Genomic DNA, 55,312 nt, shown 5'->3' on the forward strand with positions numbered 1-55,312 from the left:
TCGAACCCCCGATACGTTGCCGTATACACACTTTCCAGGCGTGCTCCTTCAGCCACTCGGACACCTCACCATATTGTCATCCCGTTGTTGACGGGACGGGCGCTAATGTAAGGAAAAGCCGAACTGCCGTCAACTCACTTTTTCAGTAATTTAGCGCGTTTAGACAAACTTCAGGCAACATGATTCTTAAATGTGCATAAAATGCCTCTTTTATCAGCAACGCGGTTTCCTTATAAATTTGTTATGCTGACAATCCACTTGAAAATGAAAGCAAAACAGCGCAATAAAAGGCAGGAATGACCATGGATATTCTCTTCTATCACCCTACATTTGATAACGCTTACTGGATTGACGCACTTTCGGCGGCGCTGCCCGGCGCACGCGTACGCGAGTGGAAGCGCGGCGATAATGAACATGCTGACTATGCGCTGGTCTGGCATCCTCCGGTAGAAATGCTCCAGGGCCGCAAGCTGAAGGCCGTTTTTGCCCTGGGAGCCGGCGTGGATTCCATTCTGAGCAAACTTAAGGCACACCCTGAAATGCTGCCGGAAGACGTTCCACTGTTCCGCCTGGAAGATACCGGAATGGGCCAGCAGATGCAGGAATATGCCGTGAGCCAGGTTCTGCACTGGTTCCGCCGCTTTGATGACTATCAGGCATTTAAACAGCAGGCCCGCTGGGAGCCGCTGCCGGATTATCGTCGTGAAGACTTTACCATCGGCATCCTCGGCGCGGGCGTGCTTGGCTCAAAAGTGGCTGAAGCCCTTGCTCCGTGGGGCTTTCCGCTGCGCTGCTGGAGTCGCAGCCGCAAAGATTATCCGGACGTAGAGAGCTTTGCCGGGACGGATGAACTCCCGGCCTTTCTGAACGGGACGCGCGTGCTCATCAACCTGCTGCCCAATACGGCGGAAACGGTCGGTATCATTAATGAAGCGTTGCTCAATCAGCTCGTCGATCGGAGCTACCTGATGAACCTGGCGCGCGGGGTGCATCTGGTCGAGCCCGATCTGCTGAAGGCGCTGGACAGTGGAAAGCTTAAAGGTGCCATGCTGGATGTCTATAGCCGTGAGCCGCTACCCGCGGAAAGCCCGCTTTGGGCGCACCCGCGCGTCGCGATGACCCCTCACGTGGCCGCCGTGACGCGTCCGGCAGAAGCGGTGGCGTATATATCACATACCATCAGCGAACTGGAAAAGGGTAACCCGGTCACCGGCCAGGTCGACAGACAGCGCGGCTACTGAGATAAACCCGGCGTTCGCCGGGTTTTTGCTAATATTCGCCGCTGATAACTGCTATCCTTTGGAAAAACCGCAGAGGAGAGAGAGATGTATCCCGTTGACCTGCATATGCACACCGTCGCCAGTACCCACGCTTATAGCAACCTCCATGATTATATCGCCCAGGCGAAGCTTAAAGGCATCAAGCTGTTCGCGATCACCGATCATGGCCCGGATATGGCTGATGCGCCGCACTACTGGCATTTTGTGAATATGCGGATCTGGCCACGTCTGGTGGACGGCATTGGGATACTGCGCGGCATTGAGGCAAACATCAAAAATACCGACGGTGAGATCGACTGCACCGGCCCGATGCTGACGTCTCTTGACCTTATCCTCGCTGGCTTCCATGAGCCGGTTTTTGCTCCTCAGGATAAAGAGACCAATACCGCGGCGATGATTGCCACCATTGCCAGCGGCAATGTGCACATTATCAGCCATCCCGGTAACCCAAAATATCCGATTGATATTCAGGCTGTCGCGCAGGCGGCAGCGAAGCACCGCGTGGCGCTGGAGATTAATAACTCCTCTTTTGTTCACTCGCGTAAGGGCAGTGAAGCCAACTGTCGCGCCGTGGCGGCCGCCGTGCGTGATGCGGGCGGCATGGTGGCGTTGGGCTCAGATTCCCATACCGCGTTCACGCTGGGTGATTTCAGCGAGTGCCTGAAAGTGCTGAATGATGTTAACTTCCCGGAAGCGCAAATCCTGAACGTGACCCCACGCCGCATGCTCGATTTCCTTGAGTCCCGCGGAATGGAGCCGATTGCCGAATTTGCCGATCTTTAATTGTGTAATGGAATAATAAAAATGAACGAGTTTTCCATCCTCTGCCGCGTGCTGGGTACGCTCTATTATCGCCAGCCGCAAGACCCGCTGTTGGTTCCGCTTTTTACGTTGATTCGTGAAGGCAAACTGGCGCAGAACTGGCCGCTGGAACAGGATGATTTACTGGAACGTCTGCAAAAAAGCTGCGACATGCAGCAGATTGCGACGGACTACAATGCGCTGTTTGTCGGCGATGAGTGCCGCGTTTCGCCATACCGCTCAGCCTGGCAGGACGGGGCGACGGAAGCCGAAGTCCGCGCTTTCCTCTCCACCCGCGGTATGCCGCTGAGCGATACGCCGGCGGATCATATCGGTACGCTGCTGCTTGCTGCCTCCTGGATCGAAGACAACGCCGGGGATGATGAGAACGAAGCTATTGAAACCCTGTTCGAAACGTACCTGCTGCCGTGGGTCGGAACATTCCTTGGTAAAGTCGAAGCGCATGCTACCTCGCCATTCTGGAGAACGCTGGCACCGCTGACCCGCGACGCGATCGCGGCGATGTGGGATGAGCTGGAAGAAGAGAATGAAGAGTGATTTAGATCACATAAATTCTGCAACTACGCATTTCAATTTGCACATAATGTGCTTCTGATCGCATTTCTATGGTGCGCTTCTGCTAAGATGCGCGCCATGAACATATTACTTTGTATCGCAATAACGACGGGCATTCTCTCCGGGCTTTGGGGATGGGTGGCCATGTCTCTCGGATTACTCAGCTGGGCCGGATTCCTTGGCTGTACGGCCTATTTCGCCTGCCCGCAGGGGGGCGTCAAAGGGCTCTTTATCTCTGGCTGCACCCTGATGAGCGGCGTTATCTGGGCGCTGGTGATCATGAAAGGCAGCGCGCTGGCGCCGCATCTGGAGATGCTGGGATACGTGATGACGGGCGTTGTTGCCTTTTTAATGTGCATCCAGGCTAAGCATCTGCTGCTTTCATTTGTTCCTGGAACCTTTATGGGGGCGTGTGCGACCTTTGCAGGGCAGGGTGACTGGAAGCTGGTGGTCCCCTCACTGGTGCTGGGGTTGCTGTTTGGCTATGCCATGAAAAACAGTGGTCTTTGGCTGGCGTCGCGGCGGGAAAAAGCGCAAAACGTCACGGCAGTGAGCGAATAAAAAAAGGCGAGATAATCATCTCGCCTTTTTTATGCGCTTCCTGTCAGGATTCCGGAGGGACTGACATATCGCGGTATTTCACCAGTATCGGGTTCTGCACGTCTGCTTTGTTTTGCAGATCCCACAGCCCGCGGTCAATACCGTCGTTGATTAAGAAGATCACGCCGGTTTCAATGGCTGACATCAGACACATCATGACCGGCTCGTTGGAGGTGTAGCCAATTTCACCCTCCAGCAAACGCTGGTAATCGATGAAGCGGAATACCCCTGCCTGAACTTCATAGGACAGTATGGTTTTGCTGGTGTTCACCGAAGAGAGCACTTCGCCTGTACTGACGTTGACCACACGCAGGTTAACGGCAATTTGGTCGAGCTGGTATTGGGTATCCGCGCCGATACCGAAATACCGCGCGCCCGCTCCACCCGATTTAACGTTACTTTCGTAGCCAATAATCGATCCTTCAATCATCACGTTCGCTGCCGCCAGAGATTCCAGAGGCGTACGGTTATTGGCCGCGACGGTACCATTTTCCTGTGCTGCACGAATGATTTTACGTTCATTCAACAGGTTCTGGAGACCCTGACGTTCCAGGGGAATAAACCAGTGCGAATCCTTGAGCGCGGTAACCAGCATCGCGGTGGCGCTTTGCGGCACGGCCGTGGAGAAGTTACTTGCCGGGTAAGGTTTGAATTGCCCGGTTTCATCCTGAATGTTGTATACGGAGACAAATATTTTCCCCGTTGGAGCAGGTAAATGCGTTAAATCACGATAACTCTGGGCCCGAGGCATTAATGTAGGTTTTGCAGCTTCTTTAGGTGGAGCAGTTAAACAACCGCTCAATAAGCACACTGCAACAAAAATCAGGAAGCGCTGCATGATCGTTGTCCTTATTTAGCTATTGTTTAAAAGTCAGTTGAATTACTTTGTAGACCGGAAACCTGAATGGTGGAGATTCTTCCGGTTTTACGATCGGTCACGTTCAACTGAAGCTGTCCGTCAGTGTTGGCGATATCAACGATAAAGTCGTTGGTCACCATCCGGCCGGGTTTACCGGTATTAATGTTGGTCAGTAACCCACCTAAAATCTGCGACTGAATAGCTTGAGTGAAGTTGTCCAGTGCGGACGGGGTATCAATGCTAAAATCCTTTAAGCTGGGATCCTTATAGGAGTTTTGCGCCTGAGCTTCATTCAGCAGGAACGCGCCGTTGTTAGGGTTACCGCCAAAGTTAGGGTTACGGAACTGAAACGTCATGTTTCCGGCCCAGCTTATGGGTGTTATTAGCATTATCGAAACAACTGCATATGCAATACGCATGACAGCCTCCGCATATCGGTTCGCTAGAACTCGTCTTTTGCTAAATCGCTGGTGCTTAATAGGGCTTTATCTATTTGCAGGCGATTAATAGCGTCTTCTGATTGTGCCAGTGCCAGGGCTACGTTTTTATCGAAGTCCATTTTTGTGGGGAATAAAAACGTTTGATAAATAACGTACTGATTAGCCGTTATTGTTATCCAACTTCCCCATCGTGCACTGGGCCGCTCGTTGATTGTTATATTACCGGTATAAGTACTGTCCCATTTATCACTAAAGGCACGGTAAAAACTGTGCCCGACCGATGAGACAGTGTGGTCTGTTAACAATCCGGGAACTTCGACCTCGACGGCCTTCAGATTCCCGGCAGCGAGCAGGAAACTCGCTGCGGCGATCCAACTCAACGTGCGCTTCATGTGATTAACGCCTGAGGTTATCGTTTGCCCACGAAACAGCCTGAGTTCTGTTTTTTACAGCTATCTTCTTGAAAAGATTATAAAGGTGCGTCTTTACCGTATTTTCGCTGATAAATAACGAACGGGCGATTTCAATATTTGAAGCACCAATGCGTAACTTATTCAGGATCTCTTTCTCACGGTGCGTGAGCAGTGCTGACTCTGAGCTGTTATAACGATAATTTCCCGAGTGCGTGATGAGATAACTGGCAAGCTTTTGCGAAAAATAACACTCTCCGCGCAATATACCTTGCAGACCCTCAACTACCCGGTCTTCTTCTTCTGTGACGTAGAACACGCCATTGATATGCGGCCAGCTTTCAATATCTCTGAAAGGATATTCGTCAGGCGTATTCAACAATAGCACTCGGATATTGTTGTTTTTCCTGCTTAAAATATCTTGCCAGTAATGGACAAGTTTTTTATCTGCTTCCATCATATCGAAAAGAATGATGCTGCCAGGTGCAATATCATCAAAAGAACGTTGAATATTATGCAATTTCCCGTTCAGTGATAAAGATTGCTTTAAATGTTGTAATAATGCTGTCGCTTGCAGAGAAGGTTTTGTGATCAACAGTAATGTATGACCATGTAAACTATGGACTTCATTATACATGATGAAACCCCACTTTTTTTTGGCACCTGGCAGCTGCCCTCCTGTTTAAAAGAGGACACCAGAAGTACTGACAGATGTTGCACTGCTGTGTGTAGAATCAGACCATAACCTCCACGGGGAGGTAAATATAAAACCAATTTCGTACATCTAATTTCAATCTAGCTTTTACGAAGTTTAAAGCAAGTGTTAAACATGTAACATAATGTAAAAATCAATATTAATTTGTGAAATTCGGTTGTTTTGAATGGCGAGAATTGATGAGAAAGTTGTACACATAAATAGAGATGCACAGATTTTAAAAATCATACAAATATTTCCAATTGTTTGATTTGTATTGGTATTTATTATTTTTATAAAGCGATAATTTAGTATGAGTTACAGGTTGTTTCTAAGTTCACGAATGAGCATGAGTCTGGCTTAAGAAAAGAAGTTTCGTGTCACGTGCTGAGAAAAAATGTTCTCATGCCGTTACGTTTAAACACCCCGGGGGGAGGCGTGGACAGCTTTTGTCTTGCTGTACAACCTTTTCGAAAAACGCATTTAATAAAAAATATAAGCTGGCCTGAATAAAGTGGTTTTTGATGTAAATTACGACTTTGTGGTGATCTGAAAAATAAAAATAAGCCGCGCGGGTGAGATATTTAAAATGTTTCAGCGGACATACTCTTCACCGTAACGACGCGTTAACACAATACGAATCGTTTTTACATGTGACACTGTTATAGGGTTATGGAGTTATTCAATAACCAGGTCCAGGGTGACAACATGAAATACACATCGTTATTTATGATGTTTACATTACTGGGTGCGCCTGGATTTGTAACCGCAGCGAATTCAGATTTAGCAAATGCTGAATATAACTTTGCGGTTAACGAATTAAGTCTTTCATCACTCAATCAGGCAGCCATTATTGGTCAACAGGGTGTTTTCAATGACGCTCAGGTTCGCCAGGAAGGTTCGAAACTATTGTCCATTGTTTCCCAGGATGGGGCAGGCAACAGAGCGAGAGTTGATCAATCAGGGAGTTACAATATAGCCTGGATCGATCAGAGCGGAAACGCGAATGATGCAGGTATTACGCAAGATGGATACGGTAATAGCGCGAAAATTATCCAGAAAGGGTCGGGTAATAGAGCAAATATTACGCAGTACGGTACGCAGAAAACCGCAGTTGTAGTGCAGAAACAGTCGCAAATGGCGATTAACGTTATTCAACATTAGCGCTTTCGCGACGACTTTAATCAATCCGATGGGGGTTTACCATGAAATTTCTCAAAGTGGCAGCGCTTGCAGCAATCGTAGTTTCTGGTAGTGCTATGGCGGGTTCTATTAATCAGGGCGGCTGGGGTCATGGGCATGGTCATGGCGGATACAGTGGTCCAAATTCAACCCTGAATATTTATCAGGACGGTGGCGGTAACTCCGCGGTTGCTCTGCAGACAGACGCCAGAAATTCCGTGCTGAATATTACCCAGAAAGGTGGCGGTAACGGCGCTGACGTTGGTCAGGGTTCTGATGACAGTAAAATCAACCTGACCCAGAAAGGATTCGGCAACAGTGCAACACTTGATCAGTGGAACAGTAAAAAATCTGTTATGAACGTTAGCCAGTCCGGCGGCTTTAACGGCGCACTCGTTGACCAGACTGCCTCTAACTCTACTGTCAACGTTACCCAGATCGGCTTTGGTAACCACGCGACAGCTCATCAGTACTGATACTGAAATCTGTGCTACAAAAAAACAGGGCATCAGCCCTGTTTTTTTTCGGGAGTTCATCATGAATACCTTAATTCTCCTGGCCGCGCTTTCCAGTCAGATCACCTTCAAAACGTCGCAGCAGGAAAATATGACCACCATTATTCCTCAGGTCACTCTGGCGCAGTCGTGTGATTGTCAGGTTCAGATTGTTTCTTTACGAGAAGGGCAGGGGGGGCAAAGTTCTTCCCGGCAGCAAAACACACTTTTTATACCCGCTAATCAGACGATTGATTTAATGCGCCTGAGTTTAAATATTAATGCAGGAGACACGGTAAAAATCGTTGTCACCGTTACAGATGGAAAATCGCTTCATTTATCACAACAGTGGTCGCCAGCGGAACGTTCGCTATAAAAATGTATTAAATCAATATGTTGTGAATGTTGCGGGTCTGTGACGTTGAGCTATGCTGATATCAGGGACCAGGTCGTTATGTTCCGTAACGTGAAACTTCGTTTGCCGTAATAAATGAAGCGCGTTTACCCCTCATGGACGATTTTCATTTAGGAGTACCTATAATGAACAACTATTTTGCTCGACTCGTAGCAGGTCTGGGTCTGGTCGTTTCTGCTTTGAGTATCCCGGCTTATTCGGCCACAGTTGTTGACGGCGGTGTCATTCATTTTCGCGGTGCTATCGTCGCCGACCCTTGTGAAATCACTCCGCAGAAGCAACAATTTGCAATGTCATGTCCAAATAATAACCGTATGCAAACGCGTATGGTCAGCTATGAAGAGGCGCTTAACGGGAAAGTGAGCGACTCAAACCTGGCAACGCTCAATATGAAATACCTTAATCCTGAAAAAACGCTTGCAGTTATTGAAATCCAGTATCGCTAATGCGCGTTCTCCCCGCCCTGCGGAGGAAGAGGATTTTTTCTGATAGTTTTTTCTCCCGGTCACCTCTGCGATACACTTAAGAAAAAGGCGGATTGCAGAGGGGCTTTATGAAACCGCAAATTGAAATTATTCAAGGCGATATTACGACAATGCACGTCGACGTCATCGTCAATGCGGCCAATCCTTCCCTCATGGGGGGAGGCGGTGTAGACGGGGCGATTCACCGTGCTGCCGGACCGCAGCTGCTCGAAGCCTGTAAAACCGTGCGGCAACAGCAGGGCGAATGTCCTCCCGGTCATGCGGTAATTACGCTGGCGGGCAATTTGCCCGCCAGAGCGGTTATTCATGCCGTTGGGCCCGTCTGGCACGGTGGCGATCGGCACGAAGCGAGTATTCTGGAAGAGGCTTACCGGAACTGTCTGCGACTGGCCGCCGACAACGGTTATAAAACGATGGCGTTCCCGGCTATCAGCACCGGCGTGTATGGTTATCCTAAAGCGGCAGCCGCAACGATCGCTGTAGAAACCGTTTACCGCTATCTGTCGTTAAAACCGCTGCCAGAGAAGGTGATTTTTGTCTGTTTTGACGACGACACCACGCATCTTTATCAGCGGCTTCTGACTCAGCGCAGACAAGAGCTGGAAAGCTGAAGCAAACGCGGCGCATCTGGTGCGCCGCGTGGTTTATGAGGCTTTTGCCTGCGGTTTTCCTGAAAAGAGGAAACGCAGGAGCGGGATCCGCAGATGGATTTCGTAAAGTACGATCGCCACCCCTACCACAAAAACCAGCCCGGTAAAGAAGCCCAGCGTGTTGGAGGCGATGTGCGGTGTGATGTAAGCCCCGAAGAAAAGCGTCAACGGATGATGCACCAGATAGATAAACAGTGATGCATTAACGAAGTAAGTCACGCGGCTGGACTTAAAGTTCAGCAAGCGATGGCCCAGCGCGAATACCACGTTCACCATCCACAGGCCCAGCAGCATCGTGATCACGCTTTCCGTTTCATACATCCAGGCGTCGCCGCTGCCGTAGCGCTGATTCAGCAGATATGCAGCGAACGCGAAGGTTGCCCCCAGCGCGCACCACGGTGACGGGGTGACAAACAGCGATTTAAGCTTTGGATGAATAAAAGCCAGCGCGCCGATTAAAAAGAACGGAATGTAGAACAATGACTGCATCACCACGAAATTGAATAACCCGTCGCTCAAAATAGGCGGGTAAACGATAAGCAGCGTCCGTCGCACGGCGGCATAAGCGATCCCCAACAGCAAGAAGAGCACTGACAATTTGCCCATCGTAACGTTGGCGAAGAAGGTGTCGGCTTTTGTACTCAGATGGTGGCGCAGGCGGCTAAAAATCAACAAACTTACCGTTGTCAGCACTACAAGGACCAGCAGGAACCACAGGTGAGACACCAGCTCCCAGACCAGCGTATTGTACTTTTCATAGAGCGTCAGATTCGGCCAGTTCTCCGCTTTGCCTTTGACGTATTGCAGCATAATGAACTGAGGCAGCGTCAGCAGCGGAATTGCGGTCAGCATCGGGATGCCCACGCGCTCCACGCGTACTTTCCACCATCGCTTAAGCGGGTATCGCAGAAACAGCATGTAAGAAAAATAGCCGGATATGACGAAGAAAACCTGCATTCGAAAGGCGTGAATAAAGTCATTAAACAGCGTCAGCCACCAGGAGGGCATCTGGCTATTCACGTGCCAGGTGTGGCTGGAGTAAATCAGTGAAATGTGAAAGGGGATCCCCAATAGCATCAGCCAGGCCCTGATCGAGTCGAGGAAATATTCACGTTCTGTTGGTGTTGTGCTCATATAACGTTGTGCATTCTCAGACTTTTCGTCTTATCCCTAAGACTCATAATGGTTACATTCGAAGCCAACCCTACACCAAGACCGACACCCTGTCTCCAGGATAAGCACGCAAAGTGAATAGCGGGTTCTTTCATTTGCTTAATCCATGAGCCAGCAGCTGAACAAAGCAGTGATAATGTTGTCGGATTGCCTGAGTTTCCATTAAAATGGATCGGATCGATATAAGCACACAAAGGGGGAAGTGCTTACTTATTATGAAACATAAACCACAGATGATGAAAATGCGTTGGTTGGGTGCTGCAGTAGTGTTATCACTGTATACCTCATCGGCACTGGCCTTTAACATCGACGATGTCGCAAAACAGGCAAAATCGATGGCAGGCAAGAGCTACGAAGCGCCGAAAAGTAACTTGCCCTCCGTTTTCCGCGACATGAAGTATGCGGACTATCAGCAGATCCAGTTCAATCACGACAAAGCGTACTGGAGCAATATTAAAACCCCGTTCAAGCTTGAGTTTTATCATCAGGGTATGTACTTCGATACGCCTGTTGCCATCAATGAAGTGACGGCAACAGCGGTACGTAAGATCAAGTACAGCCCGGATTACTTCAATTTTGGCAATGTGCAACACGACAAAGATACGGTGAAAGACCTGGGCTTCGCAGGCTTTAAGGTGCTTTACCCGATCAACAGCAAAGATAAAAACGACGAAATCGTCAGCATGCTTGGTGCCAGCTACTTCCGCGTGATTGGCGCGGGGCAGGTATACGGGCTTTCTGCGCGCGGACTGGCTATTGATACCGCGCTGCCATCAGGTGAAGAGTTCCCACGTTTCCGTGAGTTCTGGATTGAACGTCCAAAACCAACGGATAAACGTCTGACTATTTACGCGCTGCTGGATTCGCCGCGTGCGACCGGGGCCTATCGCTTTGTGATTATGCCGGGCCGCGACACGGTGGTTGACGTACAGTCTAAGGTTTACCTGCGTGATAAAGTGGGCAAACTGGGCGTTGCGCCGCTGACCAGCATGTTCCTGTTTGGGCCGAACCAGCCGTCACCGGCAACCAACTTCCGCCCGGAACTGCACGACTCCAACGGTCTGTCGATTCATGCCGGTAACGGTGAGTGGATCTGGCGTCCGCTGAATAACCCGAAACATCTGGCGGTGAGCAGCTTCGCGATGGAAAACCCACAAGGTTTTGGCCTGCTGCAGCGTGGTCGTCAGTTCTCCCGTTTTGAAGATTTGGACGATCGCTATGACCAGCGTCCAAGCGCCTGGGTCACGCCAAACGGTGACTGGGGTAAAGGTAAGGTCGAACTGGTAGAAATTCCAACCAACGACGAAACCAACGACAACATCGTTGCTTACTGGACGCCGGATCAGCTGCCGGAAGCCGGTAAAGAGATGAACTTCAAGTACACCATTACCTTCAGCCGCGACGAAGATAAGCTGCATGCGCCGGATAACGCGTATGTGATGCAGACTCGCCGCTCAACGGGTGATGTGAAGCAGTCTAATCTGATTCGTCAGCCTGACGGCACCGTGGCGTTTGTCGTGGACTTCACAGGCCAGGATATGAAGAAACTGGCACCGGACACCGCCGTTGCCGCTCAGGCCAGCATCGGTGATAACGGTGAAATCGTTGAGAATACCGTGCGTTACAACCCGGTAACCAAAGGCTGGCGTCTGACCCTGCGCGTGAAAGTGAAAGATCCGAAACAGACCACTGAAATGCGTGCTGCGCTGGTCAGTAACGATCAGCCGCTGAGTGAAACCTGGAGCTATCAGCTACCTGCCAATGAATAATACATCTGAATATATTGATGCCATGCCGCTGACGGATATCGAAAAAGCGGCACTGCCTAAGAGCGACATCCGCGCGGTTCACACCGCGCTGGATGGTGAACATCGTCAGTTTTCCCGTGATGATGATACGCCGCTTGGGTCAGTCAAGGCGCGTCTGGAGCAGGCCTGGCCGGACTCGCTGGCGGAAGGGCAGTTGATTAAAGACGATGAAGGACGCGATCAGCTTCAGGCGATGCCGAAGGCCACGCGTTCCTCTATGTTCCCCGATCCGTGGCGCACCAACCCGGTGGGTCGCTTCTGGGATCGCCTGCGTGGACGTGATGTGACGCCGCGCTATCTGTCACGCCTGACGAAAGAAGAGCAGGCGTCTGAACAGAAATGGCGTACCGTGGGGACAATCCGTCGCTATATCCTGCTGCTTCTGACGCTTGCGCAGACGGTCGTCGCGACCTGGTATATGAAAACCATCCTGCCGTATCAGGGCTGGGCATTCATAAACCCGACGGACATGATGGGCCAGGATCTCTGGGTCTCCTTCATGCAGCTGCTGCCGTACATCCTGCAGAGCGGCATCCTTCTGCTGTTCGCGGTTCTCTTCTGCTGGGTTTCAGCCGGCTTCTGGACCGCGCTGATGGGCTTCCTGCAGCTGCTGATGGGGCGTGACAAATACAGCATTTCGGCGTCAACGGTCGGGGATGAACCCCTCAATCCTGAGCACCGTACCGCGCTGATTATGCCTATCTGTAACGAAGACGTTGACCGCGTATTCGCGGGCCTGCGTGCAACCTGGGAGTCCGTAAAGGCCACCGGCAACGCGGAGCATTTCGACGTTTACATCCTGAGCGACAGCTACAACCCCGATATCTGCGTGGCAGAACAAAAAGCGTGGATGGAGCTGATTGCAGAAGTGCAGGGCGAAGGTCAGATCTTCTACCGCCGCCGTCGTCGTCGGGTGAAGCGTAAAAGCGGTAACATTGATGACTTCTGCCGTCGCTGGGGTAACCAGTACAGCTACATGGTGGTGCTGGATGCTGACTCCGTCATGAGCGGAGATTGCCTGAGTGGTCTGGTGCGTCTGATGGAAGCCAACCCGAACGCGGGTATTATCCAGTCCTCCCCAAAAGCGTCCGGAATGGACACCCTTTATGCACGCTGCCAGCAGTTCGCCACCCGTGTTTACGGGCCGCTGTTTACGGCAGGTCTGCACTTCTGGCAACTGGGTGAATCGCACTACTGGGGTCACAACGCCATTATCCGCGTGAAGCCGTTCATTGAGCACTGTGCGCTGGCGCCGCTGCCGGGCGAGGGTTCGTTTGCCGGCTCTATTCTGTCGCACGACTTCGTAGAAGCGGCGCTGATGCGTCGTGCTGGCTGGGGCGTCTGGATTGCCTACGACCTGCCGGGATCGTACGAAGAGCTGCCGCCGAACCTGCTGGACGAGCTCAAGCGTGACCGCCGCTGGTGTCATGGTAACCTGATGAACTTCCGCCTGTTCCTTGTTAAAGGAATGCACCCGGTTCACCGTGCGGTGTTCCTGACGGGCGTGATGTCGTATCTCTCCGCACCGCTGTGGTTTATGTTCCTTGCGCTCTCCACTGCGCTGCAGGTCGTCCATGCCCTGACGGAGCCGCAATACTTCCTGCAACCGCGGCAGCTGTTCCCGGTTTGGCCGCAGTGGCGTCCGGAGCTGGCGATCGCGCTGTTTGCCTCGACCATGGTGCTGCTGTTCTTGCCTAAGCTGCTCAGCATCATCCTGATCTGGTGCAAAGGCTCGAAAGAGTACGGCGGTTTCTTCCGCGTGACCCTTTCACTGCTGCTGGAAGTCCTGTTCTCCGTGCTGCTGGCGCCGGTGCGTATGCTGTTCCACACCGTGTTCGTGGTCAGCGCATTCCTGGGCTGGGAAGTGGTCTGGAACTCACCGCAGCGTGATGACGACTCCACGCCGTGGAGCGAAGCCTTTATGCGCCATGGTTCACAGCTGCTGCTGGGTCTGGTGTGGGCGGCCGGGATGGCGTGGCTGGATCTGCGCTTCCTGTTCTGGCTGGCGCCGATTGTCTTCTCGCTAATCCTGTCGCCGTTTGTCTCCGTGATCTCCAGCCGTTCGACGGTGGGGCTGCGGACCAAACGCTGGAAGCTATTCCTGATCCCGGAAGAGTATTCCCCGCCGCAGGTGCTGGTGGATACCGATCGTTACCTGGAGCAGAACCGCAATCGCACGCTGGATGACGGCTTCATGCACGCCGTGTTTAACCCGTCATTCAACGCCCTGGCAACGGCTATGGCGACGGCGCGTCACCGCGCAAGCCAGGTGCTGGAGATTGCCCGCGATCGTCACGTTGAGCAGGCGCTTAACGAGACTCCGGAAAAACTTAACCGCGACCGTCGTCTGGTCCTGCTGAGCGACCCGGTCACGATGGCGCGTCTTCACTACCGCGTGTGGTCCGCTCCGGAGAGATACTCTTCGTGGGTAAACTACTATAAGGAACTGAAACTTAACCCGCTGGCGTTGAAGGCGAAGTAAGTTGTTAAGTAGGGTGGGCAAGCGAAGCGCCTCCCGCCAAATAAAATACCGGCTTAATCGCCGGTATTTTTTTAGAGGTTACTCATGAAAATAATCATCGTCGTACTGATGGCATGCCTGCTCAGCGGCTGCGGCAGTATCATCAGTCGCACCATTCCAGGGCAAGGCCACGGGAATCAGTATTACCCTGGCGTGAAATGGGATCTCCGTGATTCCGCATGGCGCTACCTGACCGTGCTCGATCTGCCGTTCTCGCTGATTTTCGACACGCTGCTGCTGCCGATTGATGCCAGCCACGGCCCTTACGAATAACCTAAATTAACGTTCGTCCCACTCATCGGCTGCGGTTTGACCTTCTTCCGTATCAAGCGGCGGCTCAAGCTGAAACTCACCCTCATCCCACTCGTGCAGGGTGTTCTCTTCCAGCCATTCCTGCCGCAGTTCGATTTCGTCATAGTCGCCGTCAAAGACTGCCTGCGCACCTTCACCACTTAATATCGGCAAACATTCCCCTTCTTCACCTTCATCGGCAAAGAATTCGGCCTGCCACATAATATCCCCATCCTGCAGAACGTATTTCTGGATATTAAGCTGTTGCACGTCAGCATCTTCTTCTTCAACGCCGGGGTTGTCGGCGAGGAACTCTTCACGAGCGGCATCAATAGCTTCTTCCAGCGTGGCGTACATGGTCATTGGTGTCTCCCTGTTTTCCAGAAGGTTTCAGGGAAAGAATAGCTGAATATCCGATTCTGCAAGTATGAATACGAAAATAAGCTGTCAGGCGTTCGTCTTATTCCGTCACCGGCCGTAACGCGCGGGATAAACTGAACCATGAATAAATGGCATTGAACAACACGACGCCCGCCGTCACGATAAAGACGGCGCGAAAACCGAAGCTGGCGGAGACCCCAGCCCCGAGCAGCGGTCCGGTGACGTTACCGATGTCTCGGAACGACTGGTTATAGCTGAAAATACGCCCGGCAATCTGGTTTGTAGAGTTGTAGACCAGCAGGGTCTGAACGGCGGGCAGTAACGCGCCGTCGGCGGCTCCCAGTAAAAAGCGCAGGACGCCCAGCTGCCATGGCGTTTGCACCATCGACATCGGGATAAGCAGCAGGACGGAAATCACCAGCGCGCAGATCAGTATTTTTTCCGGACCCACCCGGTCCCCCAGTTTTCCGAGCCTCGGGGCGCTCAGCAGCGCTGCCACGCCGGGTACGGAGGCAATCAGCCCGCTGATGAACGCAATGTTGCTGACGTTACCCGCCAGATCGCGAACGTAAAGCGTCAGAATAGGGGCAATCGACCCGGTGGCTACCTGAATAATCAGTGTTGTTACGAACAAGCTCAGCACCAGCCTGGGGTTTTTGAGCGAGGTCAGCACTTCCCTGGCGTGGAGCATCTCTTTTTTGGCGACAGGCGTGAAGTTTTCACGAATACAGAGCAAGGTGACGATGAAGCACAGGAACAACACGCTGGCGGTGATAAAGAAAACCGGCCGCAGTCCATAGCTATCGGCCAGGAGTCCGCCGGCCAGTGGCCCCAGCAGGGCACCGCTCACGCCGCCGGTTGAGAGCGTGCCCAGCGCCCAGCCGCTTTTATGGCGGGGGATTTGTGTGGCAATCAGGGCATTCGCGTTGGGAATAAATCCTCCCAGCAGGCCCAGCAGCGCGCGCAGTATTAGAAACTGCCAGACGTTTTGCGCCACGCCCATCAGCGCCATGATGATGGCCATCCCCAGCGCCGAGCGCAGCAGCATGATTTTTCGCCCCTTGCGGTCTGCAAGGCCGCCCCAGAAGGGTGAGGCCATCGCGGAAAAGAGAAACGTGATGCTGAATACCAGGCCAGACCACATATTGAGCGCGCTGTGGCCCGTCACGCCAAGCTGTTCGACGTAGAGCGGCAGGAAGGGCATGACCAGGCTAAAGGCCGCGCCGGTAAGAAAACAGCCAAGCCACGCAACCGTGAGGTTACGCTTCCAGTTTATGGGGGCGTCTGAGGGTGACATAACAATCCGCATAATGAGGTGCTGAGCACCTGAAGCATGAAGTAATAAGCCTGCTAATTATGCGCCTGGGTTATGAATGCCGCAATGAGGGGGAGTTTTTAAAGCTAAAACAGCATGCGGCCCTGAGGGCCGCATGAGGATTAATAGCGAGACGGCGTGCCTTGTGGCCGCGTTTTAAAACGGCGGTGCAACCACATGTACTGCTCGGGCGCCAGCATGATGCACTTCTCCACAACGCTGTTCATCCAGCGCGCGGTGGTTTCCGCATCGTCGAGCGGCGGCGCGAGTTCCGGCTCCAGCATCATCAGCTCGTAGCCTGAACCATCGGGCTTGCGGCGGGGAACAAAAGGCACGATGGCGGCTTTGGACATCCGCGCCAGCATCCAGGTTCCGGTCGTTGTGGCGGCCTCTTCAACGGCGAAGAAGGGGACAAATACGCTGGCCTGCGGGCCATAGTCGTGGTCGGGGGCGTACCAGACCACTTCACCGGATTTCAGCGCGCGGATCATTCCCTTCAGATCTTTACGGTCGATCATGCTTTTGTTGGAGCGCATGCGGCCATTGGTCTGGATTAAATCGATGACCGGGTTATCGTTAGGGCGATAAACGCCAATGCCCGGCGCCTGCATGCCGAACATGCGCGCCCCGATTTCAAGCGTCAGGAAATGGACGCCAATCAGCAGAACGCCCGTCTGGTTGGCCTGAAGCGTATGCACCGGATCCATGCCGGTGCCCGTCACCTCGCTCCAGCGAGCCATGCGTTTGTCCGGCCAGAACCACGCCATGCCGGTTTCCATAAGGCCCATCCCGACGGATTCGAAATTCTTCGCGACCATATCGTGATGCTCTGACTCGCTCATCTGCGGAAAACAGAGCTCAAGATTGCGGTACGCGATTCTGGCTCGACGTTTCATAAACAGTTGCGCGAAACGGCCCAGAAATTTACCCAACCGAAAAATAACAGGGTAGGGAAGCTGTACCAGAAGCCATAAAAAGCCGATGCCAAGCCAGGTCAACCAATAGCGGGGATGCAAAAGGGCGGCAGTAAATTTTGGTAACTGGGTCATGTCTTTCCTGTGTTCAAACGTCCTGTTTTGCTAGTGTCTCATTTTTTGAGACGTAGCCAAAATATCTGCTTTCGAAGCGTGCACGAATACAGCAATTGTTAAGCCTGATTAATCAGGGTGTGTGAAATGTAGCGTAAATTGTGTGGATGTAAATTGGTTTTGTTTGCTATATGATGCCGACCGATTTTTCATTCTCTCTAACGATTCCAGGACTGTACACCATGCCAGTGTTACACAACCGCGTTTCGAATGAGATGTTAAAAGCGCGTATGTTGGCTGAAACCGAACCGCGCACAACCATCTCATTCTATAAATACTTCACGATCGACGATCCGCAGGCGACCCGCGATGCGCTTTATCAGGCGTTCACGGCGCTTAACGTTTTCGGCCGCGTCTACCTTGCCCGTGAAGGCATCAACGCGCAGATTAGCGTACCGGAAAGCAAAGTCAGCGCCTTCCGTGACGTACTTTATCAGTTTGACCCTGCCCTTAACGGCTTACGCCTGAACATTGCCCTGGATGATGACGGGAAATCCTTCTGGGTGCTGCGCATGAAGGTGCGTGAACGCATCGTGGCAGACGGTATCGACGATCCTGAGTTTAACCCGTCGGACGTCGGTGAATACCTCAAGGCGGCGGAAGTGAATGCGATGCTGGACGATCCGGATGCCGTATTCATTGATATGCGTAACCACTATGAGTACGAAGTGGGGCATTTCGAGAACGCGATGGAAATCCCGGCTGATACCTTCCGCGAGCAATTGCCCAAAGCGGTTGAGATGATGCAGGAGCATAAAGATAAAAAGATCGTTATGTACTGCACCGGCGGTATCCGCTGCGAGAAAGCCAGCGCGTGGATGAAGCACAACGGCTTCAATAAGGTCTGGCACATTGAAGGCGGCATTATTGAGTACGCTCGTCGCGCCCGTGAGCAGGGGTTGCCGGTACGCTTTATCGGGAAAAACTTTGTCTTTGACGAGCGGATGGGTGAGCGTATCTCTGAAGACGTTATTGCCCAGTGCCACCAGTGCGGCGCGCCGTGCGATACCCACACCAACTGCAAAAACGACGGCTGCCATCTGCTGTTCATTCAGTGCCCGGCCTGTGCCGAGAAGTTTAACGGCTGCTGTAGCGAGCTGTGCAGTGAAGAGAGCATCCTGCCGGAAGAAGAGCAACGTCGCCGTCGCGCAGGACGTGAAAACGGCAACAAGATTTTTAATAAATCACGTGGTCGTCTGAATACCAAACTGGGTATCCCTGACCCGGAATGATAATAACGCCCGGCACGGTGAAAACCTGCCGGGCGAAGTTATTATGATTTCTGCTGTACCCCTTCAACGGAAATAATCAGCTCCACGTCCTGAGACGCCGGGCCTAAATCCGTTGTGATATTAAAATCTTTCAGGTGAATTTTCCCTGCCGCTTCAAAGCCTGCGCGTTTACCGCCCCACGGATCGTCACCCTGGCCCAGTAATTTAGCATCAAGCGTGACCGGTTTGGTTACGCCGTTAAGCGTCAGGTTGCCGGTAATATTCAGCTTATCACCGTCTTTCTTCACCTCAGTAGAAGTGAAGGTCGCCTGCGGGAATTTCGCGACGTTGAGGAACTCCCCACTTCGCAGGTGTTTATCGCGCTCTGCGTGGTTCGTGTCGACGCTGTTCGTATTAATCGTCACATTGACTTTATCGGCCGCGGGATTTTTCTCGTCAAAGGTGAACGTGCCGTCAAAATCCTTAAAGGTGCCGTACAGCCAGCTGTAGCCCAGGTGCTGAATACGGAAATTGACGAAAGCGTGCTGGCCCTCTTTATCAATTTTATACTCCGCCGCCACGGCATTACCGGCGGTGAATAACAGAGAACCCAGGGCGATACCCAGCAGGTGTTTTTTCATTTTATGCTCCAGAGTCAACTGACGAGCGGCCAAGCATGCGCTTTAGCGTATCGTCTTTATCAATAAAATGGTGCTTGAGGGCGGCAAGCCCGTGAAGTACGGACAGGATCACCACGCTCCAGGCAAGCCAGAGGTGAACTACCCCCGCCGTATCGGCCTGCGCCCCGGCATCGCTAAGCGTTGCCGGAACCTCGAACAGGCCAAAAACGTTAATCGGCTTACCGTCAGCCGTCGAAATGAGATAGCCGCTAATCAGGATGGCAAACAGCAGCGCATAGAGGGCAATATGCGCGGCGACTGCACTAACGCGGGTAAATTTGCTGTGAGACGTTGGCGCGGCGGGCGGCGGGGAGATATGTCGCCAGATCACTCGGAAGACCAGCCCCAGCATCAGCAGGACACCAATACTTTTATGCAACTCTGGCGCCTGGTGATACCAGCCATCGTAATAGCTGAGCGTGACCATCCAGAGCCCAAGTCCAAACATACCGTAGACGGCAAGAGCAAATATCCAGTGCAAACTTATGGATATTATTCCGTAGCGCCGGGAGGAGTTACGCAATTGCATAAGAATGTCCATTTCAAATAAACCGAAGGGTAAAAATGAACGGGAAGAGTTGATATTGCAACTGAAATAATTGTCTATTGATTTTTATTTTATTTATTTCAGCATTTTTGAACAGGATCAATAAATGTAATTCAATGTCTTCGTGCAAGATGAAATTGAGAGTTTCAGCAAAGCTAAATAAACGTCAATTATTGTCAATCATGGTTTTCAATAAAATACGATGTAAACAAAATCAATAATGGCCAGCAGCGCCCACAGTAAGATATAGAGCATAAAATGCTCGCGAATATTATTCATAAGAAAGTTAACGATCCTGCGCATAACGCCCCAACATGCAGTGTAAATGAAACGGGCTCCGGGACGTCCGGAGCCCGTGGCGGATTATCCGTTAAATCGCGAGAGGGAGAAGGGCGTCAGATCAAACTGCGGCGTGATGCCCTGGGCAAACTGCGCGGCGATTTCACCCAGCACGGAAGCAAACTTAAAGCCGTGGCCGCTCAGCCCGGTAATAAGCAGGACGTTGTCATGCCCCGGCAGGGTGTCAATGATAAAGTCTTCATCCGGCGTGTTGTCGTAGGTACAGGCCGCGCCATACAGCAAGCCACCGACGCCGGGAAGAATATTGCGCAGGAACGAGAAGGCCTCTGAACCATCCTGTGGGAAGGCGCCGAAGGGCTTACGCTCGTCAGGAGAGGCGATAGCCTGGCCCCCGTTGTGTTTACCGATTTTCAGCGCGTCTTTCTCGGAAGGGAAACCGTAGAACTGATCGCCATTCGGCAATTCGCCGGTAAAGGCCGGGAATTTATTCTGCGCGCTGTAGCGCCCATCCGACTGGAACCAGGAGAAGACCTTACGCACCGGCTGGACAGGCAGTTCCGGCAGCAGGCGCGTGACCCAGGTTCCTGCGCTGACGAGCAGGCGGGACGCTGAATAGTCGCCGTCAATAGTCGTTACCGTGACGCCATTCTCGTCATCGGTGATAGCCTCTACCGGACAGTTAAACAGCTGCGCGCAGCCGGCTTTCGCGGCAAGATCGATCCAGGTTTTGATCGCTGTTTCACAGTGCAGCACGCCGGAGTGGGCTTCAAAGAGGCCAATGTAATCGTCGGGGACGGTAATTTCAGGCCAGCGCGCGGTAATGCCCGTCGCGTCCAGCTTCTCGACATCAAGATTAAAGGCTTTTGCGCTGCGCTCGACGCTGGCGAGAAAATCAGAATGGGAAGGGCCAAGGTTGATGACGCCGGTACGCTCGAAAATACGCTCTTCGGTCTGCTTCGCCAGTTCATCCCACAGCGTCTGGGCGCGAAGCACCAGCGGTACATAGCGCTCGCCTTCTCCATACGCGTGGCGCATGAGGCGGGTATCGCCATGATGGCTGCCCTCCGAATGAGGAGGAAGGTGGGCATCGATCATCAGGACCTTCAGGCCTGCCTGTGTTGCGTAATAACCGGCGGCGGAACCCACGGAGCCGCTACCAATAATGATTAAGTCGTATTTCATATGCATCTCATAAACTGACGTTTTGTTAGCAGAGTAATTAACAACGCGGGGTTAGACAAGGGAGAAATAAATAAGGCACCGCGAGGGTGCCTGTAGAGAGAAAAGTGGGCATAAGCTTAGTGCCGTTTATACTCATTTTCCTGATAGTCGCCAGATTCTATTTTTGCAATACCTGCTTCTAAAATAGAAATAAACTGACGGGCGACGTCTGTTGTTAGCCACAGCGTCTGTCCAACTTCCGCTTCTTCACGGTTGAGTTGATTCGGGGTCTGGTAGTGCAAACGCAGCATCAGCGCATCGTAGCTATCTACGGTACTGATATCCCAACCAACCAGTGGATGGGTCTGGATCACTTCACTATTCTTTTCCATTATAACCCCCTTAATGCGTGTTAGAAGACAACGGCTTTGAGGTTCAATGCATGTTTTTCTGAAAGCATCTTCAGTATACCAAGTAATAAGGGTTCCGACGGGAAAAATAAACAGCTGGCAACACATTTTTCTGCTTTTTAGGATTGTTCGAACAATAAAACACCATCTTGTTCACGATTCTTAAAGAAGATGCCGAATTAATTTGAACTTGCAGGATTTTTAGACAAAAAAAAGCCGGGGCGACCCGGCAAAAAACACAATGAGGGAGCAGTGTTAATCTGTGATAAACCAGTCGTCTGCGCTTTCCCACGTTTCCTGCAGGATTTCGCTGATGCGATCTTTATCTTCTTTCGCAGCACCAATGACGGATAGGTTGTTCGCCGCGGCGTAACGCACCGTTACGGCACCCGCGTTATCGGGAAAGGTGTTGTTAATACGGCGGGATAATTCGCCTGCCAGTGCATCAAGCGCGCCGGCAGGCAGAACGGTAGTTTTGGCTATGGTGACTTCAATACGCATAAATGCCCCCTGTGTAATATACTGTTTATTTATACAGGTATATTATCTGTTTGACAACAAGGGGGATTGATTTTTTAACGTTTTACCGTCCAGTTAACGGTTTCACCCGCCAGGAATGGGATCAGCGTATCATCCGTCAGGGCAATGGACTCCTCAACGTGGCTCGCTTTCCGCTCCAGCTCGATGAAGGTGTCGTTGACCGGCAGGCCGTAGAAGCGCGGGCCGTTAAGGGAGCAGAATGCTTCGAAATGTTCCAGCGCGTTCATCTCTTCAAATACTGTTGCGTAGCTGGCAAGCGCCGTTGGGGCGTTGAAACAGCCTGCACAGCCGCAGCTCGCCTCTTTACGATGGCGGGCGTGAGGTGCGGAGTCGGTACCGAGGAACGCGCGGGAGAACCCGCTGGCGACCAGCTCGCGCAGCGCCTGCTGGTGGATGTTGCGCTTGAGGATAGGCAGACAGTAGAGGTGAGGGCGCACCCCGCCCACCAGCATGTGGTTACGGTTAAACATCAGGTGCTGTGGCGTAATGGTGGCGGCGATAAGATCGTTGCCGTCACGCACGTACTCTGCCGCGTCTTTGGTGGTGATATGTTCAAAAACCACCTTTAGCGCTGGCAGGCGCTGGCGCAAAGGCTCCATCACGGTCTCGATAAAACGGGCTTCACGGTCGAAGATGTCAATCTCCGCGTGCGTGACTTCACCATGGACCAGCAGCGGCATACCCAGTTTCTGCATGCGTTCCAGAACCGGCATGATGGCATCAATGCTGGTGACGCCGTGGCTGGAGTTGGTGGTGGCATTTGCCGGGTAGAGTTTCGCTGCCGTAAAGACGCCTTCGTTAAACCCACGCTCCACTTCGTTCGGGTCCAGCGAGTCGGTCAGATAGCAGGTCATCAGCGGGGTAAAATCGTGTCCCGCAGGCACGGCATCCAGGATGCGCTGGCGATAGGCTATCGCGGCATCGACGGTGGTGACTGGTGGAACCAGGTTAGGCATGACAATCGCGCGGCCATAAATTTCGCTGGTATAAGGCACGACGGTTTTCAGCATATCGCCATCGCGCAGATGGATATGCCAGTCGTCAGGGCGGCGGATTTTAAGAACCTGGGGTTGTGCAGTCATGGAAGCTCCGGCTTGTCAGGAATCAGTCATAAGGATGGCTGTTTTTGCCGGACACAAATCATAAGCGGAAACGTTTTCGTTTGCACACTTTTCCGTGAAAAAAAAGGGCGCCGCAGCGCCCTTCAGGTTAATCGGTGAAAGGAATGATAATTTCGCCCGGTTTCACCTCTATGCCTTTTGCGTATTTTTTCGCCAGGGCTTCACCCTTGCTTTTGTCTTCACTTAAGACGTACGCGGGCTGCTGGTTAAAATAATTACGCAGCGACTGGTTCAGATAGGGCATCAGGGTTTGCAGAACCGGTGCCATCTTGTCCGGAGACACCTTCGCATCGACCACTTCCATCTCCTGCAGGAAAATCGCCCCTTTCTCTTTGTTGAAAACAGGGAGTGCCTTCAGCTTGAGCTTGATGTTGGCTTTCTGATTGCCAAACAGGGAGGACATATCGAGGTCCGCATCACCGGCCAGGGTGACTTTGTTTGGCTCTTCACGTCCGATCTGGCTACTCAGGTTTGTGAGCACGATATGCGCGTCCGCCAGTCCCGGCACGCCAATGTCTTTAGAGAAATTGTTATGTTTTTCCAGCGCCTGATTAATTTCCTGTTCACTGACGGTATATTGCGTGAGCTGGTTACAGCCAACCAGCAGGCCGCTGAAAACTAATGCAGCGGCAAAGACAATTTTCTTCATAGTGTTCCTCAACGAAAATCGGCGCTTCTGTCCTGTTACGCCAGTATGTCAGCGTGAATGGGCAGAAACCAGCAGAAAAAACTGAGAAGTGGGGCGGGAGGCGCTCCCGCCCGAGGGAAAGGCTACGCGCCAGGCTCGAGCATGCCGCTCGCGCTGCGTTTTTGGCTGAACTGCCACCACAGGGCCAGTAGCGTCATAAAGCCCACCACGCCGAGCATCATCCATGGTAGCTCGGGCTGGTTTAGCGCTTTGCCGGCATCAAACAACCAGCCGCCCCCGGCGTAACCTAATGCACCGCCGAGCGCCAGCCCCAGGCGGCTGAACCCCATATAGCTGCCGCGCGCACGCGCATCCGCAAGCGAGGCGCTCAGCGTTTCGCGGGCAGGCTCGGCGATGATTGACCCAATATAGAACGTGCAAATCAGCGTAAACAGCTGCTGGAGAGAGTTCACCAGGCCGATCGGCATCATGCTCAGCGTCATCAGGAAAAGTCCGGCCATCAGGCGATGCTCCAGACGAAAACGCCGCTCGCTCCAGCGGGCAATCGGATAGAGCAGCGTTAACGACAGGCAGGCTTCAATGGCGTACATCCATTTTACGGCTGCAGGAGTGCCCGCAATATCGTTAACCATGATCGGCAGCATCAGCATGACCTGTACGGCCAGCATGTAGTAGCCCGTCAGGGTCAGCACATAGGTGACAAAACGCCTGTCGCGCAGGACCCGGCCAAGCCCTTCCCGGACCGGCGCTTTGACCGTCGACAGCTTCCAGGCGGGCAGGAACAGGCCATTAAACAGCGCGCACAGAATAAAGAGCACCGCCCCAGCCGCACAGACCAGACGGAAGTCATACTGCAGCAGCCAGCTTCCCAGCAGGGCGCCGACAACCGCCCCGGCACTGTCCTGCATCATCAGAATCGAGAAGAAACGGCCGCGGTGCTGAGGGCGAATAAGCTTCACCACCAGCGCGGTACGTGGCGGATCGAACAGCGTGCCCCCGATGCCGGAGAGAAAGCAGGAGAACCAGAGCAGCCAGGGCTCCTGGGCGACCGCCATCGTGGCAAACCCTGCCGCGCGCAGCAGCATACCGGTAACGATCATCGGTTTAGCGCCAAAGCGGTCGGCGATAGCCCCGCCAAAGACGCCCAGACCCTGCTGGACAAACTGGCGTAGCCCCAGGGCAATGCCGACCATTAATGCCGCCCAGCCCATTTGATCGACAAAGCGGATCGATATAAGGGGAAATACGACAAAAAAGCCGAGCACGACCAGCATGTTATCGACGAGCAGGAAATATTTACCCAGGCTCCTGGCCTGTGATACGCGGGACATTTTCCCTCCAGGGAAAATAAGATGGTGAGCACGCTAACATTCTGCGGTGTCGCCGCGTTTTTTCCCACCCCCGGGCGTGACAATATTTTTTTATCAAAAGGCTGCTTTGATAGAGAGTTCTCATCGAAAATAGTGAAAAGCGACCAAAATGGTATGTCACTGTTTTCACAGACGGCGCAGGCGCAGGTATAGTAAAGCTAATGGGTAAGCAGAAGTGACGGGAAGGAGTGGGATCGATGTTTGGCTATCGCAGTAATGTGCCAAAAGTGCGTCTGACAACGGACAGGCTGGTCGTTCGTCTGGTGCATGAGCGTGATGCCTGGCGTCTGGCGGATTATTACGCCGAGAATCGCCAGTTTTTAAAACCATGGGAACCCGTTCGGGATGAGAGCCATTGTTACCCTTCCGGCTGGCAGGCGCGCCTCAGCATGATTACGGAATTTCACAAGCAGGGCAGCGCGTTTTATTTCGCTCTGCTGGATCCCGAAGAGAAAGAGATTATCGGGATCGCCAATTTTTCAAACGTGGTGCGCGGGTCGTTTCACGCCTGCTACCTTGGCTACTCCATCGGCCAGAAATGGCAGGGACAGGGGTTGATGTACGAGGCGTTAACGGTGGCGATCCGCTATATGCAACGCACGCAGCATATCCATCGCATCATGGCGAACTATATGCCGCATAATCAGCGCAGCGGCAATTTGCTGGCGCGTTTAGGGTTCGAGAAAGAGGGTTACGCCAAAGACTATCTGTTGATAGACGGAGAGTGGCGCGACCACGTTCTGACGGCGTTAACCACCCGGGACTGGACCGCAGGTCGTTAAGGAGAAAAGATGAAGTATCAGCTAAACGGTACAGAAGCGCGCGTGATTGGGTGCTTACTCGAAAAACAGGTCACCACGCCGGAGCAGTATCCGCTCTCCGTCAACGCCGTGACCATGGCCTGCAACCAGAAAACCAACCGCGAGCCGGTGATGAACCTCAGCGAGCATGACGTTCAGGACGTGCTGGATGCGCTGGTAAAACGCCACTATTTGCGCACCGTCAGCGGCTTCGGCAACCGCGTGACCAAGTACGAACAGCGCTTTTGTAACTCCGAATTTGGCGACCTGAAGTTGAGCAGCGCGGAAGTGGCAGTCATCACCACGCTGCTGCTGCGCGGGGCGCAGACGCCGGGGGAACTGCGCACGCGCGCTTCCCGTATGCATGAGTTCAGCGATATGCAGGAAGTTGAGCAGACCCTCGAAGGGCTGGCTTCTCGTGAAGACGGCCCGTACGTGGTGCGTCTGGGGCGCGAGCCGGGCAAACGTGAAAGCCGCTATATGCATCTGTTCAGCGGCGACGTCGATGTCGCTACCGTGGAGAGCGACGCGGTATCCTCAGCAGGCACAGACACTCTTGCCGCGCGCGTAGAAGCGCTGGAAGAAGAGGTCGCCGGGCTGAAACAGCGTCTGGATGCCTTGCTGGCACATCTGGGAGACTGACGGTGAAAAAATTACGCGTAGGCGTGGTGGGGCTGGGCGGCATTGCGCAAAAAGCCTGGCTGCCTGTTTTAGGTGCGGCGACGGACTGGACCCTGCAAGGGGCATGGTCACCCACGCGAGAAAAGGCAGAACGTATCTGCGAAACCTGGCGCATTCCGTACGCTGCCTCCCTGCAGGTTCTGGCCCGCGAGTGTGATGCGGTTTTTGTGCATACCTCAACGGCAACTCACTATCAGGTGGTGAGCGAGCTGCTCAATGCGGGGGTTCACGTCTGCGTGGATAAACCGCTGGCGGAAAATGTTCCGGACGCGGAACGTCTGATCGAACTGGCGGCGCGCAAAAAACTGACGCTGATGGTGGGCTTCAACCGCCGCTTCGCGCCGCTTTACCAGCAGCTTAAGGCGCAGTCGGGCACGCTTGCGTCGCTGCGAATGGATAAGCACCGTACCGACAGCATTGGGCCAAACGATCTGCGGTTCACCCTTCTGGATGATTACCTGCATGTGGTGGATACGGCGCTGTGGCTGACCAACGGTAATGCGCAGCTGAAAAGCGGCACCCTCGTGACAAACGATCAGGGGCAAATGGTCTACGCTGAACACCACTTTTCCGTTGAGCATCTTCAGATTACCACCAGCATGCACCGTCGGGCGGGTAGCCAGCGTGAATCCGTGCAGGCGGTGACCGACGGCGCGCTGTACGACATTACGGACATGCGCGAGTGGAGGGAAGAGAAGGGCAACGGCGTGGTGACGCTCCCGGCGCCAGGCTGGCAGAGCACCCTCGAGCAGCGCGGTTTCGCAGGATGCGCCCGCCACTTTATCACCTGCGTGCAAAATCAGACGGTTCCTGAAACGTCCGGCGAGCAGGCCATTATGGCGCAGCGCATTGTAGAAAGGCTCTGGCGCGATGCCATGAGTGAATAACTCGCTGTAACATCTGCGGATAGTAATTCGTTGAAATCCGGGTAGACTAAGCGCCGCTTGTAGGCTTTGCCGGGTGGCGCTTACGCTTGCCCGTCCTGGAAATCCGTATGGTTCTGGAAATTCACGTTAATGAACTTATTAAAATCGCTGGCGGCCGTCAGCTCGATGACCATGTTTTCCCGCGTGCTGGGATTTGCACGCGACGCCATTGTGGCAAGGGTATTTGGTGCAGGGATGGCCACGGACGCCTTTTTCGTCGCCTTCAAATTGCCGAACCTGCTGCGTCGTATTTTTGCTGAAGGGGCGTTTTCCCAGGCATTCGTGCCCATTCTGGCGGAATATAAAAGCAAGCAGGGTGAAGACGCGACGCGCGTCTTTGTTTCTTATGTCTCCGGATTGCTGACGCTGGCTTTAGCTGTGGTGACCGTACTCGGGATGCTGGCCGCGCCCTGGGTGATTATGGTGACCGCGCCCGGGTTTGCCGATACGGCTGACAAATTTGCCCTGACCTCGCAGCTTTTGCGCATTACCTTCCCCTATATTCTGCTCATCTCGCTGGCTTCGCTGGTGGGGGCTGTCCTGAATACCTGGAACCGCTTCTCTGTCCCGGCGTTTGCGCCGACGTTTCTCAACGTCAGCATGATCGGTTTTGCCCTGTTCGCCGCGCCGCACTTCAACCCGCCGGTGCTGGCGCTGGCCTGGGCGGTCACCGTCGGCGGCGTGCTGCAGCTGGCGTATCAGCTGCCGCATCTGAAAAAAATCGGCATGCTGGTGCTGCCGCGCATCAATCTCAAAGATGCCGGGGCGATGCGCGTGATCAAGCAGATGGGGCCCGCCATTCTCGGCGTCTCAGTCAGCCAGATCTCGCTTATCATCAACACCATCTTTGCCTCTTTCCTCGTGTCCGGTTCGGTTTCCTGGATGTACTACGCCGACCGCCTCATGGAATTTCCGTCCGGGGTGCTGGGCGTGGCGCTGGGGACCATTCTGCTGCCGTCGCTGTCGAAAAGTTTTGCCAGCGGCAACCATGATGAATATTGCCGCCTGATGGACTGGGGATTACGTCTCTGTTTCCTGCTGGCCCTGCCAAGCGCGGTGGCGCTGGGTATTCTGGCTAAACCGTTAACGGTGTCGCTCTTCCAGTACGGAAAATTCACCGCTTTTGATGCTGCCATGACCCAGCGCGCGCTGATTGCCTACTCGGTCGGATTGATGGGGCTGATCGTCGTCAAGGTGCTGGCGCCAGGGTTCTACTCGCGTCAGGACATCAAAACGCCGGTGAAAATTGCCATCGTGACGCTGATTATGACGCAGCTGATGAACCTGGCGTTTATTGGTCCGCTGAAGCATGCAGGCCTGTCATTATCGATTGGTCTGGCGGCCTGTCTGAATGCCGGGCTGTTATACTGGCAGCTGCGCAAGCAGGATATTTTTACGCCGCAGCCGGGCTGGGGGAGTTTCCTGGCGCGTCTGATCGTTGCGGTACTGGTAATGTCTGCCGCGCTGCTTGGCATGATGTACGTGATGCCGGAATGGTCCCTGGGCACCATGCCTTACCGTCTGATGCGGCTGATGGCCGTGGTAGGCGTCGGGGTGGTGGCTTATTTTGCCACGCTCGCGGTGCTGGGGTTCAAAGTGAAAGAGTTTGCCCGCCGTACGGCATAAACGCCAAAAGGGGAGTTCACCTTATGGTGCTCCCCGCTGCATGATTTGTCGCTCAGGCGTCAAATCGAAATCTTTTTAACTCCCGCAATACGCGCAGTCGCTGTCTGACCATCCGCACCGTACAGTCCGGTTTCTTTATGCGGTTTCAATACCTCAAGCGCCTGCTGGTTACGTTCAATCTGACCTTCCAGTAGCCAGCCGTTGTGCTGGTTAAGATCGCGCAGATGCTGGGTTTTTTCGGTAATGGTTTGCCAGCGCTCAATAATATCGTCATTGGCGCTACGCTTAGTATCCTGCTCAGCACGGCGCTGCTGCTCCAGATAATCCAGCGTCGCCAGGAGTGAACTCTTATCTTCAGTAATACGCTGCAGCGCACTGCCGTTGATATGACCGGAAGAGAGATGCTGTTGTTCAGCGTCCATTACCGTTTTCAGGTCGTTAAGAACAACCGTCATTTGATCCAGTATTTCTGACAGTCGACTCATACGGTTAGTTACTCTGTAAGAAACTCTGTGCTTCCTGAATCAGGGCGTCAGCGATTTTGCTGGTGTCCATTTTCAGCTCACCGTTACGAATAGCCGTTTTCAGCGCTTCAACACGTTCCATATTGATATCGTTGCTGCCTGGCTGCATCAGTTTTGCCTGCGCGTCGCTCAGGGTAACGCTGGTGCTGTTGGACGTTGACGGTTTTTCCAGACGCGTTTTCTGCGCAGGAGCGTCATTCGTTTCGCGAGGTTGTACAGCGCTTACCGGCTTCAGGGCTGATGTACGATCAATGCTCATAGTGTTGTCCTCATCGAGGGTTCGCGGCGTTTGCGCCTGATATCATCATTAGTGGAATATTTATCGGCACGCGCCGCGAAATCTTTAAAAAGATTATAGGTTAATCAGAATATTCCCATCAGAATCGACGGTTCCGCTCACCACCTGGCCTGAGGACATTCTGACGCGGGCGTTTTGCGCAACCGCGGCATTGTTTAACGCTTTCCCTTCACTGTTGATGCTAAAGCCATCTCCGTTGGCCACCACCATCACCTGTTGACCCGCTTTTACCCGCCACGACTGACGCAGCATTGAAAGCTGTATCGGCTGGCCGGGGGCGACATCACGCAGGCTGACGGCGTCCTGTGCCTGGTTCATTTCAAGCATGGTGCGTGGCGGCAGCTGATCCAGACGCCCGCGTTTTAACGTCACGCTGTTCGTCTGCAGGACGCTGCCGCGCGCAATGGGCACGGCGGCGACAACATAATTGCCCGTCGCCTGAACTGCAACCTGTAAATAGCGTTTTTCGTTCGCGCAGCGTGCCAGCACGTTCACATTCCCCCACAGCTTGGTAGTCCCCGTCACGCTGAATGACGGTTGGTCACAGGTTGGGTACAGATTCGGTGGGGTGCGCACGGTAACGTTAACCTCGTCGGAAAAGCCCGCCAGCTTTTCAGCAAAAAAAGCCGTCAGCCGATCCTGTAAGCCATCAGCCTGCACCAGAGGGCTAAACAGCAAGAAAGTTGCCACCAGGCCACGTTTTAACGTTTGCATCGCAAGTTCCACCGTTTCCAGAATTGAATGAATTCTACCTGCAGTGGTTTTGCATCAACGCAATAAATAGCGACGCATTTTGCGCTTATTCCGTCGATAGGGGAGACCGGGTGAGATTTAAGCTGTGAACTGAAATTTTGCCATCAGCGGAGGAGACATGCTCGATAAACTCGACGCCGCGTTACGTTTTCAGCAGGAAGCGCTCAACTTACGCGCCCAGCGGCAGGAGATTTTAGCCGCCAACATCGCTAACGCCGATACCCCGGGGTTTCAGGCGCGCGATATTGATTTTTCCAGTGAACTCAAAAAGGTGATGGAGCGTGGACGTGCCGAAGGAACGGGTGTTGCACTCGCCATGACATCCTCTCGCCATATTCCTGCTCAGGCGATGACCGCGCCAGCGACCGATTTACTTTACCGTATTCCCGATCAGCCCTCACTCGACGGTAACACCGTGGATATGGACCGGGAGCGTACACAGTTTGCCGATAACAGCCTGAAATACCAGACGGGCCTGACCGTACTCGGCGGACAAATCAAAGGCATGATGAACGTCCTGCAGGGGGGGAACTGATAGATGGCCTTGTTGAATATTTTTGATATTGCCGGTTCGGCGTTAACCGCGCAGTCCAAACGCCTGAACGTGGCCGCCAGTAACCTGGCGAACGCCGACAGCGTAACCGGACCCGACGGCCAGCCTTATCGTGCCAAACAGGTTGTCTTTCAGGTCGATGCGGCGCCAGGCGCGGCGACGGGCGGTGTGAAGGTGTCTGATGTGGTAGAGAGCCAGGCGCCGGACAGGCTGGTGTATGAGCCGGGTAACCCGCTCGCGGATGCCAGCGGATACGTGAAAATGCCAAACGTGGATGTGGTGGGTGAGATGGTGAACTCCATGTCGGCTTCCCGTAGCTACCAGGCCAACGTCGAAGTGCTTAATACCGTGAAGAGCATGATGCTCAAAACACTCACTCTCGGCCAGTAAAGGAGACATGCATGTCCATCGCCGTAAATGTGAATGATCCTACGAACTCGGGTGTTAATAACACGAAGAGTACGACGGGTTCTAACTCCCTGACCGGGAGCAATGCCTCCGATCTTCAGGGCAGCTTTCTGACGCTGCTGGTGGCGCAGCTTAAGAACCAGGATCCCACCAACCCAATGCAGAATAACGAACTGACCACGCAGCTTGCGCAGATCAGCACCGTGAGCGGCATTGAGAAGCTCAACACTACCCTCGGTGCCGTTTCCGGCCAGATTGGCAGCAGCCAGTCTCTGCAGGCCGCGAGCCTGATTGGTCACGGGGTGATGATCCCTGGAACCACGATTCTGGCGGGCACCAGCACCACTGAAGGGAACACCACAACGACCACCACGCCGTTTGGCGTTGAGCTGCAGCAGGCGGCGGAGAAAGTTACCGCAACCATTACCGACAGCAACGGCACGGTCGTGCGCACCATTGATATCGGTGAGCTGAAGGCGGGCGTTCACACCTTTACGTGGGATGGCAGCCTGACCGACGGCACTAAAGCACCAAACGGTTCTTACAAAGTAGCGATCAGCGCCAGCAACGGGACGACCCAGCTGGTGGCGCAGCCGCTGCAGTTCGCGCTGGTCCAGGGCGTGATTAAAGGAAGCGACGGCAACAAACTGGATTTGGGAACCTCTGGTTCCACCACACTCGACGAAGTTCGGCAGATTATCTAAGCCTTAACACTTATCAGGAGTAAGTCATGGCCTTTTCTCAAGCGGTCAGCGGCCTGAATGCTGCGGCCACCAACCTGGACGTCATTGGCAACAACATCGCCAACTCCGCGACCTATGGTTTTAAATCCGGTTCTGCTTCTTTTGCAGACATGTTTGCCGGTTCCAAAGTGGGTCTGGGCGTAAAAGTTGCAGGCATCACTCAGGACTTTAGCGACGGCACCACCACCAACACCGGCCGTGGCCTGGACGTTGCCATCAGCCAGAACGGGTTCTTCCGTATGGTCGATTCTAACGGTTCTGTGTTCTACAGCCGTAACGGCCAGTTCAAACTGGATGAAAACCGTACGCTGGTTAACATGCAGGGCATGCAGCTGACGGGCTACCCGGCAGCAGGAACGCCTCCAACCGTTCAGACCGGTGCGAATCCTCAGGCGATTACTATCCCGAATACCCTGATGGCGGCGAAATCAACCACCACCGCCACGCAGCAGATCAACCTGAACTCAACCGATCCTGTTCAAACCGCCCCCTTCGATGCGACCAACCCGGATACCTATAACAAAAAAGGTACCGTGACCGTATTCGACAGCCAGGGTAACGCCCATAACATGTACGTCTACTACGTTAAGACGGCCAACAATAAATGGGATCTTTACACTCAGGACGGCAGCGTTGCGGGTTCTGCTGCGACGAAAGCGGCGCAGATGAACTTTGATGCGAACGGTAACCTGGCGGGTGTCTATAACTACGACGCAGCGGGCGTGCTGAGCGCAGCGCCAAACGCCACGCCGGCCATTAACATCACCACGGGTTCTGTCAGCGGTGCGACGGCGGCGACCTTCTCCCTGAGTTTCCAGAACTCCATGCAGCAGAACACCGGTGCAAACAGCGTGGTGGCAACCAATCAGAACGGCTACAAGCCTGGCGACCTGGTGAGCTACCAGATCAACGACGATGGCACCGTGGTGGGAAGCTACTCTAACGAACAGTCTCAGGTTCTGGGTCAGATCGTGCTGGCAAACTTCGCCAACAACGAAGGCCTGAAGTCTGAAGGCGACAACGTCTGGTCTGCCACACAGTCTTCCGGCGTGGCGCTGCTGGGCACCGCAGGCACCGGTAACTTCGGCAAGCTGACCAACGGCGCGCTGGAAGCCTCCAACGTGGATATGAGTAAAGAACTGGTGAACATGATCGTCGCGCAGCGTAACTATCAGTCGAACGCGCAGACCATCAAAACCCAGGACCAGATCCTCAACACGCTGGTTAACCTGCGTTAAGCGGCTAACAGGAAAGCGCAATGGATCACGCAATATATACCGCGATGGGCGCGGCAAGTCAGACGCTCAATCAGCAGGCCGTTACCGCCAGCAACCTGGCAAACGCCTCAACGCCGGGCTTTCGCGCCCAGCTTAATGCGCTTCGCGCGGTGCCGGTAGAAGGGCTTTCCCTGCCGACCCGTACGCTGGTGACAGCATCAACCCCTGGCGCCGATATGACGCCAGGGCAGATGGATTACACCTCACGCCCGCTGGACGTTGCCCTGCAGCAGGACGGCTGGCTGGCGGTGCAAACGGCGGACGGCAGCGAAGGCTATACCCGTAACGGCAACATTCAGGTGAGCGCGACGGGCCAGCTGACGATTCAGGGGCATCCGGTGATGGGGGAAGCGGGTCCGCTGACCGTGCCGGAAGGCTCCGAGCTCACTATCGCTGCGGACGGCACCATTTCGGCGCTGAATCCGGGCGACCCGGCCAACACCGTTGCGCCCGTCGGACGTCTGAAGCTGGTGAAGGCGGAAGCCAAAGACGTGCAGCGTGGCGACGATGGCATGTTCCGTCTGACCCAGGCGGCTCAGGCGACGCGTGGCGCCACGTTACAGGCCGATCCGAGCATCCGCGTGATGTCCGGCGTTCTGGAAGGCAGTAACGTCAAGCCGGTCGAAGCCATGACCGACATGATCGCCAGCGCCCGTCGTTTTGAAATGCAGATGAAGATCATCAGCAGCGTGGATGAAAACGCGGGCAAGGCTAACCAACTTCTGGCTATGAGTTAACAGGACTCCTTATGATCAGTTCCTTATGGATCGCGAAAACTGGCCTGGACGCCCAGCAAACCAATATGGACGTGATTGCCAACAACCTGGCAAACGTGAGCACCAATGGTTTCAAGCGTCAGCGTGCCGTTTTCGAAGATTTGCTTTATCAAACCATCCGCCAGCCGGGCGCGCAGTCTTCTGAACAGACGACGCTGCCATCGGGTCTGCAGATCGGTACCGGTGTTCGTCCGGTGGCCACCGAACGTCTGCACAGCCAGGGCAACCTGTCTCAGACCAACAACAGCAAGGACGTGGCAATCAAAGGCCAGGGCTTCTTCCAGGTGCAGCTGCCTGACGGGACCTCTGCCTACACCCGCGACGGCTCGTTCCAGGTCGATCAGAACGGCCAGCTGGTGACGGCGGGCGGTTTCCAGGTTCAGCCTGCGATTACCATCCCGGCGAACGCCCTGAGCATCACCATCGGACGTGACGGTGTGGTCAGCGTGACCCAGCAGGGACAGGCCGCGCCGGTTCAGGTTGGGCAGCTCAACCTGACCACTTTCATGAACGATACCGGTCTGGAAAGCATTGGTGAGAACCTCTACACCGAAACGCAATCCTCCGGTACGCCGAATGAGAGCACCCCGGGCCTGAACGGCGCGGGTCTGCTGTACCAGGGTTATGTTGAAACGTCCAACGTGAACGTGGCGGAAGAGCTGGTGAATATGATCCAGGTCCAGCGCGCGTATGAAATTAACAGTAAAGCAGTGTCGACGACCGACCAGATGCTGCAGAAACTGACGCAACTCTAAGGTGTAGCCCGGTGCGGTAAACGCCGCGCCGGCTCCCTGTTTTCGAAGATGAAGGCAATGCAAAAAAACGCGGCGTTTCGTTATCCGATACTGACTGTTCTGGCTGTCACCCTTAGCGGGTGTGCTTTGATCCCGTCTAAACCATTGGTCCAGGGTGCGACGACTGCCCAACCCGTTCCTGGCCCCGCGCCAGTGGTAAACGGCTCCATTTTCCAGACCGCGCAGCCGATTAATTACGGCTATCAGCCGCTGTTTGAAGATCGCCGCCCGCGTAACGTCGGCGATACATTGACCATTGTGCTGCAGGAAAACGTCAGCGCGAGCAAGAGCTCGTCGGCGAACGCCAGCCGCGATGGCAAAACCAATTTTGGCTTCGATACCGTGCCACGCTATCTGCAGGGCCTGTTCGGCAATGCCCGTGCGGATGTTGAGGCCTCCGGCGGCAACACCTTTAACGGTAAAGGCGGTGCCAACGCCAGCAACACCTTCAGCGGCACGCTGACGGTCACGGTTGACCAGGTACTGGTTAACGGCAACCTACACGTTGTGGGTGAAAAACAGATCGCCATCAACCAGGGCACTGAATTCATTCGCTTCTCGGGCGTGGTTAACCCTCGCACCATCAGCGGCACCAACACCGTTCCATCTACCCAGGTGGCGGATGCGCGCATTGAGTACGTCGGGAACGGCTATATCAATGAAGCGCAAAATATGGGTTGGCTGCAGCGCTTCTTCCTTAATTTATCGCCAATGTAAGCGAGGTGACCCATGTTTAAATCGATCTTCGCCGTGGCGCTCGCGCTGGTGGCAACATTTGCCCAGGCTGACCGTATTCGCGACCTCACCAGCGTTCAGGGAGTACGTGAAAACTCCCTGATTGGCTATGGCCTGGTGGTTGGCCTGGATGGTACCGGTGACCAGACCACCCAGACGCCGTTCACTACCCAAAGTCTGAACAACATGCTTTCCCAGCTCGGCATTACCGTGCCGGCGGGAACTAACATGCAGCTGAAAAACGTGGCCGCGGTAATGGTCACCGCGTCCTACCCGGCGTTTGCTCGTCAGGGGCAGACCATTGACGTGGTGGTCTCCTCAATGGGTAACGCCAAAAGCCTGCGCGGCGGTACGCTGCTGATGACCCCGCTGAAAGGCGTCGACAGCCAGGTCTATGCACTGGCGCAGGGGAACATTCTGGTTGGCGGTGCGGGCGCTTCCGCAGGCGGAAGCAGCGTGCAGGTGAACCAGCTTAACGGTGGACGTATCACCAACGGGGCGATCATTGAGCGTGAACTGCCGACCCAGTTTGGCGCGGGCAACACCATCAACCTGCAGCTCAATAATGAAGACTTCACCATGGCGCAGCAAATTGCCGATACCATCAACCGCAGCCGCGGCTACGGTAATGCAACGGCACTCGATGCGCGCACCGTGCAGATCCGTACCTCTACCGGCAGCAGCAACCAGGTGCGCATGCTGGCAGATATCCAGAATATGGAAGTGAACGTTCCGGTTCAGGATGCCAAGGTGATCATCAACTCCCGTACCGGCTCGGTGGTCATGAACCGGGAAGTGTCGCTGGACAGCTGTGCCGTAGCGCAGGGCAACCTCTCCGTAACGGTAAACCGCTCCGCGAACGTTAGCCAGCCGAATACGCCATTTGGTGGCGGTCAGACGGTGGTGACGCCGCAAACGCAGATTGATATGCGTCAGAGCGGCGGGTCGCTGCAGAGCGTTCGCTCCAGCGCCAACCTGAACAGCGTGGTGCGTGCCCTGAACGCCCTGGGTGCAACGCCGATGGACCTGATGTCCATTCTGCAATCCATGCAAAGCGCGGGCTGCCTGCGCGCCAAACTGGAAATCATCTAATGCTGACCGATAGCAAACTGTTGACCAGTGCAGCCTGGGATGCCCAGTCGCTCAACGAACTGAAAACCAAAGCAGGAAAAGACCCAGCGGCGAACATCCGCCCGGTCGCCCGCCAGGTGGAAGGGATGTTTGTACAGATGATGCTGAAAAGCATGCGTGAAACCCTGCCGAAAGACGGGATGTTCAGCAGTGATTCAACGCGTCTCTACACCAGCATGTATGACCAGCAGATTGCGCAGCAGATGACCGCCGGTAAAGGCCTCGGTCTGGCTGACATGATTGTCAAACAGACCGAAGCCGCGCAGGGCATTCAGCCTCAGGATCAGACGCAGCAGGTGCCGATGAAGTTCGACCTGGAAACGGTGACCAGTTATCAGAACCAGGCCCTGACGCAAATGGTGCGTAAAGCGATGCCAAAAGCCACGGGCAGCGGCGATGAGCCGCTCTCCGGTGACAGCAAAGACTTCCTGGCGCAGCTTTCTCTGCCTGCGCGTCTTGCCAGCGAACAGAGCGGCGTGCCGCATCATCTGATTCTTGCGCAGGCCGCACTGGAGTCGGGCTGGGGCCAGCGCCAGATCCGCAAGGAAAACGGCGAGCCGAGCTTCAACATCTTCGGCGTGAAGGCCACCTCCAGCTGGAAGGGGCCAACAACGGAGATCACGACCACCGAATACGAGAACGGTGCGGCGGTGAAGGTCAAAGCAAAATTCCGCGTCTACAGCTCTTATCTGGAAGCATTGTCCGACTACGTTGGCCTGCTGAGCCGAAATCCGCGTTATACCGCCGTTACGCAGGCGGCGACGGCGGAGCAGGGCGCTCAGGCCTTACAAAACGCGGGCTACGCGACTGACCCGAACTATGCACGCAAGCTCACCAGCATGATCCAGCAGCTGAAATCCATGGGCGAGAAAGTCAGCAAAGCCTATAGCACAGATATTGAAAATCTGTTCTGAAAGTTCTCAAGTCCCGGTGGAGGTTGCCGATAACCTTCATCAGGACTCGTGTCTGAACGTATAAAAGGAACCCCCATGTCCAGTTTGATTAACAGCGCCATGAGTGGCCTCAGTGCTGCGCAGTCGGCACTCAATACCGTCAGTAATAATATTTCAAGCTATAACGTGGCAGGTTACACCCGCCAGACCACGGTGCTGGGCGCATCTAACAGCACGCTGACCGGCGGTGGCTGGGTGGGTAACGGGGTGTATGTCTCCGGTGTCCAGCGTGAGTATGACGCCTTCATCACCAACCAGCTGCGCGCCGCGCAGACGCAGAGCAGCGGTCTGACGACGCGCTATCAGCAGATGTCAAAAATCGACGATGTGCTCTCTGATACCACCAACTCGCTCTCCACCACCCTGCAGGATTTCTTCAAAAGCCTGCAAACGCTGGTGAGCAACGCGGAAGACCCGGCTGCACGTCAGACGGTGCTGGGTAAAGCGGGTGGTCTGGTCAATCAGTTCAAAACCAACGATCAGTATTTGCGTGACCAGGATACGCAGGTCAATACCGCCATTGGGACCAGCGTGTCTCAGATCAACAACTATGCCAAACAGATTGCGAACCTGAACGATCAGATTTCTCGTCTGACCGGCGTCGGTGCGGGCGCATCGCCTAACGATCTGCTCGACCAGCGCGATCAGCTCGTCAATGAGCTGAACAAAATCGTCGGCGTGGAAGTGTCTGTTCAGGATAGCGGTACGTTTAACATCTCTTTCGGCAACGGTTACAGCCTGGTTCAGGGCAGCAAAGCTAACCAGCTGGCTGCCGTGAAGTCGAGTGCAGATCCGGCTCGTACCACCGTGGCCTATGTCGACGACGTGGCGGGTAATGTCGAGATCCCGGAAAAGATGATTACCACCGGTTCTTTGGGCGGTTTACTGACCTTCCGCACGGAAGATCTTGATAAAGCTCGTAACACCCTGAACCAGATGGCGCTGGCCTTTGCAGATTCAATGAACACGCAGCATGAAGCCGGCTTTGATGCGAACGGTGATGCGGGCGGGAAGCTGTTCAACTTCGGCTCTCCGGCGGTCCTGTCCAGCAGCAAGAACGGCGGTTCGGCGGTTGTTACGGCTTCTGTAGCGGACAGCAAGCAGGTCCAGGCGACAGACTATAAGCTGCAGTTTAACGGCACTGACTGGACGGTTACCCGTACTTCAGACAAAACCAGCTTTACGATGAGCCCGGATGCCAGCGGCAATCTGTCGTTTGATGGCCTTAACGTCAACGTAAGCGGTACGGCAAACACCAAAGACAGCTTTACCGTGAAGCCTGTTTCCAACGTCATCATGAACATGGAACTCGCGATCAGCGACGAGTCCAAGCTGGCGATGGCATCGGTGCAGAACGGCGGCGAGAGTGATAACCGTAACGGCCAAAAACTGCTCGATCTGCAAAACGGCAAAGTGGTGGGGGGAAACAAAACCTTCAACGATGCGTATGCCTCTCTCGTCAGTACCGTCGGTAGCTCAACGGCGTCACTGAAGGTGAGCAGCCAGACGAAAGCCAACGTGGAAACGCAGTTAATCAAGCAGCAGCAGACCATCTCTGGGGTAAACCTCGACGAAGAGTATGGCAATTTGCAGCGTTATCAGCAGTATTACCTGGCTAACGCCCAGGTTCTCCAGACTGCCAGTACGCTCTTCGATGCAATTATCAACATTCGTTAAGGTTGAGGTGAACAATGCGTATTAGCACCCAGATGATGTACGAGCAGAACATGCGTGGGATCACCGATTCCCAGAGCAGATGGCTGAGCTACGGTGAGCAGATGTCCACCGGCAAGCGCGTCAATCGTCCTTCGGACGATCCTATCGCCGCGTCGCAGGCCATCGTTCTGTCACAGTCTCAGTCGCAAAACAGCCAGTTTGCGCTCGCGCGTACCTTTGCAACGCAGAAGGTCTCGCTGGAAGATAACGTGTTAACCCAGGTCAACACCGCGATCTCGAGCGTGCGCGAGAAGCTCGTTTATGCGTCGAACGGCACGTTAAGCGATGACGACCGTCTTTCTCTGGCGACCGATATTCAGGGGATCCGCGATCAGCTTATGAACCTGGCCAACACGACGGATGGTAATGGTCGCTTTATCTTTGCGGGATACAAAACCGAGAGCGCACCGTTTGATGCCGCGACCGGGGATTATAACGGCGGCGCAGAGGCCATCACGCAGCAGGTTGATACGGCGCGAAATATGACCATTAGCCATACCGGCCAGCAAATTTTCGAAAGCATTACCAGTAATGCAGAACAGCTGCCGGGCGGTGGATATGGCCAGACGAACATGTTCAAAATACTGGATTCTGCCATTGCCTCGCTGAAGACGCCGATTGAAAACGATCCGGCTGCTGCAACGGCGCAAAGCCAGGTGATTGCCAATGCGCAAATCGGCATCAAAAACTCCCAGAACAATGTCCTGACGGTCGTTGCGGATGTGGGAACCAAGATGAACGAGCTGGAAAAACTCGATACGCTGGGTGATGACCGCGCGCTGGGTCAGACCAAGCAGATGAGCGACCTGGTTGATGTCGACTGGAACGAAGCGATTTCCTCTTACACCATGCAGCAGGCGGCCTTGCAGGCGTCTTATAAAGCGTTTAGCGATATGCAGGGCATGTCTCTGTTCCAGCTGAACAAATAACATCTTGACCTCTTGGAACATGTCTTGAAACTGGGCATGTTTTACTGCCCAATCCGCCTGGATTGGGCATTTTTTTTATGCAACTTCTGCTGATGCGGAGGCGACACGCGCGCTTTCAATCAGACGAATTGCCAGTGCAATGACGCCACAGACCGTCGCCAGCGCGACCACACCCGTCCAGCCAGCCAGCGAGTAGATATTGCTGCCTAACGCGGAACCCAGCGCCATCCCGATAAAGACCACCGTAAAGAGCAGGGCGTTGAGACGACCCCGAGCCTGTGGTTCAAGGCTGTATACCAGATTCTGGTGAGCGACCAGGCTTGACTGCAGACCCAGGTCGAACCCGACGGCAGAGATGGCGATCAGAATCAGCTGTCCATGAACGCCCAGCGCGGGCATCAGGAACATCAGGGCAAATGAGACGGTCACAAGAACGGCACCAAGCTGCGTGACTTTTCCTGCGCCCAGTTTATCCGCCAGACCCCCTGCCAGCGGGGCAGCTAACGCACCGGCGGCACCTGCAATACCAAAACCACCCGCTACGGCACTGCCCAGGTGATAGTGCTCAAGCAGCATGACCGCAAGCGTAGACCAGAAGGCGCTAAAGGCAATCGACAGAAAGCCCTGAGCCAGCGCCGCACGGCGCAGCGCCGGATAGCGACGCCACAGGTGTTCCATTGAGCGCATCAGCGCGGGGTAGCTCAGCGTGGAGTGAATGGCAAAACGGGGAAGCACAAACCACATCATCACCCCGATGAACGCAATGCTCGCCGCAGCCAGCTGGTACATGACGCGCCAGCCAAACGCTTCACCCACCACGCCGCTCACGGTTCTTGATAATAAGATACCCATCAGCAGCCCGGTCATTACCGTGCCCACGGTTTTCCCCTGTTTACCTTCCGGCGCAAGGATGGCCGCGGCAGGGACGATATCCTGTGCCATGGTGGCGGCCATGCCGATGAGCAGGCTTGCCAGCAGCAGAGAGTGGATCTGCCCGGTCAGGCTACAGCTGAGAAGAAACAGCGCCAGCGCCGCACTCTTTATCAGGATTAACGTCCTGCGGTCGTGGCGATCGCCGAGCGGAAGCAGGAACAGGATCCCCAGGGCATATCCCGCCTGGGTGAGCGTCGGGACCATGCCCATTCCTTCGATACTCAGATGAAGGTCTGCGCCCATCAGCGGCAGCAGAGGCTGGGCATAATAGATTGATGCCACGCTGAAACCTGCACCGATCGCCAGCATTAAAATCACCCAGCGGCTCACGGCATGGGCGGCGGTTGTTGTGTTCATAAGAAGTTCCTCATTCGTCGTGTGAGGCTATTTTTTATCAGTACGCCTTGCGACGGTAGCGGGCCCGGTGGTAAAACGCTTATACGTTGAACGTATAAGTGAAAAGGCGATGAAAAGAGCTGAGCGTATAGACAGGGTGGAGCTAATGCGGACGTTTGTTCGCATCGTGGAGGCGGGTTCCCTCTCTGCGGCGGCACGGCAGCTGGCCACCACCCAGGCCACTGTGAGCAGACGGTTACAGTCGCTTGAGACCATGCTGGGCGTACGCCTGATATTGCGCACCACCCACACGACGCGGCTGACGGATGACGGCGAGCGCTGCTATCAGCACGCCCGTCGGGTGATTGACAGCTGGCTGGCGCTGGAAGATGAGGTGGGGCAGACAGAAGATGAGCCGGTAGGCGTGCTGCGGGTGCGCGCTCCCCACGCGTTTGGTCAGGATCAGCTTCTTAAACCCGTAACCGAATTTTTGCAACGCTATCCGCAGCTTTCGATTGAGTGGATGCTCAACGACAGGTCGGCGGATTTCCTCGGCGACAATCTTGACTGCGCTATTCGGGTAGGCGTGGAGGTCGATCCGGCGACAGTATCCGTGCTGCTGGCGGAAGTACCGCGCTCGGTGGTGGCTTCACCGGCACTGCTGGCCCGTTTTCCAGCGGTTACCACGCCGGAGGATTTGCAGCAGTTTCCCTGGATAGCCATCAGCTCTTTCTACCAGCGTCATGTGGAGCTTTTTCACGATACTTCGCCCGCCACCGCGCGGATTGCTATTACGCCACGGCTAAGTACCGACAGCCTTTATGTCGCACGTAACACTGCACTCACCGGGCTTGGCGTGGCGGTGGTTTCCAGCTGGACGGTACAGAACGATATTCAGGACGGACGGCTGGTGCATTTGCTGCCGGAGTGGCAGCCAGCGGCGCTACCGGTGCATCTGGTTTATCCCTGGTCCCGTTATTATCCGGCACGCTTGCGGCGTTTTCTGGAGTTGATGCGGCAGGTCATGCCGGAGGTGACCGGGATGAGGAAGCCCGTGCAGCAGCCATAAAAAAAGCCGACCTTAAGGTCGGCTTTTTACTTTCAGCGTCGTTTGTCGTTATTCGACAGACTGCGGACGCGTTGCAGGTGCAGTCGCCTGATGCGTTGCACTGTGGCCACCGGCTGCGCCTTTACCTTCGAAGCTGAATGCCGGGCGAACCCAATCGCTGTGACGCGGTGCTTCAGGCACGTAATCCGGCGCCGGAGCGCGCGTCATTGGTGCTGTCGCCACGTGGGCAGCGGCTGGCGCAGAAACAACCGGCTCTGGTTTCACTTCAGGCGCTTTCGGTTCTTCAACAACCGGCTCAACCTGAATCTCAACGTCCTGAATGACTTCTTCAGTGGTAGTTTCGACAATGGCTTCAGCGGTGTCTTCCACTGCGGCTACAGGTTCAGCCTCTTCAGCGATTTCCTCAGCCACCACGACATCTTCTTCAGCAATAAGCTGCGGTGCGGCATCAACCGGCGCTGCAATCACTTCCGGATGCGTGGTTTCGACTTCAGCTACCTGAGGGGCTGCAGTTTCAACAGCCTGAGGTTCCACCACGGTTGCCGCTTCAGTCACGACCTCTTCTACCGCTGCCGCAGGTGCAATAACCTCTTCGGTTACTGGCTGTTCTTCAACAACCTGCTCCGGACGCGCTACCGGGTAGCGGATCCAGACTTTGCCGGAGGCCATTTCTGGTGAAGCACAGGCTATGGTCAGCGGCATTGGCGACTGAGTTGGGTAACGCTCGTCACGATAGCGACGACGGCGCTGGCCGCTGACGCGCAGATGACGTGGGGAACGACGTGAACGGCGCGGCATGCCGGCGTTATCACGGTTTTCACCGTTATCATCCTGCTCAACGTTGTTATCAACGACGGCTGGCAGGTCAACTTTTGCAAGCTGAGTACCGGCTGCGCTCTCGCGGGTTTCAACCGGGACAATTGCTGACTCTTCGGTTGCTTCGGAGGCGAAACGAACTTTCTGAGCAAGCTGGCGCTGCTTACGACGTGGCATTACCTGAGTACGTTCTTCCTGCTCGCCGTCCTGCTGTTCAACAGGCTCTTCGCGGTTCAGGTTTTTGACTTCCTGCTGTGCCTGACGCTTCTCGTCGTTACGGCGACGGTTGCGTTCACGGCGCGGCTGCTGGTCGTCACGCTGTTTGCTCTTCTCAGACTCATCGCCCGCCTGCTGGCGAATTTCACGATCTTCAACATTCTGCTGCTGTTTCTCGCGACGGTTGCGACGGTTGTCTTCGCGTTGCTCACGGCCTTCGTTATTCTCAGAGCGGTTATCACGGTTGTCACGACGCTCGCTGCGGTCATTGCGCTCGCTGCGGTCGTTACGGTCGCGGCGGTTGTTCTGACGCTTACGGCGGTCCTGCTGACGCTCAGGCTTGGCCGCTTTTGGCTCTTCTTTCGGCTGCTCAGGCTGAACTTCCTCACCGGCAAACATCTTCTTCAGCGCGCCAAAGAAGCGGCTCAGCAGACCCGGCTGGGCCGGCTGGGCTTTCGCTGCCGTTGCTTCTGGTTTCTGAGCCGCAGGTTTGGCCGCCGGTTTTTCCAGGGCTGCTTCAGGCGGTGCTTCAGGCATGATGAAGGTCGCTAACGCAGGCTGCTCAGGCAGCTTGCGCTCGGCTGGCTCTTCATCGGACGGCAGGGCCATCTCTTCTTCATGCAGCTTCGGCAGCAGGTAGCTGAGCGTTGACGTCTCTTCGCCTTTACGGACACGCAGCACGTGGTAGTGCGGGGTTTCCATCTGATCGTTTGGTACGATAATGCAGCGAACGCCGCCCTGACGAGCTTCAATTGCACTTACTGCTGCACGTTTTTCGTTCAGTAGGTAGGAGGCAATTGGCACAGGAACAATCGCGTGAACCTCTTTGGTGTTCTCTTTCAGCGCTTCTTCTTCAATCAGACGCAGAATAGAGAGGGACAGAGATTCGTTATCGCGTACGGTACCGGTGCCGGAGCAGCGCGGACAAACGTGATGGCTGGACTCACCGAGTGACGGGCTCAGACGCTGACGGGACATCTCCAGCAGGCCAAAGCGTGAGATATGGCTAATCTGGATACGCGCTCTGTCCTGACGCACCGCTTCGCGCAGACGGTTTTCAACCGCACGCTGGTGGCGAACAGGGGTCATGTCGATGAAGTCGATAACAATCAGACCACCCAGGTCGCGCAGGCGGAGCTGGCGGGCGATTTCATCAGCGGCTTCGAGGTTAGTGTTGAAAGCAGTCTCTTCGATATCGCCACCGCGAGTTGCACGCGCGGAGTTGATGTCGATAGCGGTCAGCGCTTCAGTGGTATCAATAACGATAGAACCGCCGGATGGCAGACGTACTTCGCGCTGGAAGGCGGACTCAATCTGGGATTCGATCTGATAGTGGCTGAACAGTGGGATTTCGCCGGTGTACAGTTTAATTTTGCTGGTGAAATCCGGACGACCCAGCGCGGCAATGTGCTGGCGAGCCAGCTCAAGCACTTTCGGGTTATCGATCAGAATCTCACCGATGTCCTGACGCAGGTAGTCACGGAAGGCACGCACGATAACGTTGCTTTCCTGGTGGATCAGGAACGGAGCAGGGCGGCTTTCCGCTGCTTTCTGAATGGCTTCCCAGTGCTTCAGACGGAAGCTCAGGTCCCACTGCAGCGCTTCGGCGGATTTGCCAACGCCTGCGGTACGCACGATAAGCCCCATGCCATCAGGCAGCTCGAGGCTTGCCAGCGCTTCTTTCAGCTCGGTACGGTCATCACCTTCGATACGGCGAGAGATGCCACCCGCACGCGGGTTGTTTGGCATCAGAACCAGATAGCTCCCTGCCAGGCTGATAAAGGTTGTTAGTGCGGCACCTTTGTTGCCACGCTCTTCTTTATCAATCTGAACGATAACTTCCTGACCTTCACGCAGCACATCTTTGATGTTTGGGCGGCCATGGGCGTTGTAGTTTGCAGGGAAATATTCGCGGGCAATTTCTTTCAGAGGGAGGAAACCATGACGCTCAGCACCGTAATCGACAAATGCAGCTTCAAGGCTTGGTTCAATGCGGGTGATTTTACCTTTGTAAATGTTCGCTTTTTTCTGTTCGTGTCCAGGACTTTCGATATCCAGATCGTACAGGCGCTGCCCATCCACAAGGGCGACACGCAACTCTTCTTGCTGAGTTGCGTTGATTAACATTCTTTTCATCGTAACTTACTCGTTATTCTTACATTGACGACAAAGCTGCGGGCAAGGTGACGCTTTCCGGGGTATGAACCGATGGCCTCGTGTCTGTTCACGTCGCCAACCTCACGGTTGTCGCTCGCTTAAGAGGCGCAGAGTGTCGGTTGCCTGTATTTCATACGGAAACACAGCGCAATTATCAGGGGAATTGTCTGGGTAGAACTCTCCAGAGAACAATCCTTATACCGGGAAGTACTGCAACCCGCAGCCCGCTAACTGCCTGAAAGATCAATACGTCTTACGCCATTGCTGCGTGGATGATCGGTCAGACAAAATTGGTCATTCCGTCAACATCCTTACTTAACCAGGATTTAACACGGAAAACAGCCTCATTATTCCACTGCTCGCCGGGTTATAGCAAGATGACTTTTACCAATTATCACCCGGTTACTCACAGTTTCTTCACTTCAGAATGGAGATTGGTTTAATAACCACCAAATCGGTTGCGCGAAACGGGTAGCAGGCCGGATAAAAGTAAATATAAGCATAGAAAAATGAGTGGCGCTAATGGCTGACGATATTTAGAATCGCCAACCATGAAAACAGAGACTCCAGCCGTAAAAATGGTTGCCATCGCCGAAGATGAAGCGGGGCAGCGTATCGATAACTTTTTGCGCACCCAGCTAAAAGGGGTGCCAAAGAGCATGATTTACCGCATTCTGCGTAAGGGTGAGGTGCGGGTTAACAAAAAACGCGTGAAGCCCGAGTACAAACTCGAAGCCGGTGACGAAGTTCGTATTCCACCGGTGCGCGTGGCAGAGCGTGAGGAAGAGACCGTTTCACCGAAGCTACAGAAAGTGGCGGCCCTGAGCGATGTGATCCTTTATGAAGACGACCACATTCTGGTGCTGAATAAACCGTCAGGGACGGCTGTTCATGGCGGTAGCGGTCTGAGCTTCGGCGTGATTGAAGGGCTGCGTGCCCTGCGCCCGGAAGCGCGCTTCCTTGAACTGGTGCATCGTCTTGACCGCGACACCTCTGGCGTACTGCTGGTGGCGAAAAAGCGTTCCGCGCTGCGTTCTCTGCATGAACAGCTGCGTGAAAAAGGGATGCAGAAAGACTATCTGGCGCTGGTGCGCGGCCAGTGGCAGTCCCATGTAAAAGTGGTGCAGGCGCCGCTGCTAAAGAACATTCTGCAAAGCGGTGAGCGTATTGTCCGCGTGAGCCAGGAAGGGAAACCGTCTGAGACGCGCTTTAAGGTTGAAGAGCGCTATGAGTTTGCCACGCTGGTGCGCTGTAGTCCGGTGACCGGCCGCACCCACCAGATCCGCGTGCATACGCAGTTTGCAGGGCATCCAATTGCGTTTGATGACCGCTATGGCGACCGCGAGTTTGATAAGCAGCTGGCGGGAACGGGGCTGTCGCGTCTGTTCCTGCATGCGGCAGCGCTGAAGTTTACCCATCCTAATACGGGTGAAGTGATCCGTATTGAAGCGCCGCTGGATGAGCAGCTGAAACGCTGTCTTAAGGTTCTGCGCGGCTGATTTGCCTTCCTCCCTCTCCCAGTGGGAGAGGGGCGGGTGAGGGCATCAGGCCGCAACGTTCCAGTCACATCGTCAGCGGATTACTCTCTTCTCGTCGTAACATCTGACACAGGGCAATTAGCGGTAACCCCACCAGGGTGTTGGGATCCCGACCGTCCAGCTTGTCGAAAAGCGCAATCCCCAAGCCTTCACTTTTAAAGCTTCCTGCGCAGTTCAGCGGACGTTCGCAGCGCACGTAATCCATAATCTCCTGCTCGCTGAGATGGCGGAAGTGCACGTCGAACGGTTCGCATTCAGTTTGCAGATGACCGGAAGCGGAGTTGTAAAGCGCCAGGCCGGTATAAAAGGTCACGATACTGCCTCGTGCACGCAGAAGTTGCTGGCAGGCGTTCTCCTCCGTATGGGGCTTGCCGGTGATTTCGCCGTCCAGTACGCAAACCTGATCGGAGCCTATAATCAAATGTGCGGGGTAACGTGCGGCCAGCGACTGCGCTTTCTCTTTAGCGAGACGCGTCACCAGATGACGCGGTGATTCACCCGGCTGTGGCGTCTCATCAACCTCTGGCGCGGCGCATTCAAACGGGATCCCGAGCTTTTCCAGCAACATTCGGCGATAGGGAGACGTGGAAGCAAGGACGAGATTTGGCATATTTTTATCACCAGATATAGCGTATCGATGCCAGCCATTTTAAACTACAGGCCGCAATGTGTGCGAATAATTGGCAAAAGGCAGCTCTGGTTGCCTTTTTCTTTGACTCTATGACGTTACAAAGTTAATATGCGCGCCCTATGCAAAAGGTAAAATTACCCCTGACTCTTGATCCGGTTCGTACGGCTCAAAAACGTCTCGATTATGAAGGTATCTATACTTCCGATCAGGCTGAGCGTATTGCCGAATCCGTAGTCAGTGTGGACAGTGATGTAGAATGCTCCATGTCGTTCGCTATCGACAACCAGCGTCTCGCCGTTTTAACCGGTGATGCGAAGGTAACGGTAACGCTCGAGTGTCAGCGTTGCGGGAAACCGTTTGTACAGCATGTTCACACAACGTATTGTTTCAGTCCGGTCCGTTCTGACGAACAGGCTGAAGCACTCCCGGAAGCGTATGAGCCGATTGAGGTTAACGAATTCGGTGAAATCGATCTTCTGGCTCTGGTTGAAGATGAAATCATCCTCACCTTGCCAGTAGTTCCGGTGCATGATTCTGAACACTGTGAAGTGTCCGAGGCGGACATGGTCTTTGGGGAACTGCCTGATGAAGCGCAAAAACCAAACCCATTTGCCGTATTAGCCAGCTTAAAGCGTAAGTAATTGAGGAGTAAGGTCCATGGCCGTACAACAGAATAAACCAACCCGTTCCAAACGTGGCATGCGTCGTTCCCATGACGCGCTGACCGCAGTTACCAGCCTGTCTGTAGACAAGACTTCTGGTGAGAAACACCTGCGTCACCACATCACCGCTGACGGTTTCTACCGCGGCCGCAAGGTTATCACTAAGTAATCACGCGCAAGCGTGATTAGGCTTAGTGAGGATTTCCCCGTGTAAACGGGGAATTTACCGAACCAGGCTGCGACGATACCTTGACACGTCTAACCCTGGCGTTAGATGTCATGGGGGGAGATTTTGGCCCTTCCGTGACAGTGCCTGCAGCATTGCAGGCACTGAATTCTAATTCGCAACTCACACTTCTTTTAGTCGGCAATCCCGACGCAATCACGCCATTACTCGCAAAAGCTGACTTTGAACAACGTTCGCGTCTGCAGATTATTCCTGCGCAGTCAGTTATTGCCAGTGATGCCCGACCCTCGCAGGCTATTCGCAATAGTCGTGGCAGCTCTATGCGGATAGCGCTGGAGTTGGTGAAAGAAGGGCGAGCCCAGGCTTGCGTTAGCGCGGGGAATACCGGCGCGCTGATGGGGCTGTCGAAATTACTGCTCAAACCTATTGAAGGTATTGAGCGCCCGGCGCTGGTGACGGTATTACCGCATCAGCAGAAGGGCAAGACGGTGGTGCTCGATTTAGGCGCTAACGTCGACTGTGATAGTACTATGCTGGCACAGTTTGCCGTGATGGGATCGGTGCTGGCAGAAGAAGTTGTCGGGATCAACACTCCCCGTGTTGCGTTACTGAACATTGGTGAAGAAGAGACCAAAGGCCTGGACAGCATTCGCGAAGCGGCTGAATTGCTCAAACAGGTTCCCTCCATCAACTATATTGGTTATCTCGAAGCCAATGAGTTGTTGACGGGGAAAACGGATGTTCTGGTGTGCGATGGCTTCACCGGAAACGTCACGTTGAAGACCATGGAAGGGGTTGTGCGCATGTTTCTTTCTCTGCTGAAATCTCAGGGAGAAGGCAAAAAAAGCGCCTGGTGGCTCATTTTATTGAAGCGTTGGCTACAAAAGAGCCTGACGCGGCGATTCAGTCACCTCAACCCCGACCAGTATAATGGCGCCTGTCTGTTAGGATTGCGCGGCATCGTGATTAAGAGTCATGGCGCCGCCAATCAGCGAGCATTTGCTGTCGCGATTGAACAGGCAGTGCAGGCGGTGCAGCGACAAGTCCCTCAGCGGATTGCCGCTCGCCTGGAATCTGTATTAGCTAAAAGTGACTGAGCGTACATGTATACGAAGATTTTAGGTACCGGCAGCTACCTGCCAAAACAAGTGCGTACCAACGCCGATCTGGAAAAAATGGTAGATACGTCTGACGAGTGGATTGTCACGCGCACAGGTATCCGTGAACGTCGTATTGCCGCGCCAGACGAAACCGTGTCGACCATGGGTTACGAAGCCGCACAGCGTGCTATCGAAATGGCGGGCATTGATAAAGAACAGATTGGTTTGATCGTGGTCGCCACGACGTCTGCCACGCATGCATTCCCAAGTGCAGCGTGCCAGGTGCAAAACATGCTCGGCATTAAAGGCTGTCCGGCGTTTGACGTCGCTGCAGCGTGCGCAGGCTTCACCTATGCGCTGAGCGTTGCCGATCAGTACGTGAAATCCGGTGCCGTTAAATATGCGCTGGTGATCGGTGCTGACGTGCTGGCGCGCACCTGCGATCCAACCGATCGCGGAACGATCATTATTTTTGGTGATGGCGCAGGCGCGGTGCTGCTGGGGCAGTCCGAAGAGCCGGGTATCATCTCTACGCATCTGCATGCTGATGGCAGCTACGGCGAGCTGTTGACTCTGCCTAACGCCGATCGCGTTAATCCGGACAACTCGATTTACCTGACCATGGCAGGGAACGAGGTGTTCAAGGTGGCGGTGACTGAGCTGGCACACATCGTTGATGAAACGCTGGAAGCGAATAACCTTGAGCGTTCCTCGCTCGACTGGCTGGTGCCGCATCAGGCGAACCTGCGCATCATCAGCGCGACCGCGAAAAAGCTGGGCATGTCGATGGATAACGTTGTTGTGACCCTGGATCGTCACGGCAACACTTCTGCGGCGTCGGTACCGTGCGCATTTGATGAAGCGGTACGCGATGGACGAATCAAACGGGGCCAGCTGGTCTTGCTTGAAGCCTTCGGTGGCGGGTTCACCTGGGGTTCCGCGCTGGTTCGTTTCTAGGATAAGGAATAAAAAATGACGCAATTTGCTTTTGTGTTCCCGGGCCAGGGCTCTCAAACCGTTGGGATGTTGTCTGAAATGGCAGCAAACTATCCGGTCATTGAAGAGACTTTCCGTGAAGCTTCTGATGCACTGGGTTATGATTTATGGGCGCTGACCCAGCAGGGGCCGGCCGAAGAGCTGAACAAAACCTGGCAGACCCAGCCAGCGCTGCTGACCGCATCTGTTGCGCTGTGGCGCGTCTGGCAGCAGCAGGGCGGTAAAGCGCCAGCGCTGCTTGCCGGCCATAGCCTGGGTGAATACTCTGCGCTGGTGTGCGCCGGCGTGATCGCGTTTGCTGACGCGGTACGTCTGGTGGAACTGCGCGGTAAATTCATGCAGGAAGCGGTGCCGGAAGGCACGGGCGGCATGTCTGCCATTATCGGTCTGGATGATGCTGCAATTGCAAAAGCGTGTGAAGAATCTGCTGAAGGCCAGGTTGTCTCGCCGGTGAACTTCAACTCGCCGGGTCAGGTGGTTATCGCAGGCCATAAAGAAGCGGTTGAGCGTGCCGGTGCGGCCTGTAAAGCAGCGGGCGCTAAGCGTGCGCTGCCGCTGCCTGTCAGCGTGCCGTCTCACTGCGCGCTGATGAAGCCTGCTGCCGAGAAGCTGGCGGTTGAGCTGGAAAAAATTACCTTTAACGCACCGACGATTTCTGTCGTGAACAATGTCGATGTGAAATGCGAAACCGCGCCGGAAGCTATCCGTGACGCACTGGTTCGCCAGCTCTATAGCCCGGTACAGTGGACCAAAACCGTTGAGTTTATGGCCGCACAGGGCGTTGAGCATCTGTATGAAGTCGGCCCAGGTAAAGTCCTCACCGGTCTGACAAAACGTATTGTTGACACCCTGACAGCCTCGGCGATTAACGAGCCGGAAGCGATGTCAGCGGCACTCTCGCAATAAAAGAGGAATACCATGAGTTTTGAAGGAAAAATCGCCCTGGTCACTGGCGCAAGCCGCGGTATCGGGCGTGCAATTGCTGAAACACTGGTTGCGCGCGGCGCGAAGGTGATTGGTACAGCAACCAGCGAGAATGGCGCTCAGGCCATCAGCGAGTATCTGGGTGCAAACGGTAAAGGTCTGGTACTGAATGTGACTGAACCTGCATCTATCGAATCTGTTCTGGAAAATATTCGCGCAGAGTTTGGCGAAGTGGATATTCTGGTAAACAATGCCGGGATCACTCGCGATAACCTGTTAATGCGAATGAAAGACGACGAGTGGAACGATATCATCGAAACCAACCTGTCATCTGTATTCCGTCTGTCAAAAGCGGTAATGCGCGCTATGATGAAAAAGCGTCATGGTCGTATTATCACTGTCGGTTCTGTGGTAGGTACCATGGGAAATGCTGGTCAGGCTAACTACGCTGCGGCGAAAGCAGGTCTGATTGGTTTCAGTAAGTCGCTGGCGCGTGAAGTTGCGTCCCGCGGTATTACGGTAAACGTTGTTGCTCCGGGCTTTATTGAAACGGACATGACGCGTGCGCTGACTGATGAGCAGCGTGCGGGTACGCTGGCGGCAGTTCCGGCGGGTCGTCTTGGCGACCCTAAAGAAATCGCCAGTGCGGTTGCATTTTTAGCCTCTGACGAAGCGGGTTACATCACTGGTGAGACCCTCCACGTCAACGGCGGGATGTATATGGTTTAACCACGATAAAAAAATTTGCGTTATTTGGGTAAAAGGCCTCAAAATAACGTAAAATCGTGGTAAGAACTGCCGGGATTTAGTTGCAAATTTTTCAACATTTTATACACTACGAAAACCATCGCGAAAGCGAGTTTTGATAGGAAATTTAAGAGTATGAGCACTATCGAAGAACGCGTTAAGAAAATTATCGGCGAACAGCTGGGCGTTAAGCAGGAAGAAGTTGTGAACTCCGCTTCCTTCGTTGAAGACCTGGGCGCAGATTCTCTTGACACCGTTGAGCTGGTAATGGCTCTGGAAGAAGAGTTTGATACTGAGATTCCGGACGAAGAAGCTGAGAAGATCACCACCGTTCAGGCTGCCATTGATTACATCAACGGTCACCAGGCGTAAGTGAACATCTCCAGGCGGTCATTCGACCGCCTGAGTTTTATCTTTTTTAGTCCCACGAATCTCTTTTTTTATCCCTCCCTGGAGGACAAACGTGTCTAAGCGTCGTGTAGTTGTGACCGGACTTGGCATGTTGTCTCCTGTCGGCAATACCGTAGAGTCCACCTGGAAAGCTCTCCTTGCCGGTCAGAGCGGCATCAGCCTAATCGACCATTTCGATACTAGCGCCTATGCAACGAAATTTGCTGGCTTAGTAAAGGATTTTAACTGTGAAGAGATCATCTCGCGCAAAGAACAGCGCAAGATGGATGCCTTCATTCAATATGGAATTGTCGCTGGCGTTCAGGCCATGCAGGATTCTGGCCTTGAGATTACGGAAGAGAACGCAACCCGTATCGGCGCCGCTATCGGCTCCGGGATTGGCGGCCTTGGCCTGATCGAGGAAAACCATACATCTCTGATGAATGGCGGCCCGCGTAAGATCAGCCCGTTCTTCGTTCCGTCCACGATTGTTAATATGGTGGCGGGTCACCTGACCATCATGTTCGGCCTGCGTGGGCCAAGCATTTCTATCGCGACCGCCTGTACGTCTGGCGTACATAACATCGGCCAGGCCGCGCGCATTATTGCGTACGGCGATGCAGATGCTATGGTTGCCGGCGGTGCTGAAAAAGCCAGTACCCCGCTGGGTGTTGGCGGTTTCGGCGCAGCCCGTGCGCTGTCTACCCGTAATGATAACCCGCAGGCGGCAAGCCGTCCGTGGGATAAAGACCGTGACGGCTTCGTGCTGGGCGACGGGGCGGGCATGATCGTACTGGAAGAGTACGAACACGCGAAAAAACGCGGTGCGAAAATTTATGCTGAAGTCGTTGGCTTTGGTATGAGCAGCGATGCGTACCACATGACGTCTCCTCCGGAGAACGGTGCAGGTGCTGCGCTGGCGATGGAAAACGCAATCCGTGATGCGGGTATTACCCCGGCTCAGATTGGCTATGTTAACGCGCACGGCACGTCTACTCCTGCAGGCGATAAAGCTGAAGCTCAGGCGGTTAAGTCTATCTTCGGCGAGTCTGCCAGCCGCGTACTGGTGAGCTCCACGAAGTCCATGACCGGTCACCTGCTGGGCGCGGCGGGTGCAGTAGAGTCTATCTACTCTATCCTTGCGCTGCGCGATCAGGCTGTTCCGCCAACCATCAACCTGGATAACCCGGATGAAGGTTGCGATCTGGACTTCGTTCCTCACGAAGCGCGTCAGGTTAGCGGTATGGAGTACACCCTGTGTAACTCCTTCGGCTTCGGCGGCACCAACGGTTCTCTGATCTTCAAAAAGATCTGATCCTGACGTCCCGATAGCTTTTAAAAAGGTCCGCTTGCCGGGCCTTTTTTATTAAGGCTAATCTTCTTGTCGGCTGCATGACATCCTGCCAGACTAAACGTCCACGCATAAGGAGCCACCATGTTTTTAATCAATGGCCTTGAGCAGGACACGCTGCCTGCCAGCGACAGGGCAATACAGTTCGGTGATGGTTGCTTTACGACGGCGCGCATTCTGGATG

General features: G+C 54.4%; 62 protein-coding genes (1 of these 62 cut by a window edge). 39 read left to right on the forward strand and 23 right to left on the reverse strand.

Annotation, left to right across the window (positions count from 1 at the left end; genetic code table 11):
* The first annotated feature begins 302 nt into the window (after positions 1-302).
* The 4 genes from ghrA to F0319_RS03875 all read left to right on the forward strand — a co-directional run bounded on the left by ghrA (position 303) and on the right by F0319_RS03875 (position 3,218).
* Positions 303-1,241, forward strand: coding sequence for a glyoxylate/hydroxypyruvate reductase GhrA (gene ghrA / locus F0319_RS03860; RefSeq protein ID WP_149366319.1), 939 nt, complete (start codon positions 303-305; stop codon positions 1,239-1,241).
* 84 nt (positions 1,242-1,325) lie between these two features.
* Positions 1,326-2,063 carry a phosphatase gene (locus F0319_RS03865; protein WP_111964482.1) on the forward strand — a complete coding sequence of 246 codons (738 nt, stop codon included), beginning with the start codon at positions 1,326-1,328 and terminating at the stop codon, positions 2,061-2,063.
* Between the two features lie 21 nt (positions 2,064-2,084).
* Complete coding sequence (locus F0319_RS03870) at positions 2,085-2,639, forward strand: TorD/DmsD family molecular chaperone (RefSeq protein ID WP_033145180.1); 555 nt, start codon at positions 2,085-2,087, stop codon at positions 2,637-2,639.
* A 96-nt stretch (positions 2,640-2,735) separates the two neighbouring features.
* On the forward strand, positions 2,736-3,218 hold the full coding sequence (locus tag F0319_RS03875) for a DUF1097 domain-containing protein (protein WP_146749032.1): 483 nt from the start codon (positions 2,736-2,738) through the stop codon (positions 3,216-3,218).
* Between the two features lie 43 nt (positions 3,219-3,261).
* Here the strand turns inward: F0319_RS03875 and csgG are convergent, their stop codons facing one another.
* From csgG to csgD, 4 genes are read right to left on the reverse strand one after another with little or no spacing between them, the layout of a single operon-like run.
* The gene (gene csgG / locus F0319_RS03880) at positions 3,262-4,095 is read right to left on the reverse strand and encodes a curli production assembly/transport protein CsgG (RefSeq protein ID WP_021240792.1); all 834 of its coding nucleotides are present in this window, start codon (positions 4,093-4,095) and stop codon (positions 3,262-3,264) included.
* Positions 4,096-4,121: 26 nt separating this feature from the next.
* The gene (csgF, locus tag F0319_RS03885) at positions 4,122-4,535 is read right to left on the reverse strand and encodes a curli production assembly/transport protein CsgF (protein WP_023311106.1); all 414 of its coding nucleotides are present in this window, start codon (positions 4,533-4,535) and stop codon (positions 4,122-4,124) included.
* Between the two features lie 23 nt (positions 4,536-4,558).
* Positions 4,559-4,948 carry a curli production assembly/transport protein CsgE gene (gene csgE / locus F0319_RS03890; RefSeq protein WP_008500845.1) on the reverse strand — a complete coding sequence of 130 codons (390 nt, stop codon included), beginning with the start codon at positions 4,946-4,948 and terminating at the stop codon, positions 4,559-4,561.
* 4 nt (positions 4,949-4,952) lie between these two features.
* Positions 4,953-5,603: a biofilm master transcriptional regulator CsgD gene (csgD, locus tag F0319_RS03895; RefSeq protein WP_149366320.1), complete on the reverse strand. Its 651-nt coding sequence runs from the start codon at positions 5,601-5,603 to the stop codon at positions 4,953-4,955.
* 765 nt (positions 5,604-6,368) lie between these two features.
* Here csgD and csgB point away from each other — a divergent pair.
* From csgB to ymdB, 5 genes are all read left to right on the forward strand, one after another.
* Complete coding sequence (csgB, locus tag F0319_RS03900; RefSeq protein WP_111966173.1) at positions 6,369-6,824, forward strand: curli minor subunit CsgB; 456 nt, start codon at positions 6,369-6,371, stop codon at positions 6,822-6,824.
* Between the two features lie 41 nt (positions 6,825-6,865).
* Entirely contained in the window at positions 6,866-7,318 is a 453-nt protein-coding gene (csgA, locus tag F0319_RS03905; protein ID WP_008500842.1) for a curli major subunit CsgA, read from the forward strand.
* Between the two features lie 61 nt (positions 7,319-7,379).
* Complete coding sequence (gene csgC, locus F0319_RS03910) at positions 7,380-7,712, forward strand: curli assembly chaperone CsgC (RefSeq protein ID WP_111966172.1); 333 nt, start codon at positions 7,380-7,382, stop codon at positions 7,710-7,712.
* 164 nt (positions 7,713-7,876) lie between these two features.
* Positions 7,877-8,197 (forward strand): type 1 fimbrial protein, encoded by a 321-nt coding sequence (locus F0319_RS03915; RefSeq protein ID WP_111966171.1) that lies wholly within the window; start codon positions 7,877-7,879, stop codon positions 8,195-8,197.
* Between the two features lie 107 nt (positions 8,198-8,304).
* Complete coding sequence (gene ymdB / locus F0319_RS03920; protein ID WP_111966170.1) at positions 8,305-8,847, forward strand: O-acetyl-ADP-ribose deacetylase; 543 nt, start codon at positions 8,305-8,307, stop codon at positions 8,845-8,847.
* A 33-nt stretch (positions 8,848-8,880) separates the two neighbouring features.
* On the opposite strand, the gene mdoC is transcribed toward ymdB, so the two are convergent.
* Complete coding sequence (gene mdoC, locus F0319_RS03925; protein WP_115874712.1) at positions 8,881-10,020, reverse strand: glucans biosynthesis protein MdoC; 1,140 nt, start codon at positions 10,018-10,020, stop codon at positions 8,881-8,883.
* Positions 10,021-10,274: 254 nt separating this feature from the next.
* Here mdoC and mdoG point away from each other — a divergent pair, with 254 nt between their 5' ends.
* From mdoG to F0319_RS03940, 3 genes are all read left to right on the forward strand, one after another.
* Positions 10,275-11,828, forward strand: coding sequence for a glucans biosynthesis protein MdoG (mdoG, locus tag F0319_RS03930; RefSeq protein ID WP_111966168.1), 1,554 nt, complete (start codon positions 10,275-10,277; stop codon positions 11,826-11,828).
* A complete protein-coding gene (gene mdoH, locus F0319_RS03935) occupies positions 11,821-14,349 on the forward strand; it encodes a glucans biosynthesis glucosyltransferase MdoH (RefSeq protein ID WP_045908288.1) in 2,529 nt (842 codons plus the stop codon). The genes mdoG and mdoH overlap by 8 nt, the downstream gene beginning before the upstream one ends.
* 84 nt (positions 14,350-14,433) lie before the next feature.
* Complete coding sequence (locus F0319_RS03940; RefSeq protein ID WP_032650824.1) at positions 14,434-14,661, forward strand: YceK/YidQ family lipoprotein; 228 nt, start codon at positions 14,434-14,436, stop codon at positions 14,659-14,661.
* 6 nt (positions 14,662-14,667) lie between these two features.
* Here the strand turns inward: F0319_RS03940 and F0319_RS03945 are convergent, their stop codons facing one another.
* From F0319_RS03945 to F0319_RS03955, 3 genes are all read right to left on the reverse strand, one after another.
* The gene (locus F0319_RS03945) at positions 14,668-15,042 is read right to left on the reverse strand and encodes a MysB family protein (RefSeq protein WP_023311118.1); all 375 of its coding nucleotides are present in this window, start codon (positions 15,040-15,042) and stop codon (positions 14,668-14,670) included.
* Between the two features lie 97 nt (positions 15,043-15,139).
* Positions 15,140-16,357: a multidrug efflux MFS transporter MdtG gene (gene mdtG, locus F0319_RS03950; RefSeq protein ID WP_149366321.1), complete on the reverse strand. Its 1,218-nt coding sequence runs from the start codon at positions 16,355-16,357 to the stop codon at positions 15,140-15,142.
* 140 nt (positions 16,358-16,497) lie between these two features.
* Positions 16,498-17,424 (reverse strand): Kdo(2)-lipid IV(A) acyltransferase, encoded by a 927-nt coding sequence (locus F0319_RS03955; protein WP_149366322.1) that lies wholly within the window; start codon positions 17,422-17,424, stop codon positions 16,498-16,500.
* A 221-nt stretch (positions 17,425-17,645) separates the two neighbouring features.
* Here F0319_RS03955 and trhO point away from each other — a divergent pair, with 221 nt between their 5' ends.
* Positions 17,646-18,695 (forward strand): oxygen-dependent tRNA uridine(34) hydroxylase TrhO, encoded by a 1,050-nt coding sequence (gene trhO, locus F0319_RS03960; protein WP_136194673.1) that lies wholly within the window; start codon positions 17,646-17,648, stop codon positions 18,693-18,695.
* Positions 18,696-18,736: 41 nt separating this feature from the next.
* On the opposite strand, the gene F0319_RS03965 is transcribed toward trhO, so the two are convergent.
* From F0319_RS03965 to mdtH, 9 genes are all read right to left on the reverse strand, one after another.
* On the reverse strand, positions 18,737-19,315 hold the full coding sequence (locus F0319_RS03965; RefSeq protein WP_149366323.1) for a YceI family protein: 579 nt from the start codon (positions 19,313-19,315) through the stop codon (positions 18,737-18,739).
* A 1-nt stretch (position 19,316) separates the two neighbouring features.
* Positions 19,317-19,883, reverse strand: a complete 567-nt coding sequence (locus tag F0319_RS03970) for a cytochrome b (protein WP_111965848.1) — start codon at positions 19,881-19,883, stop codon at positions 19,317-19,319.
* Positions 19,884-20,090: 207 nt separating this feature from the next.
* Positions 20,091-20,204, reverse strand: coding sequence for a YceO family protein (locus F0319_RS03975; RefSeq protein WP_032639612.1), 114 nt, complete (start codon positions 20,202-20,204; stop codon positions 20,091-20,093).
* Between the two features lie 60 nt (positions 20,205-20,264).
* Positions 20,265-21,383, reverse strand: a complete 1,119-nt coding sequence (gene solA / locus F0319_RS03980) for an N-methyl-L-tryptophan oxidase (protein WP_111965525.1) — start codon at positions 21,381-21,383, stop codon at positions 20,265-20,267.
* Positions 21,384-21,499: 116 nt separating this feature from the next.
* Positions 21,500-21,754 (reverse strand): biofilm formation regulator BssS, encoded by a 255-nt coding sequence (gene bssS / locus F0319_RS03985; protein WP_008500827.1) that lies wholly within the window; start codon positions 21,752-21,754, stop codon positions 21,500-21,502.
* A 273-nt stretch (positions 21,755-22,027) separates the two neighbouring features.
* Positions 22,028-22,273, reverse strand: a complete 246-nt coding sequence (gene dinI / locus F0319_RS03990) for a DNA damage-inducible protein I (RefSeq protein ID WP_008500826.1) — start codon at positions 22,271-22,273, stop codon at positions 22,028-22,030.
* A 74-nt stretch (positions 22,274-22,347) separates the two neighbouring features.
* On the reverse strand, positions 22,348-23,394 hold the full coding sequence (gene pyrC / locus F0319_RS03995; protein ID WP_023311125.1) for a dihydroorotase: 1,047 nt from the start codon (positions 23,392-23,394) through the stop codon (positions 22,348-22,350).
* A gap of 127 nt (positions 23,395-23,521) precedes the next feature.
* Positions 23,522-24,082 (reverse strand): lipoprotein, encoded by a 561-nt coding sequence (locus F0319_RS04000; RefSeq protein WP_111965526.1) that lies wholly within the window; start codon positions 24,080-24,082, stop codon positions 23,522-23,524.
* A gap of 122 nt (positions 24,083-24,204) precedes the next feature.
* Positions 24,205-25,413 carry a multidrug efflux MFS transporter MdtH gene (gene mdtH / locus F0319_RS04005; protein ID WP_149366324.1) on the reverse strand — a complete coding sequence of 403 codons (1,209 nt, stop codon included), beginning with the start codon at positions 25,411-25,413 and terminating at the stop codon, positions 24,205-24,207.
* Positions 25,414-25,649: 236 nt separating this feature from the next.
* On the opposite strand from mdtH, the gene rimJ reads away from it, so the two are divergent.
* The 4 genes from rimJ (at position 25,650) to murJ (ending at position 29,485) form a co-directional block, all read left to right on the forward strand.
* Positions 25,650-26,234 carry a ribosomal protein S5-alanine N-acetyltransferase gene (gene rimJ, locus F0319_RS04010; protein WP_008500822.1) on the forward strand — a complete coding sequence of 195 codons (585 nt, stop codon included), beginning with the start codon at positions 25,650-25,652 and terminating at the stop codon, positions 26,232-26,234.
* Between the two features lie 9 nt (positions 26,235-26,243).
* Entirely contained in the window at positions 26,244-26,894 is a 651-nt protein-coding gene (locus tag F0319_RS04015; RefSeq protein WP_149366325.1) for a YceH family protein, read from the forward strand.
* Positions 26,895-26,896: 2 nt separating this feature from the next.
* Entirely contained in the window at positions 26,897-27,820 is a 924-nt protein-coding gene (locus tag F0319_RS04020; RefSeq protein WP_149366326.1) for a Gfo/Idh/MocA family protein, read from the forward strand.
* 129 nt (positions 27,821-27,949) lie between these two features.
* The gene (murJ, locus tag F0319_RS04025; protein ID WP_149366327.1) at positions 27,950-29,485 is read left to right on the forward strand and encodes a murein biosynthesis integral membrane protein MurJ; all 1,536 of its coding nucleotides are present in this window, start codon (positions 27,950-27,952) and stop codon (positions 29,483-29,485) included.
* Between the two features lie 59 nt (positions 29,486-29,544).
* Here murJ and flgN read toward each other — a convergent pair whose 3' ends face one another.
* The 3 genes from flgN to flgA form a co-directional block, all read right to left on the reverse strand.
* Entirely contained in the window at positions 29,545-29,970 is a 426-nt protein-coding gene (gene flgN, locus F0319_RS04030; protein WP_111965531.1) for a flagella biosynthesis chaperone FlgN, read from the reverse strand.
* 4 nt (positions 29,971-29,974) lie between these two features.
* Positions 29,975-30,268: a flagellar biosynthesis anti-sigma factor FlgM gene (gene flgM / locus F0319_RS04035; RefSeq protein WP_023311133.1), complete on the reverse strand. Its 294-nt coding sequence runs from the start codon at positions 30,266-30,268 to the stop codon at positions 29,975-29,977.
* A gap of 93 nt (positions 30,269-30,361) precedes the next feature.
* Complete coding sequence (gene flgA / locus F0319_RS04040) at positions 30,362-31,021, reverse strand: flagellar basal body P-ring formation chaperone FlgA (RefSeq protein ID WP_149366328.1); 660 nt, start codon at positions 31,019-31,021, stop codon at positions 30,362-30,364.
* A 157-nt stretch (positions 31,022-31,178) separates the two neighbouring features.
* Between flgA and flgB the strand changes: the two genes are divergently transcribed.
* From flgB to flgL, 11 genes are all read left to right on the forward strand, one after another.
* Entirely contained in the window at positions 31,179-31,595 is a 417-nt protein-coding gene (flgB, locus tag F0319_RS04045; protein WP_023311135.1) for a flagellar basal body rod protein FlgB, read from the forward strand.
* A gap of 3 nt (positions 31,596-31,598) precedes the next feature.
* Entirely contained in the window at positions 31,599-32,003 is a 405-nt protein-coding gene (flgC, locus tag F0319_RS04050; RefSeq protein WP_008500814.1) for a flagellar basal body rod protein FlgC, read from the forward strand.
* Between the two features lie 11 nt (positions 32,004-32,014).
* On the forward strand, positions 32,015-32,725 hold the full coding sequence (gene flgD, locus F0319_RS04055; RefSeq protein ID WP_111965533.1) for a flagellar hook assembly protein FlgD: 711 nt from the start codon (positions 32,015-32,017) through the stop codon (positions 32,723-32,725).
* Between the two features lie 26 nt (positions 32,726-32,751).
* Complete coding sequence (gene flgE, locus F0319_RS04060) at positions 32,752-34,002, forward strand: flagellar hook protein FlgE (protein ID WP_111965534.1); 1,251 nt, start codon at positions 32,752-32,754, stop codon at positions 34,000-34,002.
* A gap of 20 nt (positions 34,003-34,022) precedes the next feature.
* The gene (locus tag F0319_RS04065; RefSeq protein ID WP_033145205.1) at positions 34,023-34,778 is read left to right on the forward strand and encodes a flagellar basal body rod protein FlgF; all 756 of its coding nucleotides are present in this window, start codon (positions 34,023-34,025) and stop codon (positions 34,776-34,778) included.
* 11 nt (positions 34,779-34,789) lie between these two features.
* Positions 34,790-35,572, forward strand: coding sequence for a flagellar basal-body rod protein FlgG (gene flgG, locus F0319_RS04070; RefSeq protein ID WP_008500810.1), 783 nt, complete (start codon positions 34,790-34,792; stop codon positions 35,570-35,572).
* A 57-nt stretch (positions 35,573-35,629) separates the two neighbouring features.
* Positions 35,630-36,328, forward strand: a complete 699-nt coding sequence (gene flgH / locus F0319_RS04075; protein ID WP_023311139.1) for a flagellar basal body L-ring protein FlgH — start codon at positions 35,630-35,632, stop codon at positions 36,326-36,328.
* A gap of 12 nt (positions 36,329-36,340) precedes the next feature.
* Positions 36,341-37,438 carry a flagellar basal body P-ring protein FlgI gene (locus F0319_RS04080; protein ID WP_029740346.1) on the forward strand — a complete coding sequence of 366 codons (1,098 nt, stop codon included), beginning with the start codon at positions 36,341-36,343 and terminating at the stop codon, positions 37,436-37,438.
* Positions 37,438-38,391 carry a flagellar assembly peptidoglycan hydrolase FlgJ gene (gene flgJ, locus F0319_RS04085; protein WP_047061570.1) on the forward strand — a complete coding sequence of 318 codons (954 nt, stop codon included), beginning with the start codon at positions 37,438-37,440 and terminating at the stop codon, positions 38,389-38,391. Before F0319_RS04080 ends, flgJ begins: the two co-directional genes overlap by 1 nt.
* A gap of 75 nt (positions 38,392-38,466) precedes the next feature.
* Positions 38,467-40,107, forward strand: a complete 1,641-nt coding sequence (gene flgK / locus F0319_RS04090; protein ID WP_111965536.1) for a flagellar hook-associated protein FlgK — start codon at positions 38,467-38,469, stop codon at positions 40,105-40,107.
* Between the two features lie 14 nt (positions 40,108-40,121).
* The gene (gene flgL / locus F0319_RS04095; RefSeq protein WP_033145208.1) at positions 40,122-41,075 is read left to right on the forward strand and encodes a flagellar hook-associated protein FlgL; all 954 of its coding nucleotides are present in this window, start codon (positions 40,122-40,124) and stop codon (positions 41,073-41,075) included.
* A 75-nt stretch (positions 41,076-41,150) separates the two neighbouring features.
* Here flgL and F0319_RS04100 read toward each other — a convergent pair whose 3' ends face one another.
* Complete coding sequence (locus F0319_RS04100) at positions 41,151-42,365, reverse strand: MFS transporter (RefSeq protein WP_149366329.1); 1,215 nt, start codon at positions 42,363-42,365, stop codon at positions 41,151-41,153.
* 145 nt (positions 42,366-42,510) lie between these two features.
* Here F0319_RS04100 and F0319_RS04105 point away from each other — a divergent pair, with 145 nt between their 5' ends.
* Positions 42,511-43,413 carry a LysR substrate-binding domain-containing protein gene (locus F0319_RS04105; RefSeq protein WP_376708926.1) on the forward strand — a complete coding sequence of 301 codons (903 nt, stop codon included), beginning with the start codon at positions 42,511-42,513 and terminating at the stop codon, positions 43,411-43,413.
* A gap of 48 nt (positions 43,414-43,461) precedes the next feature.
* Here the strand turns inward: F0319_RS04105 and rne are convergent, their stop codons facing one another.
* The gene (gene rne / locus F0319_RS04110; protein ID WP_149366331.1) at positions 43,462-46,581 is read right to left on the reverse strand and encodes a ribonuclease E; all 3,120 of its coding nucleotides are present in this window, start codon (positions 46,579-46,581) and stop codon (positions 43,462-43,464) included.
* A gap of 572 nt (positions 46,582-47,153) precedes the next feature.
* Between rne and rluC the strand changes: the two genes are divergently transcribed.
* On the forward strand, positions 47,154-48,101 hold the full coding sequence (gene rluC / locus F0319_RS04115; RefSeq protein ID WP_021240761.1) for a 23S rRNA pseudouridine(955/2504/2580) synthase RluC: 948 nt from the start codon (positions 47,154-47,156) through the stop codon (positions 48,099-48,101).
* Positions 48,102-48,165: 64 nt separating this feature from the next.
* On the opposite strand, the gene F0319_RS04120 is transcribed toward rluC, so the two are convergent.
* Positions 48,166-48,750, reverse strand: coding sequence for a Maf family protein (locus F0319_RS04120; protein ID WP_149366332.1), 585 nt, complete (start codon positions 48,748-48,750; stop codon positions 48,166-48,168).
* Between the two features lie 140 nt (positions 48,751-48,890).
* Between F0319_RS04120 and yceD the strand changes: the two genes are divergently transcribed.
* From yceD to pabC, 9 genes are all read left to right on the forward strand, one after another.
* Positions 48,891-49,412 (forward strand): 23S rRNA accumulation protein YceD, encoded by a 522-nt coding sequence (gene yceD / locus F0319_RS04125; RefSeq protein WP_014883375.1) that lies wholly within the window; start codon positions 48,891-48,893, stop codon positions 49,410-49,412.
* 16 nt (positions 49,413-49,428) lie between these two features.
* The gene (gene rpmF / locus F0319_RS04130; RefSeq protein WP_003857964.1) at positions 49,429-49,602 is read left to right on the forward strand and encodes a 50S ribosomal protein L32; all 174 of its coding nucleotides are present in this window, start codon (positions 49,429-49,431) and stop codon (positions 49,600-49,602) included.
* Positions 49,603-49,682: 80 nt separating this feature from the next.
* Positions 49,683-50,717 carry a phosphate acyltransferase PlsX gene (gene plsX, locus F0319_RS04135; RefSeq protein WP_060568787.1) on the forward strand — a complete coding sequence of 345 codons (1,035 nt, stop codon included), beginning with the start codon at positions 49,683-49,685 and terminating at the stop codon, positions 50,715-50,717.
* A 6-nt stretch (positions 50,718-50,723) separates the two neighbouring features.
* Positions 50,724-51,677 (forward strand): beta-ketoacyl-ACP synthase III, encoded by a 954-nt coding sequence (locus F0319_RS04140; protein WP_115874729.1) that lies wholly within the window; start codon positions 50,724-50,726, stop codon positions 51,675-51,677.
* Between the two features lie 15 nt (positions 51,678-51,692).
* A complete protein-coding gene (gene fabD / locus F0319_RS04145; protein ID WP_111965541.1) occupies positions 51,693-52,622 on the forward strand; it encodes an ACP S-malonyltransferase in 930 nt (309 codons plus the stop codon).
* A gap of 12 nt (positions 52,623-52,634) precedes the next feature.
* Positions 52,635-53,369, forward strand: a complete 735-nt coding sequence (gene fabG, locus F0319_RS04150) for a 3-oxoacyl-ACP reductase FabG (RefSeq protein WP_008500795.1) — start codon at positions 52,635-52,637, stop codon at positions 53,367-53,369.
* A 153-nt stretch (positions 53,370-53,522) separates the two neighbouring features.
* Entirely contained in the window at positions 53,523-53,759 is a 237-nt protein-coding gene (gene acpP, locus F0319_RS04155; protein WP_003857954.1) for an acyl carrier protein, read from the forward strand.
* Positions 53,760-53,850: 91 nt separating this feature from the next.
* A complete protein-coding gene (fabF, locus tag F0319_RS04160) occupies positions 53,851-55,092 on the forward strand; it encodes a beta-ketoacyl-ACP synthase II (protein WP_032639670.1) in 1,242 nt (413 codons plus the stop codon).
* Positions 55,093-55,212: 120 nt separating this feature from the next.
* Positions 55,213-55,312 carry the 5' portion of an aminodeoxychorismate lyase gene (gene pabC, locus F0319_RS04165; protein WP_149366333.1) on the forward strand. The gene runs 710 nt beyond the window's last position, so only the first 100 of its 810 coding nucleotides appear in the window; its start codon is at positions 55,213-55,215; the stop codon falls past the right edge of the window.

This window comes from Enterobacter vonholyi (assembly GCF_008364555.1).
Classification (GTDB): domain Bacteria; phylum Pseudomonadota; class Gammaproteobacteria; order Enterobacterales; family Enterobacteriaceae; genus Enterobacter; species Enterobacter vonholyi.

Excerpts from the sequence above, each read along its gene's own strand:
- F0319_RS03915 (WP_111966171.1), top strand. The coding sequence starts at position 7,877 with ATGAACAACTATTTTGCTCGACTCGTAGCAGGTCTGGGTCTGGTCGTT.
- acpP (WP_003857954.1), top strand. The coding sequence starts at position 53,523 with ATGAGCACTATCGAAGAACGCGTTAAGAAAATTATCGGCGAACAGCTG.
- flgG (WP_008500810.1), top strand. The coding sequence starts at position 34,790 with ATGATCAGTTCCTTATGGATCGCGAAAACTGGCCTGGACGCCCAGCAA.
- rne (WP_149366331.1), bottom strand. The coding sequence starts at position 46,581 with ATGAAAAGAATGTTAATCAACGCAACTCAGCAAGAAGAGTTGCGTGTC.
- mdtG (WP_149366321.1), bottom strand. The coding sequence starts at position 16,357 with ATGTCACCCTCAGACGCCCCCATAAACTGGAAGCGTAACCTCACGGTT.
- F0319_RS03955 (WP_149366322.1), bottom strand. The coding sequence starts at position 17,424 with ATGACCCAGTTACCAAAATTTACTGCCGCCCTTTTGCATCCCCGCTAT.
- flgA (WP_149366328.1), bottom strand. The coding sequence starts at position 31,021 with ATGCAAACGTTAAAACGTGGCCTGGTGGCAACTTTCTTGCTGTTTAGC.
- F0319_RS04120 (WP_149366332.1), bottom strand. The coding sequence starts at position 48,750 with ATGCCAAATCTCGTCCTTGCTTCCACGTCTCCCTATCGCCGAATGTTG.
- csgB (WP_111966173.1), top strand. The coding sequence starts at position 6,369 with ATGAAATACACATCGTTATTTATGATGTTTACATTACTGGGTGCGCCT.
- ymdB (WP_111966170.1), top strand. The coding sequence starts at position 8,305 with ATGAAACCGCAAATTGAAATTATTCAAGGCGATATTACGACAATGCAC.
- csgC (WP_111966172.1), top strand. The coding sequence starts at position 7,380 with ATGAATACCTTAATTCTCCTGGCCGCGCTTTCCAGTCAGATCACCTTC.
- solA (WP_111965525.1), bottom strand. The coding sequence starts at position 21,383 with ATGAAATACGACTTAATCATTATTGGTAGCGGCTCCGTGGGTTCCGCC.
- mdoC (WP_115874712.1), bottom strand. The coding sequence starts at position 10,020 with ATGAGCACAACACCAACAGAACGTGAATATTTCCTCGACTCGATCAGG.
- F0319_RS04080 (WP_029740346.1), top strand. The coding sequence starts at position 36,341 with ATGTTTAAATCGATCTTCGCCGTGGCGCTCGCGCTGGTGGCAACATTT.
- mdoG (WP_111966168.1), top strand. The coding sequence starts at position 10,275 with ATGAAACATAAACCACAGATGATGAAAATGCGTTGGTTGGGTGCTGCA.
- mdtH (WP_149366324.1), bottom strand. The coding sequence starts at position 25,413 with ATGTCCCGCGTATCACAGGCCAGGAGCCTGGGTAAATATTTCCTGCTC.
- csgE (WP_008500845.1), bottom strand. The coding sequence starts at position 4,948 with ATGAAGCGCACGTTGAGTTGGATCGCCGCAGCGAGTTTCCTGCTCGCT.
- csgA (WP_008500842.1), top strand. The coding sequence starts at position 6,866 with ATGAAATTTCTCAAAGTGGCAGCGCTTGCAGCAATCGTAGTTTCTGGT.
- F0319_RS03945 (WP_023311118.1), bottom strand. The coding sequence starts at position 15,042 with ATGACCATGTACGCCACGCTGGAAGAAGCTATTGATGCCGCTCGTGAA.
- flgN (WP_111965531.1), bottom strand. The coding sequence starts at position 29,970 with ATGAGTCGACTGTCAGAAATACTGGATCAAATGACGGTTGTTCTTAAC.
- pyrC (WP_023311125.1), bottom strand. The coding sequence starts at position 23,394 with ATGACTGCACAACCCCAGGTTCTTAAAATCCGCCGCCCTGACGACTGG.
- bssS (WP_008500827.1), bottom strand. The coding sequence starts at position 21,754 with ATGGAAAAGAATAGTGAAGTGATCCAGACCCATCCACTGGTTGGTTGG.
- fabG (WP_008500795.1), top strand. The coding sequence starts at position 52,635 with ATGAGTTTTGAAGGAAAAATCGCCCTGGTCACTGGCGCAAGCCGCGGT.
- murJ (WP_149366327.1), top strand. The coding sequence starts at position 27,950 with ATGAACTTATTAAAATCGCTGGCGGCCGTCAGCTCGATGACCATGTTT.
- trhO (WP_136194673.1), top strand. The coding sequence starts at position 17,646 with ATGCCAGTGTTACACAACCGCGTTTCGAATGAGATGTTAAAAGCGCGT.
- flgK (WP_111965536.1), top strand. The coding sequence starts at position 38,467 with ATGTCCAGTTTGATTAACAGCGCCATGAGTGGCCTCAGTGCTGCGCAG.
- F0319_RS03975 (WP_032639612.1), bottom strand. The coding sequence starts at position 20,204 with ATGCGCAGGATCGTTAACTTTCTTATGAATAATATTCGCGAGCATTTT.
- flgC (WP_008500814.1), top strand. The coding sequence starts at position 31,599 with ATGGCCTTGTTGAATATTTTTGATATTGCCGGTTCGGCGTTAACCGCG.
- yceD (WP_014883375.1), top strand. The coding sequence starts at position 48,891 with ATGCAAAAGGTAAAATTACCCCTGACTCTTGATCCGGTTCGTACGGCT.
- F0319_RS03965 (WP_149366323.1), bottom strand. The coding sequence starts at position 19,315 with ATGAAAAAACACCTGCTGGGTATCGCCCTGGGTTCTCTGTTATTCACC.
- flgH (WP_023311139.1), top strand. The coding sequence starts at position 35,630 with ATGCAAAAAAACGCGGCGTTTCGTTATCCGATACTGACTGTTCTGGCT.
- csgG (WP_021240792.1), bottom strand. The coding sequence starts at position 4,095 with ATGCAGCGCTTCCTGATTTTTGTTGCAGTGTGCTTATTGAGCGGTTGT.
- flgL (WP_033145208.1), top strand. The coding sequence starts at position 40,122 with ATGCGTATTAGCACCCAGATGATGTACGAGCAGAACATGCGTGGGATC.
- flgJ (WP_047061570.1), top strand. The coding sequence starts at position 37,438 with ATGCTGACCGATAGCAAACTGTTGACCAGTGCAGCCTGGGATGCCCAG.
- flgM (WP_023311133.1), bottom strand. The coding sequence starts at position 30,268 with ATGAGCATTGATCGTACATCAGCCCTGAAGCCGGTAAGCGCTGTACAA.
- fabD (WP_111965541.1), top strand. The coding sequence starts at position 51,693 with ATGACGCAATTTGCTTTTGTGTTCCCGGGCCAGGGCTCTCAAACCGTT.
- F0319_RS04000 (WP_111965526.1), bottom strand. The coding sequence starts at position 24,082 with ATGAAGAAAATTGTCTTTGCCGCTGCATTAGTTTTCAGCGGCCTGCTG.
- mdoH (WP_045908288.1), top strand. The coding sequence starts at position 11,821 with ATGAATAATACATCTGAATATATTGATGCCATGCCGCTGACGGATATC.
- F0319_RS03970 (WP_111965848.1), bottom strand. The coding sequence starts at position 19,883 with ATGCAATTGCGTAACTCCTCCCGGCGCTACGGAATAATATCCATAAGT.
- csgD (WP_149366320.1), bottom strand. The coding sequence starts at position 5,603 with ATGTATAATGAAGTCCATAGTTTACATGGTCATACATTACTGTTGATC.
- dinI (WP_008500826.1), bottom strand. The coding sequence starts at position 22,273 with ATGCGTATTGAAGTCACCATAGCCAAAACTACCGTTCTGCCTGCCGGC.
- rluC (WP_021240761.1), top strand. The coding sequence starts at position 47,154 with ATGAAAACAGAGACTCCAGCCGTAAAAATGGTTGCCATCGCCGAAGAT.
- F0319_RS04100 (WP_149366329.1), bottom strand. The coding sequence starts at position 42,365 with ATGAACACAACAACCGCCGCCCATGCCGTGAGCCGCTGGGTGATTTTA.
- rpmF (WP_003857964.1), top strand. The coding sequence starts at position 49,429 with ATGGCCGTACAACAGAATAAACCAACCCGTTCCAAACGTGGCATGCGT.
- csgF (WP_023311106.1), bottom strand. The coding sequence starts at position 4,535 with ATGCGTATTGCATATGCAGTTGTTTCGATAATGCTAATAACACCCATA.
- F0319_RS03870 (WP_033145180.1), top strand. The coding sequence starts at position 2,085 with ATGAACGAGTTTTCCATCCTCTGCCGCGTGCTGGGTACGCTCTATTAT.
- F0319_RS04140 (WP_115874729.1), top strand. The coding sequence starts at position 50,724 with ATGTATACGAAGATTTTAGGTACCGGCAGCTACCTGCCAAAACAAGTG.
- F0319_RS03875 (WP_146749032.1), top strand. The coding sequence starts at position 2,736 with ATGAACATATTACTTTGTATCGCAATAACGACGGGCATTCTCTCCGGG.
- F0319_RS04015 (WP_149366325.1), top strand. The coding sequence starts at position 26,244 with ATGAAGTATCAGCTAAACGGTACAGAAGCGCGCGTGATTGGGTGCTTA.
- F0319_RS03865 (WP_111964482.1), top strand. The coding sequence starts at position 1,326 with ATGTATCCCGTTGACCTGCATATGCACACCGTCGCCAGTACCCACGCT.
- ghrA (WP_149366319.1), top strand. The coding sequence starts at position 303 with ATGGATATTCTCTTCTATCACCCTACATTTGATAACGCTTACTGGATT.
- rimJ (WP_008500822.1), top strand. The coding sequence starts at position 25,650 with ATGTTTGGCTATCGCAGTAATGTGCCAAAAGTGCGTCTGACAACGGAC.
- F0319_RS04065 (WP_033145205.1), top strand. The coding sequence starts at position 34,023 with ATGGATCACGCAATATATACCGCGATGGGCGCGGCAAGTCAGACGCTC.
- F0319_RS03940 (WP_032650824.1), top strand. The coding sequence starts at position 14,434 with ATGAAAATAATCATCGTCGTACTGATGGCATGCCTGCTCAGCGGCTGC.
- flgE (WP_111965534.1), top strand. The coding sequence starts at position 32,752 with ATGGCCTTTTCTCAAGCGGTCAGCGGCCTGAATGCTGCGGCCACCAAC.
- F0319_RS04105 (WP_376708926.1), top strand. The coding sequence starts at position 42,511 with ATGCGGACGTTTGTTCGCATCGTGGAGGCGGGTTCCCTCTCTGCGGCG.
- flgD (WP_111965533.1), top strand. The coding sequence starts at position 32,015 with ATGTCCATCGCCGTAAATGTGAATGATCCTACGAACTCGGGTGTTAAT.
- flgB (WP_023311135.1), top strand. The coding sequence starts at position 31,179 with ATGCTCGATAAACTCGACGCCGCGTTACGTTTTCAGCAGGAAGCGCTC.